The 42861-nt window shown below is 45.5% G+C and carries 33 protein-coding genes and 1 pseudogene (1 of these 34 cut by a window edge); 17 read left to right on the forward strand and 17 right to left on the reverse strand.

Annotation, left to right across the window (positions count from 1 at the left end):
* From L5M71_RS03070 to L5M71_RS03080, 3 genes are all read right to left on the reverse strand, one after another.
* Window positions 1-241, reverse strand: the 5' portion of a protein-coding gene (locus L5M71_RS03070; protein ID WP_131525327.1) for a DUF3224 domain-containing protein. Its footprint begins 164 nt before the window's first position; 241 of the gene's 405 nt are visible here — the first part of the coding sequence; it begins with the start codon at window positions 239-241; its stop codon lies off the left edge, out of view.
* Window positions 242-370: 129 nt separating this feature from the next.
* Complete coding sequence (locus tag L5M71_RS03075; RefSeq protein ID WP_131525328.1) at window positions 371-1147, reverse strand: hypothetical protein; 777 nt, start codon at window positions 1145-1147, stop codon at window positions 371-373.
* A gap of 213 nt (window positions 1148-1360) precedes the next feature.
* The gene (locus L5M71_RS03080) at window positions 1361-2500 is read right to left on the reverse strand and encodes a polysaccharide deacetylase family protein (protein ID WP_263206364.1); all 1140 of its coding nucleotides are present in this window, start codon (window positions 2498-2500) and stop codon (window positions 1361-1363) included.
* Between the two features lie 341 nt (window positions 2501-2841).
* Here L5M71_RS03080 and L5M71_RS03085 point away from each other — a divergent pair, with 341 nt between their 5' ends.
* Both L5M71_RS03085 and L5M71_RS03090 read left to right on the forward strand, forming a co-directional pair.
* Window positions 2842-5478 (forward strand): TonB-dependent receptor, encoded by a 2637-nt coding sequence (locus tag L5M71_RS03085; protein WP_263206366.1) that lies wholly within the window; start codon window positions 2842-2844, stop codon window positions 5476-5478.
* Between the two features lie 67 nt (window positions 5479-5545).
* Window positions 5546-7096 (forward strand): tryptophan halogenase family protein, encoded by a 1551-nt coding sequence (locus L5M71_RS03090; RefSeq protein ID WP_263206369.1) that lies wholly within the window; start codon window positions 5546-5548, stop codon window positions 7094-7096.
* A 10-nt stretch (window positions 7097-7106) separates the two neighbouring features.
* Here the strand turns inward: L5M71_RS03090 and L5M71_RS03095 are convergent, their stop codons facing one another.
* On the reverse strand, window positions 7107-8081 hold the full coding sequence (locus L5M71_RS03095; protein WP_263206371.1) for an AraC family transcriptional regulator: 975 nt from the start codon (window positions 8079-8081) through the stop codon (window positions 7107-7109).
* A gap of 539 nt (window positions 8082-8620) precedes the next feature.
* Between L5M71_RS03095 and L5M71_RS03100 the strand changes: the two genes are divergently transcribed.
* The 4 genes from L5M71_RS03100 (at window position 8621) to L5M71_RS03115 (ending at window position 13928) form a co-directional block, all read left to right on the forward strand.
* Window positions 8621-9913 carry an MFS transporter gene (locus L5M71_RS03100; protein WP_263206373.1) on the forward strand — a complete coding sequence of 431 codons (1293 nt, stop codon included), beginning with the start codon at window positions 8621-8623 and terminating at the stop codon, window positions 9911-9913.
* A complete protein-coding gene (locus L5M71_RS03105) occupies window positions 9910-10752 on the forward strand; it encodes an ROK family protein (RefSeq protein ID WP_263206375.1) in 843 nt (280 codons plus the stop codon). The genes L5M71_RS03100 and L5M71_RS03105 overlap by 4 nt, the downstream gene beginning before the upstream one ends.
* Window positions 10749-13490, forward strand: coding sequence for a family 20 glycosylhydrolase (locus tag L5M71_RS03110; protein ID WP_263206377.1), 2742 nt, complete (start codon window positions 10749-10751; stop codon window positions 13488-13490). The genes L5M71_RS03105 and L5M71_RS03110 overlap by 4 nt, the downstream gene beginning before the upstream one ends.
* 195 nt (window positions 13491-13685) lie before the next feature.
* Window positions 13686-13928, forward strand: coding sequence for a hypothetical protein (locus tag L5M71_RS03115; protein ID WP_263202093.1), 243 nt, complete (start codon window positions 13686-13688; stop codon window positions 13926-13928).
* A gap of 129 nt (window positions 13929-14057) precedes the next feature.
* Here the strand turns inward: L5M71_RS03115 and L5M71_RS03120 are convergent, their stop codons facing one another.
* The 3 genes from L5M71_RS03120 to L5M71_RS03130 form a co-directional block, all read right to left on the reverse strand.
* Window positions 14058-14567: a YgjV family protein gene (locus tag L5M71_RS03120; RefSeq protein WP_263196771.1), complete on the reverse strand. Its 510-nt coding sequence runs from the start codon at window positions 14565-14567 to the stop codon at window positions 14058-14060.
* Window positions 14568-14706: 139 nt separating this feature from the next.
* Window positions 14707-15318, reverse strand: a complete 612-nt coding sequence (locus tag L5M71_RS03125) for a Crp/Fnr family transcriptional regulator (RefSeq protein WP_263165768.1) — start codon at window positions 15316-15318, stop codon at window positions 14707-14709.
* Window positions 15319-15341: 23 nt separating this feature from the next.
* On the reverse strand, window positions 15342-15968 hold the full coding sequence (locus tag L5M71_RS03130) for a fumarylacetoacetate hydrolase family protein (RefSeq protein WP_263206378.1): 627 nt from the start codon (window positions 15966-15968) through the stop codon (window positions 15342-15344).
* A 207-nt stretch (window positions 15969-16175) separates the two neighbouring features.
* Here L5M71_RS03130 and L5M71_RS03135 point away from each other — a divergent pair, with 207 nt between their 5' ends.
* Complete coding sequence (locus tag L5M71_RS03135; protein WP_263206379.1) at window positions 16176-18203, forward strand: methyl-accepting chemotaxis protein; 2028 nt, start codon at window positions 16176-16178, stop codon at window positions 18201-18203.
* 19 nt (window positions 18204-18222) lie between these two features.
* Here the strand turns inward: L5M71_RS03135 and L5M71_RS03140 are convergent, their stop codons facing one another.
* Window positions 18223-19236 (reverse strand): succinylglutamate desuccinylase/aspartoacylase family protein, encoded by a 1014-nt coding sequence (locus L5M71_RS03140; protein WP_028760658.1) that lies wholly within the window; start codon window positions 19234-19236, stop codon window positions 18223-18225.
* 125 nt (window positions 19237-19361) lie between these two features.
* Window positions 19362-19940, reverse strand: coding sequence for a MarR family winged helix-turn-helix transcriptional regulator (locus tag L5M71_RS03145; protein ID WP_263206380.1), 579 nt, complete (start codon window positions 19938-19940; stop codon window positions 19362-19364).
* A gap of 230 nt (window positions 19941-20170) precedes the next feature.
* Between L5M71_RS03145 and L5M71_RS03150 the strand changes: the two genes are divergently transcribed.
* A complete protein-coding gene (locus L5M71_RS03150) occupies window positions 20171-21376 on the forward strand; it encodes an MFS transporter (protein WP_263206381.1) in 1206 nt (401 codons plus the stop codon).
* 99 nt (window positions 21377-21475) lie between these two features.
* Here the strand turns inward: L5M71_RS03150 and L5M71_RS03155 are convergent, their stop codons facing one another.
* Window positions 21476-22039, reverse strand: a complete 564-nt coding sequence (locus L5M71_RS03155; RefSeq protein ID WP_263206382.1) for a PhnA domain-containing protein — start codon at window positions 22037-22039, stop codon at window positions 21476-21478.
* 134 nt (window positions 22040-22173) lie between these two features.
* A complete protein-coding gene (locus L5M71_RS03160; protein WP_263191336.1) occupies window positions 22174-24393 on the reverse strand; it encodes a TonB-dependent receptor in 2220 nt (739 codons plus the stop codon).
* Between the two features lie 335 nt (window positions 24394-24728).
* Between L5M71_RS03160 and L5M71_RS03165 the strand changes: the two genes are divergently transcribed.
* The gene (locus tag L5M71_RS03165; RefSeq protein ID WP_263191334.1) at window positions 24729-25442 is read left to right on the forward strand and encodes a DUF2461 domain-containing protein; all 714 of its coding nucleotides are present in this window, start codon (window positions 24729-24731) and stop codon (window positions 25440-25442) included.
* Window positions 25443-25537: 95 nt separating this feature from the next.
* On the opposite strand, the gene L5M71_RS03170 is transcribed toward L5M71_RS03165, so the two are convergent.
* A complete protein-coding gene (locus tag L5M71_RS03170) occupies window positions 25538-26134 on the reverse strand; it encodes a TetR/AcrR family transcriptional regulator (protein ID WP_219234247.1) in 597 nt (198 codons plus the stop codon).
* 195 nt (window positions 26135-26329) lie between these two features.
* Here L5M71_RS03170 and L5M71_RS03175 point away from each other — a divergent pair, with 195 nt between their 5' ends.
* From L5M71_RS03175 to L5M71_RS03195, 5 genes are all read left to right on the forward strand, one after another.
* Complete coding sequence (locus L5M71_RS03175; protein ID WP_263206383.1) at window positions 26330-26956, forward strand: glutathione S-transferase family protein; 627 nt, start codon at window positions 26330-26332, stop codon at window positions 26954-26956.
* 78 nt (window positions 26957-27034) lie between these two features.
* Entirely contained in the window at window positions 27035-27703 is a 669-nt protein-coding gene (locus L5M71_RS03180) for a glutathione S-transferase family protein (protein ID WP_014610189.1), read from the forward strand.
* Between the two features lie 238 nt (window positions 27704-27941).
* Window positions 27942-29333, forward strand: coding sequence for an RsmB/NOP family class I SAM-dependent RNA methyltransferase (locus L5M71_RS03185; protein WP_263191332.1), 1392 nt, complete (start codon window positions 27942-27944; stop codon window positions 29331-29333).
* Window positions 29334-29621: 288 nt separating this feature from the next.
* The gene (locus L5M71_RS03190; protein WP_006080915.1) at window positions 29622-29783 is read left to right on the forward strand and encodes a hypothetical protein; all 162 of its coding nucleotides are present in this window, start codon (window positions 29622-29624) and stop codon (window positions 29781-29783) included.
* Between the two features lie 237 nt (window positions 29784-30020).
* Window positions 30021-33143 (forward strand): NAD(P)-binding protein, encoded by a 3123-nt coding sequence (locus L5M71_RS03195; protein WP_263191331.1) that lies wholly within the window; start codon window positions 30021-30023, stop codon window positions 33141-33143.
* 163 nt (window positions 33144-33306) lie between these two features.
* Here the strand turns inward: L5M71_RS03195 and L5M71_RS03200 are convergent, their stop codons facing one another.
* On the reverse strand, window positions 33307-34980 hold the full coding sequence (locus tag L5M71_RS03200) for a diguanylate cyclase (protein ID WP_263191330.1): 1674 nt from the start codon (window positions 34978-34980) through the stop codon (window positions 33307-33309).
* 245 nt (window positions 34981-35225) lie between these two features.
* On the opposite strand from L5M71_RS03200, the gene L5M71_RS03205 reads away from it, so the two are divergent.
* Window positions 35226-36077, forward strand: coding sequence for a DMT family transporter (locus tag L5M71_RS03205; protein WP_105249758.1), 852 nt, complete (start codon window positions 35226-35228; stop codon window positions 36075-36077).
* Window positions 36078-36140: 63 nt separating this feature from the next.
* Here the strand turns inward: L5M71_RS03205 and L5M71_RS03210 are convergent, their stop codons facing one another.
* The 3 genes from L5M71_RS03210 to L5M71_RS03220 form a co-directional block, all read right to left on the reverse strand.
* Window positions 36141-36680, reverse strand: coding sequence for a YfaZ family outer membrane protein (locus L5M71_RS03210; protein ID WP_028760670.1), 540 nt, complete (start codon window positions 36678-36680; stop codon window positions 36141-36143).
* A 166-nt stretch (window positions 36681-36846) separates the two neighbouring features.
* A complete protein-coding gene (locus tag L5M71_RS03215) occupies window positions 36847-37365 on the reverse strand; it encodes a GNAT family N-acetyltransferase (RefSeq protein WP_263191328.1) in 519 nt (172 codons plus the stop codon).
* Window positions 37366-37456: 91 nt separating this feature from the next.
* Complete coding sequence (locus L5M71_RS03220; RefSeq protein ID WP_028760672.1) at window positions 37457-38827, reverse strand: magnesium transporter; 1371 nt, start codon at window positions 38825-38827, stop codon at window positions 37457-37459.
* Window positions 38828-38978: 151 nt separating this feature from the next.
* Here L5M71_RS03220 and L5M71_RS03225 point away from each other — a divergent pair, with 151 nt between their 5' ends.
* Complete coding sequence (locus L5M71_RS03225) at window positions 38979-39464, forward strand: glutathione peroxidase (RefSeq protein ID WP_106651117.1); 486 nt, start codon at window positions 38979-38981, stop codon at window positions 39462-39464.
* A gap of 1016 nt (window positions 39465-40480) precedes the next feature.
* Here L5M71_RS03225 and L5M71_RS03230 read toward each other — a convergent pair.
* Complete coding sequence (locus L5M71_RS03230; protein WP_263206384.1) at window positions 40481-42334, reverse strand: M1 family metallopeptidase; 1854 nt, start codon at window positions 42332-42334, stop codon at window positions 40481-40483.
* A gap of 336 nt (window positions 42335-42670) precedes the next feature.
* On the opposite strand from L5M71_RS03230, the pseudogene L5M71_RS03235 reads away from it, so the two are divergent.
* Window positions 42671-42861 (forward strand): annotated as a pseudogene (locus L5M71_RS03235) (IS110 family transposase); the annotation flags it as partial.

Here is a 42861-nt window from a genome sequence, read left to right on the forward strand (position 1 = left end):
CAAAACTGCCCTGCTTACCGCACAAGTTGCCAACCACTTGTTCAATGGCCACATAGCCAGCTGAGCCCTTGACTGACGTCATAGCACTGAGCATTTCCCCTTTGCTGCGCCCCTCAAGCTCACCATAAAAGGTTTTATCTAAGCCCATACGTCCTAACGTTACACCACCAATACCAGTAGCATAGGGGCTATCAGGAGTGAGCTTAACATCAAATTTCCCAGTGATTTTGCTAACTTGCATGACACTCTCCTTGTCGAAATCTTATGCTGACCTATTACCTGCTAACGCTTGCTATTGAAGCAAACATCACCCACTGACCGAAAAACAACTTAGCATAAGCCTGCGCAGATCCATAATGGCATTTACACGCTACTTATGTATGCTGGTCTCACTCACTATCATCTCTATGGTTTTGACTATTTCAGGGCTTTCAGACATAGGTTGGTCAGACGCTCTATCGCGATAAGTCACAGCAATTTTGAATGGGGCTTCAAAAGGATAAACAGGTTCAATACTATCAACTTCGATTCGATCGCCAAGCATGACACTGCCTAAGTGTTTCAAGCTATTGTGTTTAAAATCCAGATTAAACAATCCAAGATACCAAAATACGCCTGAACCTTGAGTCGTCACAATAAAGGGCGCCACAAAGGGCATAGTTTGCATTTTAGGATCATCTTGAATCGGTGCGTCACTTTGGGTGTCCGGCTCTAGAGCGGGATCGAAATTTAACGGTGTAATGCGCAAGTAATCGAGTAATGCTCGACCTTTTATCTCACCATCTTGGTAGTCGCCCATAGCAAACTCTGTTTGCTTGATCTTAATAAAATGTGTCAGTGCAACGGACTTGCCGCCCTCAGGCAGCGTTATTTCAACAGGATTGGCGGTATTTAAGCTAAAGAGTTTAAGCATCACTTCCGATGCATTCGCCACAGGCTTTACCTCAAAAGGTGTCACAGTTTCGATCTCATTCGCCTGAGCCTGAGTTTTTTCATGCGCCATGGCCTCATCGTATTGCATCACCTGTCCATCTTCCATCACCATATAAATATCATCATTGGTCATGTTGAAACGGTAAATACCCGCAGCAAGTAAGGCTAATACCACTAAGGTTGCCGCTATGGTTAATTTTACAAACGTACTCATCTTCTCTCCCCAATCGCGCTCGTTATGCGCTACTTTTCTAACACCGATAAACTTCAAATCAATGTCGGAGCAGTATTACAGATACTGAGTTAAAGCGAAGTGGGTAAAGTGTAAAAAATGCCGCTATTTTGAATTTTGTCAGGCTAAGTTCAGCAACATGCCTTTTACTCGACCAATATGATGGGCTGAGTAAATACTCAGCCCAATACATCACTACTTTTCGTTTTTCCACAAGGCTGGGGTTTGACTCGGTTGCCAATTACTTTGGGAGAAATGGGCTTGCACTAAGGAATAGATTTTATCTTGATACGAGACAAAATCAGGCTGCTGATAATCATGCTGATCCTGCCAAGCAGGAGCATAGTTATCTAGCGTATCGAAACGGTATCCTTGGCGCTGCGCTTCTTCCACGAAGCGTTTAATTTTAGGCAAATTGATGGTCGCACCTTGACCACGGTGCGCATTCTCAAATAAGAAGTCATGGGTCAAGATCACCACTTTACCGTCGTGCAAACCATCGCTACAGTCTAAGTTCTGCGTGCGACTGTTGAGAGGGTTCATTGTGGTGCCCGCACAGGTATTGATCACTTGATTGATTTTATCCACCAGCTCAACCCCATCGGCCATAGATTCAGCGGGAAAGGCAACCCCCCAATCCTCTGGTCCCCAGTCTAGATCCCAGCCAAATATTTTATAGTCACTCTCGGCGAGCATGTTTTGAATTTGCACCGCAACTTGCGAACTGTTGGTCGAGGTTTCTGCGGTACAAGCAAAAGCAGGATCCCAAGGCGGCACAGTATCGGATGTCGCACACAAGCCGTCGCCTTTGAGTTTACTGGTCACTCGCCAACCATTGGTGTAAGGCAAACGTGCCAACTTAGTCATCTTGTTATTGGGATAACTGGCGGCATTAGGAATAAGTTCAACCACTTTGGCCGTGTTCGTCACGAAATAGGTGAAATCGGTGGCCGCATCTTGATAGGATTTTACAGGCCAGAGTCCAACTTGATTACAATATGCCGCCCCAGATTGCACGCCATCAGTGCAGTTATGCAGCATATGATCGTAACTGTGGTTTGCCAGAATATGACCATCGTCTAGCAAACGTTGTAGGGCGACAGCCGCTAATGCCTCGTTTTCATCCCCTTCGCCATACATATGAAACGCATTAATAAAGAACGTTGCCTTAATATTGGCATCCTTTAACGCATCTAACAGCCCTAAGGTCGCGTCAATTGGACCATCATCAAAGGTAAGGTAAATGGTTTTATCGCTGGCGTAGGCCGCACTTAAGCCAGTACTCAAGCTCGCAACACAAAGCCCAACTGCAACGGCTATCGATTTCAGTTTCATGATTTCATCCTATAAATAATGTTTAAAGATGAATAAGTTAGTTCTCTTTACGCACTGGTTAATTCATAACCTGTAGACAGCGAGTTCACTCATCCGTTTAGCTTATCTATAGTGAGTAATCCCACCAGCATTAGTTATACCATCCTAGCAACAAGCCATACTTTTCTACGCTAAGTCGATAAATTCTGCCTTTGCACCCAGTTAACCATCCTTTACCCAAGGCTTCAAAGACAATAGAAAAATACCAATCCTAGTGTGAAAAGTACCGCATCAACAATTCGATAACAGGTAAGTTAACTGGAGAAAAAAACAACATAAAAGCACTACAGGGATGCAATAACATGTCAGAAGGTCAACTATTTAAGAGCTCTTTGCTCGCATTATGTATCGCTAACGCCTTGTTCGGGATGAGCTCAACCGCAGTCGCGGCGGAGCAACAAGAGGCAACTGCAGAAAATATTGAGGTAATCCAAGTACGCGGCATACGTCGCTCGATTGAAGCCTCAATGAATACCAAACGCTTCGCCGACTCCACGGTCGATGCCATCACCTCGGAAGATATCGGTAAGTTTCCCGATAAAAACATTGGTGATGCGCTGCAGCGCATTTCTGGGGTAACGGTCGATAGGCAATACGGTGAAGTGAGTGGGGTCACCATTCGCGGTACAGCGCCAGAACAGAGTCGTATTTTGCTGAACGGTCAAACCGTTGCCAGCACCTCTTGGTATGATCTTGGTCCTGCCACTCGTACCTTCAACATGGAATTATTGTCAGCCGAGCAAGTCAGTGCGGTTGAAGTCCACAAAACGCCAACCGCTAGCCTTGAAGAAGGTGCGCTGGGCGGCACTGTCGATCTCAAAACCCGTAAGCCCTTAGATCTCGATGCTCACACTTATCAAGTGGCGGGTGAGTTGAGCCAAAGCAGCCTGTACGATGAAACAGATCCGAGTGGATCTTTCGTTGGAAGCTGGAAAAATGATGATGAAAAATTTGGTATTTTAGGCGCTTACTCAGTAGAAAAACTCACCAGTGGTCGGCATGTATTAGAATCGCTCAGCGGTTACTATGAGTACTTTTCCGCTGATCCTGCACAAAACCAAGAATCAACTGTCGGGGCGTGGGGGATTGGCTCACAGGCGTTTAGGGCCGAACGTGAACGGACCAGTGCCCAAGTTACACTGCAATTTGCACCGACTGAAAAAACAGAGTTCACTTTAGATTACTTTAATTTTGAACTCGATATCCCCCACGTAAACCATAACTTCTTAACCGTTGGCGCCCGCGGTTCGGGCTCCACCAACGTAGTAAATAACGCCCAAGGCGGCACGGCATCGACAACGATTCTGCCAGCGTATGCGTCGATTATTTATAACCCTGTGGTACGCCACGCGGTTAATATGAAGTCTGACGTACTCAACTTAACCGGAAAATACGTCGGGGACAGTTTCACCCTTAGCGGCGTCATTGGCCAATCGACCTCAGATGGCGGCACCCAAGGTGGTTCATCTTCTTGGTGGATCCCTGCGACGGACCAAGGCGGTAAAATTGGCGATCCCGCCTTCCCTAATGGTCAAGGCAGTGTCGATGGCGGCTTTAGTTACGACGCCACGGGTCCCTACCAAGTGGTGCTGACGAGCCTAGATGCCAACGATGCTAGCCAGTTCAAGCATGCGCAGGAAGCCAACTACGAAACCACAGTGCAAGATCATAAAGTCACCTACGCACAGTCTGACTTCGAATACCAACTCGATCATGATTTTATTAATAAAATTGCGGTCGGGATTAAGTACAACACCAGTGATTTCGAGCGTAATGCCTTCAACCGTAACCCCGCAGAAATCCTAGGTTTCGTGCCTAATGGCAATCTTGCCAACTGGAGCGATGGCGTGCTATCTGGCCTGCATTCCCAGAGTGGCGGCAATGTACTCGACTCCTATGCCAAGTTAGATGAAGACAAATGGTGGGCCTTTATCAGTGAGAAATACGCCAATGGCGAGTTAGTGGAAGTCGCCGATCTCGGTAACACCTTCACTGTCGAAGAGGATATGTTGGCCCTGTACGCCCAAGCGGATTTCAGCGGCGAATTCTATCGTGGTAACTTTGGTTTGCGTTACGTTAACACAGACCAAACCTCAACCGGTTTTGCCGATGGCAAACCCTACAATGAATCCGTTAATTACGATAATTGGTTACCGAGCATCAACGTCGCCTTCGATCTGCAAGAAGATTTAATCCTACGTGCCTCGGCCTCTGCTGTGATGGCGCGTAACAACTACAGCGATCTTAAACCTGGCTTAGCCATAGCGAAAAACTTTGGTACTGCGACCGGCGGTAATCCGAATTTGAAACCCTATAAGGCGAACCAAGCCGACCTTGGCATCGAATGGTACTTCACTGAATCTTCTATGCTGTCGGCGGCCTTGTTCTACAAAGATATTGATAACGTAGTGTTTGTCACTGAGTCGACTCAGTATATTGAAGGTTGCGGCGCGTCAGAATCCGAGTGGGATAAATGCCGTGTCACAGCTCCTGCCAACGGCGGCAGCGGCTCAGTGACTGGGCTTGAAATCCAGCTACAACATAACTTTGAAAGCGGTTTTGGCTTCTTAACCAACTACACCTATGTTGACAGTAAGAGCACTCGCCCAGATGGCACCGAGCAGATGATTGAAGGCGTATCAGAAAACTCCTTCAACGGTTCACTCTTCTACGAAGATGATCTGTTCAGCGCCCGTATCGCCTATAACTGGCGTTCAGAATACTTAGGCGTAGGTAATATTCAAAACGTGTTAAACGACAGCTATCAACAAGTGGATGCCTCGATTATTTGGCATGCAATGGAGAACTTAGATATCTCACTCGAAGGGGTTAACTTAACCAATGAAGTGGTGCAATCCTATGATGTTAAATATGGATTGACGCAAAATACCATCGAATTTGGTTCACGTTATTTCGTCGGTGCCAGTTACAAATTTTAATTTTGAATCACACCATAGCCGACCTTAGGGTCGGCTTTTTGCGTTGATAATGCAGCGGGGATAAACCATGAAAGTGAAGCAAGCAATCAGAAAAATCATTATCTTAGGGGGTGGAACCGCAGGTTGGATGGCAGCGGCAGCCCTCGCGAATAACCCCGTATTTGCCGCCATTGAGCTCTGTTTAGTGGAATCGGACAACATAGGCACCATAGGCGTTGGTGAAGGTTCAACGCCACACTTGAAACGCTTTATGGACAACTTAGGCATTAGCGAAAAAGATTGGATGGAGCCATGCCACGCCAGCTATAAAACTGGCATCGATTTCATCAACTGGAATGGGGACGGGCAGCAATACTTTCACCCCTTCTATTGTCAAATGGATGTGAAACCCGCTGAAGTTTTCTTTATCAACGCCAATGCAAGACGCCGCGGTCATGGCAGTGCAGTAAAACCCGATGCGTTTTTCTCCAGCGGCGTACTGGCGAAACGCAATCTCAGCCCAAGGCCGAATAAAGCGTTGCCCTACGCTAACGAATATGGCTATCACTTCGATGCCACTGAACTGGCCAACTACTTAAAAGAATACGCTTGCCAACGCGGCGTAAAACACCTCATCGGCGATGTCATTGAAGTTTCAACAACCCAAAACCAACATATAGACGCCTTAATGCTGGCGAATGGCGAACGACTTAACGCCGACTTTTTAATCGATGCCAGCGGTTTTAGCGCTAAGTTAATTCATAAAACCCTAGGCGTACCCTTTCAATCCTTCGCCAATGAACTGCTCAACGACAGCGCCGTCACTGTTCCTGTACCAGCATTAATGGACTCCACTCAAACACAGCAAACCCATGATCTACAAAACCATGCATTGCAAACCCAAGCACAGCGAGCCAAGTACCATACCCGCGCCACGGCGCTCAGTGCGGGCTGGTTATGGCAAATCCCCCTCACCAACAGGCTTGGCAATGGCTATGTGTATAGCAGTCGCTACCTCAGTGCCAATGCAGCGGCCAAAGAATTATTGCACAGTGTTAATCTGCCTGAATCGACCCAAGTGCGGTTTCTCAAAATGCGGGTCGGTGTCAGTGACAAGGCTTGGCACAACAATGTACTGGCGATAGGACTTGCGCAAAGTTTTATCGAACCCCTCGAAGCCACATCCATCATGATGACCCAATTCACCCTTGAAAGATTTATGTCGTTATTCGAGCGCTATCAATTGAATAAGCAGGCAGAGACCTTAAGTCGGCAAACACTCAATCAGGCTGTCATGCAGTTAGTGCTCGGCATAAAGGATTATATTCAGGCCCATTATGTCACCAGCCAGCGCAGCGAAGCCTATTGGGTCGCAGCGAAAAAAGTCGCCATTTCCCAAAGGTTGACGCAACTGTTGCAAGCTTGGTATCAAGGGGAAGACTTTGATCTGCTGCTTTACCAATACGACCAGCAACTCGCCTACTTTCGCCCCTCTTGGTATGCACTGTTAGCGGGAATGGATTACCGCGACCCCAAACTGAAGCGCCCATTTGAGCCGATTTCAACGGAGATCACGGCGCAGGCGATAAGCTACTGCCAGACCTTAGTGGAGCAGTATTTTCAGCCTAAGTATTCGTGATAGTAAAGGGTTAAATCGCCCTTTGTTTACTGCTAAAGCGCTGACGAAAACGACTCGGCGTGACGCCTTTAAATTGAATAAAACGCCGATTAAAATTAGATAAGTTATTGAAGCCACACTGATCGCTGATGGTTGAAATCGGGCTCTGGTTCGAGAGTAATAACTTGCACGCCTTAGCGATCCTGAGTTGATTGATAAACTCTGTTAAGGTTTTCTCGGTGCGTTTTTTAAAGAAGCGATGAAAGTGATTGGTGCTCATGTGCGCCAACTTTGCCAAATCCTGTGCCGACAAGGCCTGAGTGTAATTGTCATAAATATGCTCGATCACTTTATCGAGCTTTTTCACGGTAAAGTCGAGTTTACTGCCGTGGGTGAACAAGGTGCTGGACAAGAGCTCTTGCTGACTATCCTGTTGTAATAACGCTAATAATTCCAATAACAAAATATAGCGTTTAAAGGGATTGGCCGTCTCCATCGCGATAAACACACTATGGGCTTTGCGCGCCGTTTCCTCACTAAATAACACGCCCCGTTTTGCATGGGTCAAAAGAGAATGCAAGGATGCTAACTCGCGCTGCTCATTCACAATTTGATGTAACCAGGCTGCGGGGATTTGTGCCACATAGACGACTTCCTTCACTCGATTTTTCGAAGCGGAGCCCATCAAAACGGGCTCTTTCAAACCAACCGCAGTTAAAGTACCGCCTTTCAAACAATCGTTCTTTGAAACCTCGTCAGTTAAAACATCAAGGTTAGCCTCGGATTGCCAGCCGTGGGGCATGTCTGGGCCTATGATCACTAAATCATAATCGCCATAGCGGGCAATATGGTCGCCCACATAACGCATGCCATAACTGTTGAGGGTTAAGCAGATCTCGTACTCGGGGTGATAATGCCAGTTGAGATCCATGTGGTCCCATTCATAGCGAAAGTAACGCCAAGAGCTGTTTTCATCGGGGATCACTTTTTCACACAGAGGTTTCATCCATTAAACTCCAGTTACTCATTCCTTTATCTTAGCTTCAATCAGCCCTTGCACATCAACGCCATTCACTCAAGCTAGCCGTTATTGCATCCCGTTAAATTATTCAATTACTTAGACCTTATTTTTAATGCCAGCCTTAACCTATCAGCTCGGCGAAATCGCTGTGCCTCGCGCACTATTGTCTATAGCAAGTCAGCCCTGAAGTGATACCAAACTCCGCCACTCCAATACTATTCTATCCAATGTTAATTAAAGGTAACTATTTTACAAGTAAACACTTTATCAGCAGATACTAAAACACGGTTTTACCTATGCCTATCCGCAGCAGCTAACTGCAACTCGTATCTATCACCATTATCTATCGCCAGTATTTACAAGTATCTACAGTCCGTATTAACTGCACCTGATGTAAATCAGCTAAATCAGCGCGAACACGATTTGACTATGTGAGAATAGTATCGACAGAGGCACCATCCGTATCACCGCCATAGCGAGCGTCAGTCCACAATGAATTTCACTTAATTCAATTGGCTAAGCACATGAAACACAAACTCATCATTCTGTTTGTCCTCTGCACTTTCTTTGTGATTTCCTTGATGACTAACAGTATGGGGCCGATTTTCCCTGCGTTAATTGACAGTTATGCTATCGGCCTGACGTTGGCGGGGTTATTTCCCTTTGCGTTTTTTATCGCCTACGGAGTGACATCGATTCCTGCGGGAATTTTGGTGGACAAGTACGGTGAAAAACGGGTGATCATCTTAGCCTTTAGCCTCGCGTTTATCGGCGCCGTCACTTTTGTGTGTCTCCCTACCTTTAGCATCGCCATGTTTAGCCTGTTTTGCATCGGCACTGGCATGAGTTTATTGCAGGTAGCAGTGAATCCCTTACTGCGCCAAGCCGCGGGGCCTGAGCATTTTGCCTTTTTCTCCGTACTGGCCCAACTTGCCTTTGGCGGCGCCGCGACCTTAGCGCCGCTGGTGTATCAGCATTTTGTCGCCTTAGATCAAGCCAGTGTTGCATCAGCCAACTATGTGCAACAGCTATTGCCCGAGAACATGAGTTGGCTCGCCATGTACTGGTTATTTGCCGTGGTCGCACTCGCCATGGTGCTCTTTGCCAGCTTAGTGAAGATGCCCAAAGTGAATAAACTGGCAAATGAGTCGGCGGGTGCCCTCGAGACCCATTTACGCCTTTTCAAAGATAAAACCGTTTTGAAATTCTTCTTCGCTATCGCCGCCTATGTTGCGCTTGAGCAAGGGCTTGCTAACAGTATCTCAGTCTTTTTGCTGCAATATCATGGTCTTGATACCTTAAGTGTCGGCGCCAATGTGGTTAGCGATTTTTGGTTTTACATGACGCTCGGCTGCCTACTCGGTTTGCTGCTACTTAAACTTATCGACAGTCAGATCTTGCTGCTCAGTTTTTCCCTTAGTTCACTGGTTTGTTTTCTGGCGGCGATTTGGGGACCGAGCCAACTAACATTAATTTGTTTCCCATTGGTTGGCTTTTTCATTTCTATCATGTGGTCGGTGATCTTCTCGCTGGCGCTTAATTCTCGCGCCCAAGATCACGGATCATTCGCTGGCATTCTCTGCACTGGCATTATCGGCGGCGCGTTTATCTCGCCGATCATTGGTGTTATCAGTGAGCTGTCCGGCGAGTTACGGCTCGGGATGCTAGTGCTGTTAATTCCTATGGCATACATAGGCTATATCGCCCTAACGGCTCGTCCCTTAATTAAAAACACCACATTATTTTCAACAAAAGCGGCCTCAAAGAATGACGAGCCGATGGCAACAAACAACACGAGAGGCAACAAGCTATTATGAGCGTCCTATGTTTAGATCTTGGGGGAACTAAACTGATGTTGGCACAGGTGGAAGGTAAAACCTTACTCGACACTTGGCGGTATCCCGTTCCCGCCGATGGCAATTTCGAACAGTTATTCGATTTCCTCGTGACCTGTATCCACAGCCATCTCACGCCTGAAACCTATGGTATTTCCATCGGGATACCCGGCATGGTGGATATGCAAAGCGGCACTTTACTCGAAGTGCTCAACATCCCAGCACTAACGGCAACGCAGTTGGCTCAGCAGCTTAAAAATACCTTTGAGATGGATGTGGTTGTAAATAACGATGCGAACCTCTTTGCCCTTGGCGAAGCTGTGCTCAATCACAATCAAGACATGCTCGGGATTACCTTAGGCACTGGCGTGGGCGCTGGGGTGATTTTTAATGGTCAGTTGTATTCGGGTAAACATTGCGCCGCAGGTGAAATCGGCAGTTTGAGTTATCGTGATGGCATTATTGAGCACTACTGCTCGGGGCAATACTTCACCACTCATCACCAAATGAGTGGTGAGCATTTGTACCAAAAAGCCTGTGAAGGTGACAGCCAAGCGCTACAAGCCTTCGCCCATTTTGGCGAACACTTGGCGCACATGATCGCCCAAACCTTACTGGTATACGATCCCAAAGATATCATCCTTGGCGGCTCAATCAGCCAAAGCTTTCCCTTTTTTATTGAAGCGCTTAAACAGAAATTGCAAAGTTTAGTCTATGGCCCGCAACTGACAGACTTGACGATTTCAGTCAGCCAACATCACAATGCAGCCCTCATAGGTGCCGCGCAGTGGTTTTTACAACAAAAGGACTCAGCTAAGTGAAAGGACAAATAACACAGAAAGGGATGATAAAGTGGCAGAGGATTAAGACGGCCTTAGTCAGCGGCGTGATGGCAGTGCTTCCCGTGGCGTCGGTGCTTTCAATACTTGCGATGCCATCAGTACTGGCCGCCAATGCTGTGCAGGAGGCAAATCATGTCGCGCTGAATCAATTGGCCGATAAACTCCAATTAAATTATCAGTTAACCGCTAGTTATCTTGAAACCTGTCCCGCTAAAGAAACCCAATGCTATCGCTCTGCCATTGAGCTAACCCTGCCCACTCAGCTATCCAACGACAAGTTATCCAGCGAAGAGTTAAATCACGGCGACTGGCAAATTTATTTCAGCCAATTATCGCCCGTTTATTTCGTCGATGCGGGTGACTTTAGCATTGAGCATATCAATGGCGATTTACATAAAATCACTCCTAAAGCCAGCTTTAAGGGCTTCGTCGCCAATCAAGTTTGTCGTATTGAGTTTTATAGCAAAGGTAGCCAAATCACCCGTTCCGAGTTTATGCCAAACTTCTTTGTCGCTATGGGCGATAAGGCGCAGATCATAAAGAGCACTCAAACAAGGCGCGATAAAGAAACAGGTTTAGCCGAGCAAGACTACCTGGCGCCCTTTAATGCAGAGAAACAATTCTTACTGGCAAAAAACGATGCAACCCCCTTTGCCGATGGCAAGTATTTAGCAGAGCAATATCAAGCCTTAGCCGCAGACAAAGCACCTGACATTAGCGGCAAACTCATCCCCACGCCACTTCATAGCCAAAGCCTAAACTCGGCGCCTTTATCCCTTGCTAAAGGTTATCGACTCGCGGCTGCAACTGTCGATTTTAAGGGACGGCAGGCGGCATTTGATTACCTCGATTCTTTAGGCTTTTCGGCCAAGGACAAAGGCACGCCTCTATTATTGCAACTCGATACTCAAGCACCTAAAGTCGCAAGCACTGAAGCCCATGATAGTGAAATTAAAAGCAGCGAAGCCTATCGGTTAACCATAACGACTGAGCAAATCAGTATTCGAGCGAGCAGTGAAGCGGGACTCTTTTATGGCCTACAGAGCCTAGCTGGGTTGATCAGTTTAAGTGACGATCAACTGGTCGCCATCGATATTCAAGACCAGCCTCGCTACGCCTTTCGCGGCCTGCATATCGATTTAGCTCGTAACTTTCACTCGCTCGATTTTATTAAACGCATTATCCCACAGCTCGCCGCCTATAAAATCAATAAGCTGCACTTGCACTTAGCCGACGATGAAGGTTGGCGTTTAGCCATCCCCGGCTTACCTGAACTGACCGATGTGGGCGCAAAACGCTGTTTCGATTTAACCGAGCAAAGCTGTTTATTGCCACAACTGGGCAGCGGCATAGCGGACGTTAACCCCGTCGATGGCTACTTAACCGTGGTGCAATACCAAGAAATATTACAACTGGCTGATGCTCACCATATCGAAGTGATCCCTTCACTGGACATGCCGGGGCATTCACGCGCCGCAATAAAATCCATGGAGGCGCGTTATCACCATTACCTCACCAAGGGAGACAAAGCTAAAGCGGAGGAGTTTTTACTGACTGAATTTACAGATAAAACCCAATATTCGTCGATTCAGTATTACCACGACAACACACTCAATGTGTGTCTGCCGAGCACCTATCACTTTATCGATACTGTGATTGATGAAGTTAAAAAGATGCACCACGCCGCGGGTGTTCCCTTAGTACATTACCACATAGGCGCCGATGAAACCGCGGGCGCTTGGGTAGAATCCCCCGCGTGTATCGCGATGAAGCAACAAAAAGCCGATGAGTTAGCCGGACTGCATTCGCTCAATGGTTACTTTATCGAGCGAGTTGCTAACATGTTGGCAGATAAAGGGATTATTGCCGCTGGTTGGAATGATGGCATGGGTGAAGTGCGCCCCGAAAACATGAACGCCCAAGTGCAATCTAACGCTTGGTCGCAGATTTCAAACAACGGCCATCAAATCGCACATAAGCAAGCAAATCTTGGCTGGAAGGTCGTTATCTCAACGCCAGAAGTCACCTATTTTGATTTCCCCTATGCTAGCCATCCAGATGAGCGCGGCAATCATTGGGCCTCGAGGGCAATAGACAGTTTTAAGGTGTTTAGCTTTATGCCCGATAACCTGCCCGCCCATGCCGAGCGCTGGCACAATAGCTTAAATCAGCCATTTGTGTCGGACGATAGCCACAGCCAGCTCAAACCGGGACACCGTTTTTACGGCTTGCAGGGGCATCTTTGGAGCGAAATGGTGCAATCGGACGAGCAAGCAGAATACATGTTATTCCCGCGCATGGTCGCTCTCGCCGAACGGGCATGGCATAGGGCGCCATGGGAATTAGCCTATGATTATCAAGGTAAAATCTATAGCCAGCAAACTCAACATTTTGCCAGCCAACTCAATGGCCAAGCCGAGCAAGTGCTCAAACAGGATTGGCAAATTTTCGCTGCGGTTTACGCCAATAAAGTGCAGCCTAAGTTAGCAAAAGCGGGAGTTTTCTACCGCATAGCACCGCCTGGAATACGTGTTGAACATCAGCAGTTAGTGCTCAATAGCTTATATCCCAATGCCGAGTTGGAATACCAACTCGACTCAGGACCTTGGCTAAGCTACCGCCAAGCTTTCAAGCTTAATGATGTCAAACACATCCGCGCCAGAGTCAAAGATGGCGCGCGTTACTCTCGCCCATCGACTTGGCAAAACACCCTCTAGTCGTTTCTCGCACAATGTCGGCCATCGTATGTGATGGCCGATGCGTTAATTGACTATTAATACCACTGGTCGATAGGTTAAGCATGAGCTTACATTGAGGCTTTTCAATAACAGCGCAACTCAGGCTATAATCTCGCTATTCGCGATGACACTCTCGTGATAATACTTTAATCAAGCCTAAGGATCTGCCAACCGATGACAACTGCTTCTACTAGCCCCTTTGCCGTGTTAAACCAAAGCACAGCAACCTCGTTTAATGAACAGAAAAATCTGATTAAACGGGTATTTAAAGGTAAGCCAGTGCAATGTCCTAGCTGTAAACAGACACTTAAAGTCATATTGCCTGAGCAGGCAAAGGCAAAACAAGCCGCAGGAATTTACTGTGCTAAAGGCTGCACAGATATCGAACTCGATATGGAAGCCGTCGCGGGACTCTAATCATTCCAGAGCCAACCCACACTGGAATTAGCCTCACATTGACGGCCAAGCGACGATTACAACAGTCACTGTAATTCGCCGTTATAAAGTAAATATCTTTCTAATTATCAATGAGATTATTTAAACTGATCACGGCAGTTGCTTAAGCCGCCCACGAAAATAGTGTCGATAATAGCCCACCAAATTACTGCCAATAAAGAGTACCTCCATTAACACTGCCACGGGCGATCCCACTAAGGCATTGTGAACGAGCCAAAAACTGGTTCCGACTATCATAAGCAGTCTGAGATCTTTATCCCTTTGACAGAATGCGGCGCGGGTTTGAAACAAGGTACCTATACAACTGATCACTGTCGTTACCCCATTGAAGGTCACAATGCTCATCACAAGTGCAGCAATAGAGAAACACCATAGGGCTACTTTTGAGGTGGTAAAAATACTGGTGAGATAACGCACTGTGGCTATGCCCATTAAGCCTGCGGCAGTCCATTGCTCCAGCAAACAAAAATGAATTGAAATCAAGATGCCAGACACAAAAAGGCAGGCGACTATCCGCTCCCGCGCTTTAAATTGAAACGAAATCAGATCGAAGATAATGGCTATCGCCACCAAAATTTGAGACAAAGTAAACGCAGTCAACTTATTAAGCTCCTTCGCTTTAAGCAATAATGCGCACTCAGATTGAAAGCCTTATAGACTTGAGAGCGCAACTTAAGGCGCAGCATCATGGGAATCGCGCTTTAGCGCATTAACTTAAGTTAACTGGGAGCAAAAACCATTAAAGAGAGTCTTGAAGTCGTCTACGCATACGCGACAAACTGATTGCCGTAATGCCAATATAATTAGCTAGCTGACCTTGGCTTAACCGCTCAAGCCAAAGTGGTGAATGTTCGCGTAAATACAGATAACGTTGCTCAGGTGTGTGCAGCAGTAAAAAGGCTTCCTTTTGTTCTTTATACAATAATTGCTGTTTAAGTAACCCAATTTGCACTGACTGCAGCGAAGTATCATCCAACACAGATAACGGCATTTGGATAAGTTTACAGGCGCTTAAGGCCTCTAATTGGTAACGAGCGGGAATTTGCTTAAGCCAACTGACATACAAAAAACACAGTTCACCCTCGAAATAAAACTCCTTACAGCGCTCTGTGCCCTCCTGAGTATAATGGCAAGCCCGCACGATACCATCCACAACAAAATATGCCTGTGACTGCTCATTTCCTTGGCCAAGAAGCACCTCTCCCGCCGGCACGTTCAACGCTTTAAACTGTGGTAAGTAACGTTCAACAGCGCCTTGACTAGCCCCTAACGCAAGCAAAAATTGTTGCAGTGGCTGACAAATTGGCACCTGCAATACAGCAGTCTTTTTTACGTCATCAGGTTCAATCATGCGAGCTACTCAGCGATTTATCACTAAACACTTAACCACTGCCATTCGAGTAAGGGTTCAGCACTCGCTTGCAGGCCACGGCTCAGCGTGACGTTAAATACACTTTTAGCGGGAATGCTTCCCACGCCCTTGGGCGTGCCTGTCATTACGATATCGCCCTCATCGAGACTGATAAATGCCTGTAGCTCGGACAATATGGTCTGAGGTTTGTAAATCATTAAATCGATATGCCCCTCTTGGACCAAGTTATCGTTGATACTCAAGGTGAAATGCAGCTGTGCCTCTGCATCATCAATCGCCACAAACGGACTGAATAACGCAGCACCATCGAAGGCTTTTGCTCGCTCCCAAGGTAATCCCTTAGCTTTTAACTTAGTTTGCAAATCACGTTTTGTGAGATCTAAACCGACGGCGACGCTACTGAAACGGCCATTTTGAAACATAAAACACAGCTCGGTTTCATAATGCAAGGTTTCCCCTTGATACTCAGAATGAAGCACAGTCGAAATGGCCGAATTGGGCTTTAAAAATACCACCATATCCTCGGGGATTTCGTTACCTAATTCATGGATATGCTCAACATAGTTACGCCCAATGCAGAGAATTTTTGTCGGTACGATAAGGTTTTCACCTAACACGACTGATTTCATCTTTAATCCTTTTCAAGATAGGGTTGAAATTATTTTAAATAATAAAACCAACTAGTTAACCTAAATTAAATCTAAACGTTCAATTGAACTAATCACTGTACTTATGACGAACTCTGCTACACTTAAATCAATATTTCAACGAAAACAGCGATCTAACCATTAATAAACCCATTTTACAGGGACAGTCATAGAAGAGGTTTTCGCACTATGTTAACGCTTACCATAAAACAAAAAATCATCTTTAGTTTTAGTGCAATTGGCGCGCTGCTCATCGCTGGTAGTAGCTTTTTCTACTATTCACTCTCCCAAGTACAAACCGCCTATCAAAATATTGAAACCTTAGCCGTACCCGTGCAAAAGCAGAGTAATAGCTTACAACTAGTGCTATTAAAAATGTCACGCCTTGCCACCTTGGCCCATAGTCAGCAAGACACTGCCGCCTTAACCAAAAGTCAGCAAGCATTTACCGCGCTGCAGAAGAAATATCAAAGTATCGAAAATGAGTTAATTGAGCGAGTTGCAGATCAACCTAAGATGCAAACATCCCTAAACGAAGCGCAGGCAAGATACCAAGCCTATTTGCAGCAAAGCCAAGCCATGTTTAGCGCTAAACTCGCCAATGAACAAGCAAAACGGCAGTACCTGCAACTCTTTGAGCGCTTTAACCATGCCAAGACCAACGCCAGTAATGCGATGATTGATCTCGAAACTCTTTCCATCCCCGATAATCCCACTTTACTCGAAGAAATTGTCGGCACAGGTACTCGCATTGACGACATGCTCTATACGCTAGCCAACACTATGGGGGAACTGATCCACACTCAAAGTTTGGATGTTATTCAATCGCACCAACAGGATGTCGGTATTTTACTGGGAAATCTCACCACTAACTTTACCTTTTTAAAACAACAAACTGATGGGCTTGATACCTTAGGCCTACTGCAAACATTCGAGCAAGAATATGCGATTATCAATACCTTACTCGCATCGCCTGCCGAACTTTATAAAGTGCAGGAAGCCGTAGTTGAGGCACAACGACAAGCAGAGCAACATTACCTCGATGCCGATAAAGAGTTTAATGCGAATAATCTCGCCTTAGATAAGTTAATCAACTTAGCCGACCGCCGATTTACCAGCCTGCAAACCATCGCCAGTAATGATATTCAACAGGGTCAAACCTTAGCGATTGTACTAACACTGGTATTTATCATCATGGTGAGTTTTATCTCCTTCTTCACCTCCAAGGCCATGCTCAATCCCTTGGCCTTAGTGAACGGCGCACTCGCCAGTATCGCCCGAGGGGATTTATCTAAACGCATTCATAAACGCCATAATGATGAATTTGGTGCCCTAATCGATAACATGAATACCTTGAGTGACGATCTTGCCAAGCTATTAACTAATATCAGCCAAAATGCCCATTCATTGGACAGCTCTGCCACCCAAACCAATGAGCAAGGCCAGCGCATCGCCAATGCCGCAACGGCGCAAATCGGTCGAGTCGATGAAACGAAAGCCTTGGCAGAACAGATGTTTACTAGCTCAAATCTAGTGACAGAACAGGCCAGTGAGTCGGCGAGACAAATCAGTCAAGCCTCGAAATACGGTAATCAAGTGAAGCAAATTGCCGATGATAATCGCAATAAAATTGCCGAACTGAGCGCCCGTTTAAGTAGCTCAGTTGAAGTCATGTCTCGCTTGAGCATTCAAAGCGATAATATTGGCAGCATTTTAACCACCATTAGCAGCATTGCCGAACAAACCAATTTGCTGGCACTGAACGCCGCCATTGAAGCCGCCAGAGCGGGGGAACATGGTCGTGGTTTTGCCGTCGTGGCCGATGAAGTGCGATCACTTGCCTCACGCACCCAAGCCGCCACCGCCGAAATTCAAACCATGATCACGGCCCTGCAAAAAGAAACGTCCACGGCAGCCGATGCGATTACTACGGGGCAAAATCAAGCAAATGAGTGTGTCGGACAAAGCCAAACTCTGCAGGATGCTATCGCTCACATAGAAAGCACCTTACATACCCTCAATAAAATGAGTCTAGAGATCACCCACGCCGCCCACGAGCAGTTAGATTACAGCCAGCGGATTGAGTCGAGCATGAGTGAGGCGGCACAATCTGCAGACCAAAATGCCAATGAAGCTATGGACATGGCCAAACGCAGCAACGAAGTCACTCTGCTTGCCCATTCACTCACCAGCTCAGTGGAGCGGTTTAAACTGTAGAGGTGATGGGACCTAGAATCTAGGCATATTCCATCAGGAATTCATCGAGCTGTTCGTTGGCAATTTCAATCTCGTCACCTTCGAACTGGGCGATATGAAACATGCCCTCACCTTCGTTAGTCACAGGGATATTACTTATTCCTATGATAATACCGTCGGTTGGCGCGCGAATGGCCACACTGTCACCGCCGTGGGGGCTGACGATATGGGCAATGATATAACCCTTAGTCACCCGCTGGCCAAGTTTAAGCTTCATATTCACTAAACCATCGGATTCACTGCGCACCCAATAACTGCGAATAGCACTGACACTCGCGCCTTTGTTACTCACTCGCCCTTTAAGCATATCTAAACTGCGCATCACATTGAGCACACCTTTGAGGCCAGATTTTATCGACAACTCGCTAAAACGTAACGCCTCTCCAGCCTCATATAAAATGCAAGGAATGCCCTGTTGATTAGCATAACCTCGCATAGAAACACTGCGCGCTTTAGAATGCATAATAAGCGGTGCACCAAAGGCATTCGCCATGGCGAGCATAGTCTCATCATTAGTATCACAGCGAATTTGCGGCAAATTATCCCTATGGACGGCCCCAGTATGTAAATCAATCACATGGGTTGCATGAACTAATAACTGAGTGGCAAACAGATTAGCTAAACGGCTTGCGAGGGCCCCTTTGCTAGAACCAGGAAAGCAACGATTTAAATCACGACGATCGGGTAAATAACGGGATTGCTGAATAAAACCAAACACATTCACTATTGGCACCACAATTAACGTGCCCGTCAGATTCTTGGGATTTACTCTGGCTAATAAACGCCGACAAATTTCGATACCATTGAGTTCATCCCCATGAATGGCGGCACAAACCAGTAAAGTCGGGCCAGGTTTGGCTCCGTGAAACACTTCCACATGAATATCGAGTTGCGTATCGGTATACAACTTAGCGGCTGGCAGCTTGATCCCTAATTGCGTTCCGGCTGTGACTCGTTTTCCCGCTAATTCAAATGCTTCACGTCTTTTTACCATGGCAACTCCCTTGTTCTATCAAATGTTATCCCGCGCGGTTGGCTCATGTTTACCGCATTTTTGCCAAAATGATCCGCTATTACATATCAGCCTACTTTAAAGACTAAAGTGGGATTTTAAACGAATTATTGCGGCTCAAATTGGTTCAGCCAAGATTTTAAAATCTGCAGTAACACAGGCCTATCTTCAGCACTCACGCCCGCGAACAACGCACTTTGACATTGAATATGCTGAGGTAATGCCTTATCAATGCGCGACTTACCCTCAGCAGTTAACGAGACATGGACAGCGCGGCGATCTTCCTTACTGTGCTCCCGCTCAATCAGCCCCTTATTTTCGAGTCTGTCTAAACGACTGGTCATAGCGCCAGAACTTAGCATCATGCTCTGATAAAGTTGCGAAGGCGAGAGTGTGAACGGCTCTCCCGAGCGCCTTAACGTCGCGAGCACATCGAACTCCCCCTGACCTAAGCCAAATTCGGCGTGGCATTGCAGCAGTACCACTTCGATATATTTCGTTAAACGAGCGATTCGCCCGAGCACAGCCATAGGGATCAAATCCTCAGTCACCCCTTGCTGTTGCCACTGTTCAACAATTCTATCGAGGCCATCTTCTTTAGTATTCGAATCCACTTTCTTTTTATCCGTAGAACTCGCGTTAGTATCCGCAGGACTGGCATTAGTTAGCGTCATTTTAGCTGTCATAGGTTTATCTCAATATAAAGATTCTTTACATCATCCTTTACATCTTAGTCATTTTCTCGCAGAATTAAAATATCTTTATATCAAGATACATCCGAAAGAGATTCTTTTTGAATTGTAGTGATGTGGTTTCAACCTACTGTTGTTGAAAGGAAATCATCATGAGTATGCTAAATGCTGCTACAAATCACTTTTTCAGCAAATCAAACTCAGCTTATTTTTGGAGACAGTCCATGCGATCCCCCCTGACAGAGAAAGTGAATTTATTGCTGCTCGGACTCGCGTTCATCCTTATTGGTCTAAATCTACGGCCCATTCTCGCCTCCGTTGGGCCTTTACTGCCCAGCATACAAAAGGATATCAGTTTAAGTTTTACCTTAGCGTCTATGCTGACATTGCTGCCCGTGCTCGCCATGGGACTGGGTTGTTTTGCAGGCTTTAGTGTCGCCAAACGCTTAGGATTCAATACCGTAATGACAGGATCATTGCTACTGCTTATCGCCGCTACTGCAATGCGCTTCTGGGCGATAGATGCCAATTGGCTTATCTGCTCGGCATTACTGGCAGGGGTCGCAATCGCCCTCATTCAAACCATAATGCCCGCCATGATTAAGCTTAATTTCGGTGAACGGGTGCCCTTAATGATGGGACTTTACGTCACCGCCATTATGGGCGGCGCCGCATTAGCGGCGAGCAGTGCGCCTTTTATCGGGATGAACTTAGGTTGGCGCGCGGGTCTAGGTCATTGGACTTGGCTAGGCATATTCGCACTCGTGCTGTGGCTCCTGATTAAACATAAAGCTGCACTACCGAGCCAAGCAAAAGAGCAAGCTTTGCAGCTTAACTTTTGGCGTTTTCGTCGCAGTTGGCTATTGGCGATATTTTTTGCATTAGGTACAAGTTGTTATGTCTGCGTACTTGCATGGTTAGCCCCCTACGCGGTCGAGTTAGGTTATAGCCAAACACAATCGGGATTAGTGTTAGGTTTCTTAACCAGTATGGAAGTGATCGCGGGCTTAGTGTTTCCTTGGCTTGCCAGCAAGTCAACGGACAGACGCGCTATTATTGCCCTACTGTGCTTACTGCAACTCATCGGCTTTATGGGACTCGCACTCGCCCCTCAAGTGTCGCTATTTTTATGGGCGGGACTGGCGGGATTAGGCATAGGCGGGATTTTTCCACTCGGATTAATTGTGACTATGGATCATCAACAAAATCCGATGTTAGCGGGTAAATTAACCGCCTTTGTACAAGGTGTGGGTTATACCATTGCCGCCATTTCGCCTTGGATTGCTGGATTGATCCGCGATAATTTCAATAGCTTTAACAGTGCATGGTTGTTGCTCGGGGGCTTAAGTCTGATGGCGTGGATATTATCTTGGCAATTTAATCCGCAGGGTTATGCACGCCAATATCAAGTCACCCGCTGCGTATCTTAACTCTCTCATTCAAAATAAAAAAACCGCCATGTCGATTAACGAGCATGGCGGTTTTTTATAGTGTGCGGCTCGATAAATCGAGCCCACACTAGGTTCAACTTAAGACTTTTTAACGAAGCACGTCAGAATCACAATACGAGTGCCGTTAACACGGCCTTCGATATGCTCTGGGTTGTTGGTCAAAGCAATGTTACGCACAGCTGTGCCGCGCTTAGCCACAAAGCTAGTGCCTTTCACGTTTAAGTCTTTGATGATAACGACAGTATCGCCAGCGTTGAGCACGGCACCATTACTGTCTAACGTTGGCGTCGCATCGTCACCTGCTGCGGCCACTTCGGCATCACCCCACGCTTTTACATCGTCTTCAAGATAAAGCATATCCAGTAAATCTTGCGCCCAGCTTTCGCCATTTAAGCGCTTAAGCATACGATATGACATCACTTGAACTGCCGGTACAGGACTCCACATGCTGTCATTCAGACAACGCCAGTGGTTCATGTCCATGGTATCCGGTGCCGCAATTTGGCCACTGCAGGTTTCACAAATCATGATCTCATTGTCACGGCCATCGGAGGCTGGCAGATCATAAATAGAGAGTTCAAGCTCGCTGCCACACAGTTCACACTTGCCGCCACAGCGACTTAGCAATTCATTTTCAGTCATTTTTCTGTTCTATATGCCTAGTAAAACGCGGATTATGCCATAAACTGGCATTTTTCGGCAGGGGGCTGAGGCAATATAACCCTATTTTTTATGAGCTATATATGCCTAGTCCACACAGCCTTAGTGATTAGTCTTTAAAATTCATAGGCTAAACTCAAACGAACATCACGCCCAGCTGCGGGGATCCCATCGGAGAGAAACGGCACCACTTGCAGATCCGTAAGATTTTTTACCATCAAACGCACACTTAATCCCTTTAAGATGGCTTGAGGTTCATAGGCGAGATACACATTCTGTAGGAAGTAATTTTCGCTTGGCGACTCGGCATTAAAGATATCACCGTGGGGAACATTGGTTTGCGCATCATACCAAGCGCCCTGCCAAGCGATAGAAATGTCATCTGTGATATACATGCCTAAACGCAGACGAATATCGAGCGGGGCTATGTTAGCTAAATATTCATCGTCATCTTGGCTATCTCTGAGTGACCCATTGTGCTGTCCTTGCAGCCATGAAACCGCAAGATCACTGAACACATCTTGATAGCGATATTGGGCTTCAAAATCGGCACCGTAAATATGGTAACCATCAAGATTTGTATAACCACTTTGAATTAACTGGGTTTTATCAGACTTAGCTCCGCGGCGCTGGGCAATATCATCACGACCTAAATTGGCAAACAGGGTGATTTGCGTCGACAAAGCATCCTCATTGGCAAGTACATGCTGATGCTGCGTCATTAGGCCTAATTTGAAGGCATGTAAGCGTTCGACATCAATGTCGCGACTCGTGCCGGTAATGCTGGCTTTAGCGTATTGCACGGCATAAATCTCATCCACCACAGGGGCTTGCAAGCTATAAGCGTAATCAAAGTTTAACCGAGCGTGATTTGTCAGTTGATAATCTATGCCTAATCTGGGTGAGAACCCCGAATGATGGGTTGAGCTATAGTCATGGCCCGCAGCAATATCATTGTAATCTGGTGCAATATTTGGTCGACCTATGCTGTAGATAAAGTCATATCGCAGCGAGGGAGTCACAGTTAAGTCATTAGTAAGATGAATTGCATCGCGAATATAGGCAGCATAGGTATCTTGACGGCCTTCAGGTTGGTAGTAAGGTGTGTACCAGCCAAAGTTTTTCTCGGGATTTGTTTCATAACTTTTGTTAAACACGAGCGAAGTGCGGTCGAGACTACGGTACTGTAATCCTGTGGTGATCTCATGGTCACCAATCAAGCTCAAGTTGTTAATATCAATGTAGTCACGTTTATAGTCTAGCCAAGATTCGTGACCGAAGTTGCCTACGGAAACCGTCATTTTCTCCCACGCGATATCGGGTCTTACCCAGTGGCGTGCATTCGCCGAATGGGAAATCACCACTTGGGTATCGATCAGGGGATTACTCGGCGAATAGCGATAATTTGCCGACCAAGTGTTGTCTTCATAGGTGTTGTAGGCGGTTGTGGCATACAGAGCCTGCTCGTAGGAACCGTACTTTTTAATGTTGTAGTCCGAAATTGCAGGCATAGGGCCACGGCGGTTAGCCCAAGGTTTGCGGCCCTCATCAAGATAATGGGTCACGCTCAAGGCTAATTGGTGATCGCCCTGCGCGTAATCCATCTTACCTAGGTAGTTATTTTGCTCATAACCTGAATATTCAAACTCTTCACCATTGGCTAAAGTGACATCCCCCGCATCGCGACGCGTAAGATGCAGCAAGCCAGATAGATGTGAATTCACGCGGCCATAAACTGTCCCCGTATAACCCATAGCGTCATTATTGCTGGCGTAGCTGGTTTTGACTCGCGCGCCAAGGGATTGATCATATTTAAGAAAATCATCAGCCGATTTAGTGACCACATACATGGCACCACCAAAACCGCCATTGCCCGAGCGCACATCATGGGCGCCTTTGATCACTTCCACTCGTTTGATGAGGTCAGGATCGAGGAAAAATGAGCCGTAGCGATACTGCTCAAATCCCACCGGAGCATTATCCACATAAACGTTAAAATCTTCAGTCTCGCCAAAGCCCCAAATATTAATCCGCTCACCGCCGCTGCGGGTACCGCCATCGATATGCGCCCCCGCCATATCATCGATCACTTCGGCGAAAGTTGTCGCCTGCATCTCCTCGATTTGATCCATGGAAATAATCGCTTCACCGGGTTTAGCGACTGTGATAGCCCTGCGATATTGCTGCCCATGAACCTGCAGGATCTCAATCGGCTCAACCTTAGGCTCGCCCAATACCTCAGCGGCGTACAACGGCATTGAGGGCAATATACATAATCCCATAAGCGACAGATTTCTATTCGCTTTCCACTTATCACATTTAGGCAGGCAACCCATTCAACGTCATCCTATTAACAAACCAATCTAAAAATAGGGCGGCATTATAGGCACTAACGAACAAGATAAGAATAGTTCTCACTTAGCTTTACGTGTAAATAACCGACTTATTGAAAACAAGGTAGAAGCGGCACAATGCAAAAATTTAAGTGAAGATCTTGCCGAAGGATGGCAGTATTGGCACCCAACTTGACAGTCTTAACTATCGTGTTTTAACTATCGTGAGAAGAACGGGCAGGCGATACGGAAGGATATGTCAGCAACTCACCTTGCTCCTCAATCGGCATTAATACTGCTTGTGCTCGGTTTATCTGCATTAATAAGGTTCCCTGATAATGGCCACTCTAACAACTAAAATCCCCATCGCGACTGGTGCAACGTTCAGCGCGGCGAGCCTGCAATTTTTAAATCAACTGGCACAAAACAACTCCCGCGACTGGTTTAAAGCCCATCAGGCGGAATACGAAGAAACAGTGCGAACGCCTGCACTGCAGTTTATCGAGCAAATGCAGCCCAGTATCCTCGCCCTCTCGCCTAGGCTCACTGCCGTACCAAAAAAAGTCGGCGGCAGCTTGATGCGTCCCCAGCGAGACAGCCGTTTTAGCAAAGATAAAACGCCCTATAAAACCAATGTCGGCATTCAATTTCGGCATTTTCAAGGTAAAGACGTACATGCCCCGGGACTGTATCTACATATTGCCGAAGATGGCTGTTTTATTGCAGCAGGGATTTGGCACCCAGAATCAAAAGCCTTAAATGCCATTCGCACTTGTATTGATGAGAACCCTAACGGCTATAAAAAGGCGCTACAGACCTTACAAGGTCATGGATTTAATATGGATGGCGACAGCTTAACTAGACCACCAAAGGGATTTGATAAAAACCACCCTATGCTGGCAGAGCTAAAACGAAAAGATTTTATCGCAGTTAAAAATATCGCCTTTGAGGAACTCTGCCGCCCAGATACAGCCAGTTTTTGTGCCGAGCAGTTTGCATACAGCACTCAACTGATGGCCTATCTGTGTTTTGCGCTAGACTTGGACTTTTAGAAATAGACTTTTAAAAATAAACTTTTAAAAAATAGATTTCTAAAAAATCATGGCCTAGGCAAAAACCTAGGCCAATCAAACTATGTCATTTGCAGTTATGCCGTCTGATTAGCACTCAAACTACGTAAATAGTCTTGCAATACAACAAATGCATTGTCTAACAACTCATATTCGCCCGCCTTGCCTAACACTCTAATCCCTTGTAATTGCAGCACTAAAAAAGCAGCAACTTGATGTGGTTGCACATGGGCTAATAGCTCTCCACGCGCTTGGCAAACTTGTAACACTTGGGTGAATGAGGTCTGTAATCGACAAAATAATCGCTGACATTCCTGCAGCACACTTTCATCGTTAAGGCTCTTTTCGAGCACGGCATTTTGCATAAAACAGCCGTACTTTTGCTCCCGCTGCAAAGCAACAAAGCGCGCTAAATAAGCTTCTATTTCAGCCAAGCCCGCTTTTTCATGCAGCAAAGTATCTGAAGCGCCAAAAGAGTAATGATCAAGGTAAAAACGGAGGCACTCGCGGTAAAGATTCTGCTTGTCGCCGAAACTGTTATAGAGACTAAATCGATTAATGCCTAAATGGCCGACGAGATCGGAAATCGAGGTTTCGGCAAAGCCCTTTTGCCAAAAAAGCTCCATCGCCAATATGAGTTTTTCTTGCCGATCAAAATTACAACTCCGTGCCATAGCCTGCGACCTAATCTCTTGAATACGCGTTCACGATCAGCTTCACCATTCCTCTTTACTACAGAAAGTTGAGGGGTAAATCATTCTTGACTGTTCGTTTAGATATAGCGTAAATTCTAACCTAACCGAACGTTCAGAAAAAGCCTTATGTGCCCGAATCGAGCATAAAGCACTGATAAAACTACAGGACTTTAGATGAAACTCTACGAATTAGCTCCGACTCCCAGCGCACGCCGCGTCAGTATTTTTCTTGCGGAAAAAGGCATAGAAGTGCCAAGAGTGAACGTCGATATCCGTGGAGGAGAAAATTTAAGCGCCGAGTTTAAAGCCAAAAGTGTAAATGGCCGCATTCCACTGCTCGAACTCGATGATGGCAGCTACCTGTGTGAATCTGTTGCCATTTGCCGCTATTTAGACGAAATCCACCCGAGTAAGCGTTCACTGTTTGGTAATACACCGCTTGAGCGCGCCAAAGTAGAAATGTGGCAACGCATCATAGAGTTACAAGGATTAATGGTCGGGTTTCAAGCCTTTCGTAATTTAAGCGGTGTCTATAAAGACAGGGAAAATTGTGTCGAGTCTTGGGGCGCAGAATCACGCCAAAGGGGCATTGACTTCCTACCAACCTTAGACCAACAATTGAGCAAGTCACCCTTTGTGGCAGGCGATGCATTCAGTATTGCCGATATTTCGGCTTACGTTTTTATCAGTTTTATTAAAAATTTAGACATCGAAGTGACTGATAACTTGCCGCATCTCAAGGCTTGGTTCAACACTATGGCGCAGCGTCCTGCCATAGTATCGTTAACCCCTAAAAAATAGCGGCGCTAATGCCTGATGATGAATATTCATGGGCACTAAAGTGAGTAGCTATAAGCGTTATAACCTAAAGGAATCATCATGATAGATTTATACACAGCCGCGACCCCTAACGGTTTTAAAATTTCCATCGCACTGGAAGAAATGGGACTTGAATATCGCGTCCATAAATTAGATTTCAGCACCAGTGAGCAAAAACAGCCAGAGTTTATCGCCATCAATCCCAATGGTCGCATTCCCGCCATTATCGACCGCGATAACGAGGATTTTGTGGTATTCGAATCGGGTGCGATTCTGCTGTATCTCGCCGAAAAAACAGGTAAATTCCTGCCAGCCGACCCGAAAAAGCGCTCACAGGTGATCCAATGGTTAATGTTCCAAATGAGCGGCGTCGGCCCCATGATGGGACAAGCCAACGTATTCTTTAGGTACTTCCCTGAAAAAATCCCCGCAGCCATTGACAGGTATCAAAAAGAAGGTCGACGTTTATTCGAGGTTATGAATACTCAACTAGCTACAAATCAATACCTTGCTGGTGACGAATACACGATTGCCGACATCGCAACTTGGCCTTGGGTGCGGATCCACGAGTGGAGCGGCATCAATATGGAAGGTCTGACACATTTGCAACGTTGGTTAGATGAGTTAGCACTCAGACCCGCGTGCCAAAAAGGCATAGTCACGCCACCACCGGTGGAAATGAGTGATGAAGAACGGGCTAAGCAAATCCAAAAGATGGTGACGAAATAATCACCTTCCAAGCGGTAATTGAGTGATAGTCTGCAAATAACCCTTTGGTACTGAATGCACTATAAGTCTCAGTGACTCAACCACAAAAAGCCCCGCAAGTTGATGCGACTTTGGGGCTTTTTTTCTGCCTGTTATCGGGCAAAACTGCTACACTCTGCGCCACTTATTTTTCCCCTCTGTTACAGTTATGCCTCCTACATAAGGCGCAGCCACAGAGAGCATAATTCAGGCTAAATTTATGGGTAATCCAAGCAGCTTCTCTTCCGGTATGGCATCTAACTCAGTCACATCATCAGCTTTAAATGTTCAGGCGAACACTCCTACGCAAAAACGTGCACTCAGTTACGCCAGTACAATTAAGCAATTATTCGATGAAATTCAAAGCAGTAAAATGCCCGCCGACCGTATTCTGGCCAACTACTTTAGAGAACATAAAAAACACGGCTCGAAGGACCGTAAAGTCATTCGTGAATCCTTATTTAGTCTGTTCCGCTGGTGGGGGTGGTTTCAGCGATTAGGCGATCAGCAAGAATCTGCCGTTTATTTTGCCAGCCTAAGCGCCAGTGCCCTATTGGAAGCCCATGCTTGGCAAGATATCGCCAACGCTTGGCATGAGTTATCGCAATCGCCCATCGATTATCAGCAAGCTCAAGCACTTGCCGTTGAAAGTCTCGACGACAAACTCACGCTAATGCAGCATTTATTTCCCGCGACTGAGTTTAAACCACAGGATTTATTACCCGACTGGTTCTGGCAAGTGTGCCCTGTAGATACGGCGCAGCAAACGCAATTAATTAATGCTATGTCTAGTCGCCCACCGATTTGGGGACGCGCGCAAGGGATCACTAGCCAAGATGCGGCGGCGCAGCTGCAAGCGATAGGTATCGATGCTAGTTATGGTCATTACTTTAACGATGCGATTAACCTTGGCAATAAGAGTATGAATCTTAATGAAATCGCCCTGTATATAGACGGTAACATCGAGATCCAAGATTTGGCTTCACAGGTCATAGGGCAAATTTGCGCGCCAGAACCCGATGCCCATTGGTGGGATGCCTGCAGTGGTGCCGGCGGTAAAACCCTGCAACTGCGGTCTTTGATGCTGACCAAGGCTGCTGATACTCAAACACCCTCTACGGGCAGCATTATATCGTCAGATATTCGCTCCAATGCCCTAGAAGAACTCACTAAACGCGCCCAAAGAGCTCACTTTAACGGTATTAGCGTTGCCCGTTGGAAGAGCGATGCCCTGCCGGTATCTGCGGATCATTTCGATGGTGTGTTAGTCGATGCCCCGTGCAGTTGTACTGGCACTTGGCGACGTAATCCTGATATGCGTTGGTTGGATGGTGTTGAAGCCGTGGCCGATAAAGCCGCGTTACAGCTCGATATTTTAAGCCGCAGTAGCCGCGCAGTTAAAGCGGGCGGCGTACTCGTTTACGCCACGTGTTCCTTGTCGCCGCTCGAGAACCAAGACGTGGTGACGGCGTTTTTACAGCAACATCCAGAGTTCATGCTCACGCCAATACGCAATCCTTTTACGGGTGAACAAACAGAAATGTTGACCGTATGGCCCTTTGAAGCGAATAGTGATGGTATGTTTGTCGCGCGTATGCTGCGCAACAAGTAACACTAACTCATTATTTTGTATCAAAACTTGGCGCCTTTCATTCTGGGCGCCAGTTTCAATCATATAATATAATTTCCGATGATAATTACACTTATCCTTTAATTATCATAAGGATAATCCACATATTCCCCATTGAAATCTCAGATACGGCCATTTCAGTGGCAAGATATAGCCTTTGGACAAAACTTTTCACCATCAGTGATGAAATATTTCGCTTTAGCTTCATCTCACCTTTGGGTAAAAAGATCGGGTGCTGCGAATGGCACAGGTATTTTTGGAATTTTGACCATGTCACACTCCTATGAATTTGACGACGATGATGCGCCATGGGGCGATAACGTCAAAGGTAAGCAAAAGAATAAACGCGTGAAACAGCGCCGCAGAGATACTAAGCGACGTTACTCGGACGATAATACAGAGGTGGATTTCTACCAAAATAAATCGAAGTAACTAAATCTAAGTACCCTTGCTCTCACGGGTTTGTTTTACAAATTCGTTCTGTGCTAAACCTGCCAAATCTGAGCAAGTTGGATAATATCCAACTTGCTACTCAACCCCGTTATCCCCTATCAAATACTTAATCACTCCAGTGTAAAATCAATGGGCTTAATTGCTTATTTGCCCTATGCTTTTTGGGCTATAACTCCCAAATCATTGGACTTACACTGAAATTTAAGGATGAACGCCATGGAAAAACAGCGCCCCGACTTTATTTATCCCCAAGGCAGTATGTTGATGCACTCGCCCTTAGTGCTAAATAAAGCCGATATGTACGGTTTTTTTCTTAAGGGGAAACAGGAAAACCTGCAACGCTCTATCGATAAAACCCTGAATCAAGTTGCCGGTAGCGCAATGTATTTTAAGGTGCTGTCTCCCTACGTACTGACAACCTTCACTCAAATTGAAAAAGCATATTCCGCTTATCCAGAGGACAGAGCTAAGGGCTGGATCCAAGAAACGGACATCATCACTTGGGTCATGGTCGGGCGCCAAGATAGCAGCGACAGTAAACAAATCAGCCAAGTGTATTTTCAGCCGCTACACATTTGGGTGAACGATGCCATGGCCTTAATTAATGGCAGAGAACTCTTTGGTTATCCTAAGTATTTATGTGAATACACTATGCCAGCGGTTGGCGAGCCTCTGACGCGATTATCCCTTGAGACCAAAAGTTTTTTACATTTCTCACCCGAAACCGAACTTGCCCTGCATCCATTAATTGAAGTGAATTGCAATGCCAAACCCGAGGCACAGCTCTCAACCCTTGAAGCGATAACCCAAACTTGGCAACTCTTTAAAGAACAAACCGATTTTATTCCAGAACTTGACCAGCTTGGCGAAGAGCAGCTATTTCATCTGTTATTTAAACCCGCTATCGATCAAGTATTTCTAAAACAGTTCCCCGACTCGTCAGGGCAAAAAGCCATTTATCAAGCCATCGTTGCCGCGCCAGCCCAAGTGAATAAAGTGCACAGTGTTGCCCTGCTAAAAAATGATTTTGTCGCGACCATTTTTGATAATGCCAGCTTCCCGTTAAAAGATACGCTCGGGGTCGAGATTGGTGAGCAGCACGTTTTACTCCCTTACCATGTGAACTTCGATTTTGAAGTGCCGCCCGGCGAGGTATTAGTCGATAACTCCGAAATCAAAAAACAGAAAATAGCCATTCTCGGTGGAGGTGTCGCGGCAATGACAGCAGCCTGTTATCTAACCGATAAACCCGGCTGGCAGAATCAATATGAGATTGATGTCTATCAACTCGGCTGGCGTATCGGTGGTAAAGGGGCAAGTGGCCGCAATGCCGCTATGGGGCAACGCATCGAAGAACATGGTTTACACATCTGGTTTGGTTTCTATCAAAACGCGTTTGCCTTAATGCGCAAAGCGTATGAGGAATTGGATAGGCCAGCAAACGCGCCGCTTGCGACTTTTTTTGATGCCTTTAAACCCCATAACTTCATCGTCTTACAGGAAGAAGTTGATGGCCGTTCTGTAAGTTGGCCAATCACTTTCCCAATGTTACCAGGCATCCCAGGTGATGGCACCGAAACCCTCACCTTCTGGAAAGTCGTTAAAGTCGCCTTTGCGTGGATCAAAGAATGGCTCAAAGACATGGATGACCTGCTCGATGCAGATGAAAATGCCATGGGAACACCTAAAAACTGGCTCGATAGCAGCTGGTTTGAACGCTTAAAAGATAAGTTAGAGGATTCGGTCGAAGATGCCAAAGAATCACTCGACGCGCTCGGTGATAAGCTTGAATGCCATTTTAATCAAATGATTGGCCGCGAGTGCGATGAGCATGTACACAGTGAAAGTGACGATGGTTTTGTAGAATCGGCCGTCGATGCCCTGCATCAAAGACTCGTGAAACGTTTTAGCGGACATTTAGATAATAATGACGAACTGCGCCACTTATATATAGCCGCCGATCTGGGGCTCACGATCCTCAAGGGCATGTTTGCCGACGATGTGTTTGAGAAAGGCTTTGACGCCATCAATGGTTATGATTATCGCGAATGGTTAACCAAACACGGCGCCAGCCTTAAGTACACAGTCGACAGTGCGCTAGTGCGCGGTTTTTACGACTTAGTGTTTGCCTATGAGAAAGGCAACTTCGACAAACCTAATGTCGAAGCGGGCACAATTATCCGCGCTATGCTGCGTATTGCCCTGTGCTATCAAGGTGGCGTGATGTGGAAAATGCAGGCCGGAATGGGTGATGTGGTCTTTACGCCTTTCTACGAAGTACTCAAACGCCGCGGAGTCAATTTCCACTACTTCAATCGAGTTGATAATCTCGAATGCCGTAATCAAAGTATTCAAGCGATTGAGATCACTGAGCAAGTAGCTCTGGCGCCGACTGTCACAAACTACGATCCCTTGGTCGATGTTAAAGGTCTCGCCTGCTGGCCGAGTACGCCCAATTATGAGCAACTTGAGCCTGAACAAGCTGCGCTGCTCAAAGCCCATAATATCAATCTTGAACACTTCTGGAGCGATTGGGACAGCGTATATGAAACGCACTTTGGGAAAGCCCTACCGAAAAAGCGCTTAGTCAAAGGTGTGGATTTCGACAAAGTCATCTTCGGTCTTTCCATAGGTTCTGTGCCCCATGTGGCGAGTGAAGTCATGGCACAAAGCCCAGCCCTCAAGCTTTGCGTTGATAAGGTGCAAACTGTCGCCACTCAAGCCTATCAACTGTGGATGAACCAAGATCTGAATGGGATAGGCTGGCCTAATTACTCTGAAGATGGCGAGGAACCCGTATTATCGGGCTTCACCGAACCCTTCGATACTTGGGCATCAATGAACCAACTGCTAGACAAAGAAGATTGGCGCGGCTTAGAACCTAAAAATGCCAGTTACTTTTGCTCGGCATTGCCTGTCGAGGCCTATCCACCAAGCTCGGATGTAGATTTCCAACAACGGAAAACCTTAGAAGCAAAAGCGGGTGCTATCCATCAACTCAATACCGAAATCCATAAACTTTGGCAAAATGTCGGTGATAGCTTCCCTTGGGAATGGTTACACGATGAACATGACCGTCAAGGTGTTGCCCGTTTCGATAGCCAATATTGGCGCGCAAATGTAGACCCATCCGAGCGTTATGTCTTATCGGTTAAAGACAGCTCGCAGTATCGCATCACGACGGATGGCACAGGGATAGATAACCTGTATATGACGGGCGATTGGATAAAGACAGGCCTTAATGCGGGCTGCGTCGAAGCGGCGACGATGGCGGGAATGCACACTTCAAAAGCGATATCGGGTCATCCTGCGGTGATTAAGGGCGAAAAAGACTTCTAAGCTCGTCCTTAAATCTAGCTAAGTCGCAAACTTGGACACTGCTGAGTCCAAGCAAAATGAAGCTAATAAATCTAAGATAAAAACATAAACGGCGCAGATAAATTCTACGCCGTTTATGTTTTCTAATGTTCTACTAAAACGATTATTTTAACTTTTTCAATAGCTAGCTTAAATGTAGCCTCACATCGACACCGCGAGTATCTGCATACTCTTGACGACGCTTATCCATACGCGATTGATATAAGTGAGTGTCAGCAGAACGCAACCACTCATGGGGATCTGCGACCTCAGTGTTTAACGACATCCCAAAACTACACTGGCACTCTTTAAAACCATGGCTTGCTAATTCTTCACCTAAGCCACTCAAAGCACTCTGTAATAACTGGATACCAGCAGAAGGCGTCACAATCACAAACTCGTCACCACTAATACGATAAACCTTCATGTGCGCTAAGTCTGTTGCTTGCAATAACTGCACTATCAACAGCAATAATCTATCGCCTTCTTGATGGCCGAGTGTTTCATTGACACTTTTCAGACTATCGATATTCAATAGTGCTAACGCCATCGGTTGCACGACTTTATCGGCAAATCCTAATTGTGAGTTCATATATTCGTCAAAGGCATAACGATTACCGACTCGCGTTAATCCATCTAAACGTGCCTTTTCCCATGCAATCGCTAACTCTTCAATATGCGCCTTACGTTCCTCAGCAAGTAATTTCAGCTTATTCGCTAACGCTAAGGACAGTAATAACGCATCAGCCGTACCGCCCATCAGAGTCGCAAGCTCTGCATGTTCAATGAAATCAGGAGTGAGCCCCATATTTCCGGGTAAAATAATCACCGCAGGCAACAGCAAGCAAGTAAAGGCAAGAATAAAATAACGCGCAGGAGCAAAGCCTTTCATCAAGCACACATTACCGCAGGTAATCGCTAAAGCAATCCATAGCATAATCAGTACAGAGGCAATAATTGCCGTATAGGATAACAACCAAATACTGGTCGGCAGAGCCACAATACAGGCAAACATTAAATACTGACTAAGACGCCACAGCCGCGGAGAGTAACTAGGCAACTGCAGGAAGTGCTTGTAAAACATGATATTAAAAATAGGCAAACTGATGAAAAACAGATGATGCAACTCAAGGTAATGGAAATTAAATAAGTGTGCGGGCAAATGGAAAGTCAGTGCCCAGCCACCAAAATAAGCAAATACGTAAAGGCCATAGTAGAGAAAGGCTTTATCAAGAATAGAGATATAAATCAAAATATTATATAAGGCGATAAACAATAATCCGCCTAAACACAGCAGCACTGCCATTGCGAGACGGTCAGACATAAGTTGATGATCCGCCACACTTTGCAAAGCTATCTCAGGGGGAGATGAGTAATAACGACTACTCAGCTTCACCACCAGCCAATAATCCGTGCCCATATTCAAGGTGACCTTACGACCATAATCGAATAAAAACTGGTATGGAGCAGTGTAGCCACTGTGGGCATGTTGTACGCTGCCGTCACTGCCGAGTATCCAATAATCTACGGATTCAATAATCGAATTACTTGCATCCACTACCCAGTTTGATTGACGTTGATTGACCATCACAGGTGTAATCATCCAATAATCGCCACCGGTTAAGCTGACCGAACTAGCTTCGTCGAGTTGTCCCATCCAATGGGGCACGGTTTCAAACCGCTCAGGAGGCTGTTGATCCGCTTTAGCATGGAACAAATACGGGGAGTCCAACGCAATTTCAGCGCTTAATACAGAGGGACTTAATGTCCACAAGAAAAGTAAAAAACACCAAAATAGAGTTTGTTTAAGTTTGTTCATCGGCTTATTTAGTTAAAGGGCCATAGATCATTTTTACAGCTATGAAGAAAATGCTAATGCTGTCAATCTTAGTCGATAGTTGGATTTGTAGGTTAACTTTATGGCTACATTTAGTTTTTTACAATCAGTTAGGCTAAATTAGTCGGATATACCATGCCTTATGATGCTATTTTAGTCTCAAAGTCCAAACTGCGGTATGAAATTCAAGATACACCTTAATACTGACTTATTTTTGCTGGGATCCTATGCAGCCTCTATTGATGATTTTAGCCGCACAACTACTGATTGCCAGCGGTAACCTATTGGTTAAGTTGCTTGAAACCAATGCGCCTGTTTTTCAACTGGTACTCTACAGGCAATTATTTGCCACCCTGCTTGTACTGCCTTTTGTGTGGCACTTACAGGGTAATCTTAAACTGAGTCCTTTTTACAAAGTGCATCTCGCCCGCGCGCTATTGATTGGACTGGGCAACGCCATTTTTATGCTCGCTATTCTGCATCTTCCGCTCGCAACAGTAACAGCGGTGATTTATACCTCACCCTTGTTACTGCTAGTACTATCGGCCATTTTTTTAAATGAACGAATTGGTTATCGACGCACAGTCGCAGGTCTTATCGGCTTTAGCGGTATTTTACTTATCAGTCAACCAACAGAATTTAACCTGTATATAGGTTTAGCCTTTTTCGGTGCCATGACATCAGCGTTGAATAGTTTGATTTTAAAGGCCTATTCGACCCATGAACATCCTTTTTCCATGCTCTTTTGGTCTAATGCCTTTGCGATGATATTTCTGATACCTGCGACCTTGTACGAAGGCGCCGAATTTAGTTTACCAGTGGCGCAAGTGGGGCTGACTTTGGGACTATTTTACATTGCCATGACCTATCTCATCATCCATGCCTATCGACGTGCCGATGCGAGCCAAATGGCACCAGTAGAATATACAGGATTGATTTTTGCAGCCTTGTTAGGCTGGTGGATACTCGATGAAGAACTCAGCCTAGTGATTTTAATCGGTATTGGATTGGTCATTTTCTCATCCATATTGCCAAGCTACAGTGAGCTAAAGGCAAAATGGAAAAGCCGGCGAAGTTAACCTCGGCCGACTCTTTAATTCGACATCACGATCGCAATATAGCTAAATCAATATGCCTTGTGCTTAGAAACGGAATTTACCGCCAATATACACACCATCTTCGAAAGTAAAATTGCGGGCATCATCGTATTCGAAGGCAATCTTGCGGTAACCAACATAAAGTGCCATGTTTGGCGTTATACGGTATTGCACTTTTGAATCCAATTCATAATGACCATCAACATTGCCAAATGACAATACAGACGGTGCATAGTAAGCCGCAGCGTGCAGTGAAATATTGGGCCCCATTGATAGTGCATAACGACCACCAACAGAAACGGCACTGCCATTGGGTGAATAGTCAGACCAAAGCTGGCTTAACTGAGCACCGACCTCAAAGTGATGCACACCCGCATCATGGGTCATGTGCATTGCACCTTGAGCGATATGGCCGCCTTCATCCGCATAGATATAACCCAAAACCGCGTTAGTATCTTTGTTCAATTGCAGTTCTAACTCAGTTGAAACCACATCGTTGTTCAACCCAAGATTAAATTCTGACGCATTCACTTGCAGCGCTGCTGCACTCAATAATAAGACACTTGCTACTCTGAACTTAGCCATAAAAAAACACCTCAATAATGACTGTGGGTAATAGCCGCGGATCATACCGAATAAATAAAGAAAATCAGCCTATTTGCGTATAAAGAGGGATTATTTGCGAGGAATATACAAATGTAAAACAAGATAAAAACACATTAAGATCTAAGTCTTTTCACTTACAACACAATTAGACCGATGGGGTACGATCGCCAACTAAAGACTGCATTATCGCTTCAGCATCGACATTAACGCTTAAAGCTAAGTAATACCAACCCACAGTATTTCCCGTGCCACGGATACTCAAATAATTACGCCAAAACTGAAAACCAGCCTTCAATAAATTAGCTTGACTCGACGTGTTCTCGGCGCGAATAGTCGCATACAAAATCGACATTCCTAGGGCCTTTGCCACCTCAATCCGTTTATGAGTTAACCCTTGTGCTATGCCTTGACGTCGATAATGGGGCGATACCACCAGATAACCCAATTCACCGACAGTGCCTTTATCGACAGTGCCTTTACCGGCTTTTATCGCGGCGCAACCGACAATCTCACCCTCGATAGTTTTCGCTAAGATCACCGCACGGGAATCGAAAAAGACCTGATGATCCAACGGATGAGCATTATCATCACGCCCATCAATTAATTGTGCCGCCAGCGCTAATTCTTCCGGCTTTTTACCTATAACAAACTGAATGTTATTCATATCCAGATTAAACCGTTAATGTTCCCAACATACGGTGAATGCACACCAAATTGCCGTGCATTCATCTTCCAAACTCACCCAAGAACCTACGCTACAGATATAACAACGTCGCCATACCTAAGAAAGTAAAGAAACCCACCACATCGGTCACAGTCGTTAAGATCACTGAACCCGATAACGCCGCATCTTGATTAAACTTCTGCAACACCATAGGCACTATCACCCCAGCAATAGCGGCAACGGCCATATTAATCAATATCGCACAGCCAATCACTATACCTATCGTCGCTTCACCGAACCACCAGCCAGAGACTAAACCTATCACTATCGCCCACAAAAATCCGTTAACTATGCCAATGCCGAGTTCGTTTTTCATTAGCGAAAACAAGTTACCCGCCGAAATCTGTCCCATGGCCATGCCACGGATCATTAGCGTTAGAGACTGGCTCCCCGCGATACCGCCCATAGAAGCGACAATCGGCATCAACACAGCTAATGCAACCACTTGCGATAGGACATTTTCAAATAAACCAATGGTCGCTGAGGCAAGGAAAGCCGTCAGTAAATTGATCCCAAGCCATACTGCACGGCGCTGAGCACCTTTCATAATAGGGGCGAACAAGTCGTCGGATTCATCCATACCCGCTGTTGCCATCAACTGCGCCTCATAATGCTCACGCACTAATGCCGTTGCGGTTCGTAGCGTCACTCGGCCGATTAACTCTCCGGACTCATCAATCACAGGCAATTCAATTTCGCGGCTGTGCTCTATCGCTTCGGCCGCTTCCAAAAGACTCGTATCGGCGGATAACGCACGGCAGTCCTCAGACAAAAGTGAAATCAATAATTCATCGGGATTATGTTTAAAAATATCATAACGACGAACAGTACCTTGATACTTATCCAGATCATCAACGATAAACAAATTGTCGTTACAGTCGAGCTCGATACGGCGAAAGAAGCGCTGAGCTTGAGCAACTGTCGCCTTATCACTGAGCACCAACATTTGATGATCGGTATAACGGCCGATTTCATTCTCAGAGTATTGATCATAAAGTTCGAATCGTTGTCGCTGACGCTCTCCCATCTGAGCCAAGGCACGATCGGTAAAACTTTCAGGAAGATAATCACTCCACTCAATTAAATCTTCTGGGCTTAATTGTGCAAATAACAGATCCACTTCATTGTCAGGCATCCGCTTCAGGATCCCCATACGTGGATCGGCACGCATTAGGCTCAGCACAGTCACTCTGTCAGCAAATTCAACTTGCTGCCAACGCTCGTAACGCTCATCCAAGGGCAAGGATTCAAGCGCTAAGGCTATGGTTCCAGGTTCTGAGTCATTCAGAATTTCACTAAACACTTCAGCCTGTTCTTCGCCTTCAACTTCAGTGAGTTGTTGAACTACTTGCCCCACATCCGCTTGCATGTTTGTTTCGTATTCTGCGTCATTTTCTATCACACAGATGCCCTTTTCTTTAGCCACAAAATTGCTGTAACTATATTGATAATTAAGTAAATTAGCAAACCCACAAAATAAATTGCGCGCAATTATATTGCTGAAAATTATTTTAAGGTTTATGCTGTTTGGCTAAGATCCTACGGAGGTGAACATGACTACGAATATATACAGCCAATCAGCAACAGACATTCAAGGCAACGCGGTAAGCTTAGAGCAGTATCGGGGCAAAGTACTCTTAATCGTCAACACCGCCAGTGAATGTGGATTTACACCGCAATACAAAGGATTAGAAGCGCTATATCAAAAATACAAAGATCAAGGATTAGTGATTTTAGGCTTTCCTTGCAATCAATTTGGCGCCCAAGAAAAAGCCGATGAACAAGGCATTCAAGCCTTTTGTGAATTGAATTTTGGCGTGACGTTTCCGCTATTTTCTAAAATAGAAGTGAATGGCGAACATACCCATCCACTTTATCAATACCTTAAGAAAGCCGCTCCCGGCGTATTAGGCACTCAAGGTATTAAATGGAATTTCACTAAATTTTTAGTTAATCGCCAAGGCGAAGCAATCGAAAGATTTGCATCAACGACCAAACCCGAAGCATTAGAAAGTAAAATTGCTGCTTTGCTAAAATAATTTAATCACTATCTATTTGAAATCTTGCAGTTTATAAAAATTTAGATTTATTTTAATTTTTTTATGGAACTTTAACCGTACAAGGCCCCTCAAATGTATTGAACAGTGAATGTCTTTTTCATATTCATCATCTCCCTGGGGCTTCTAGCGCAGCCCCCTTGACCTAGGAATAGGTCATTAGGCAACCATTAGGTTGCCTTTTTTTATCCCTTTATTTTATATGTAAAATAAATGTAACAACTAAGTGTGAGCACTCAATATCTCTCAAAAACTTTTTTTGTCTTTTTTCTGATATCGGTGAACTTAATTAAAAATGGCGACTCTGAGTATAGGTAAGGATTAACGGATAAGATTAAATGCACCTTGAGAATGAAATATGTGAAGTCGCAGTTTCATGCACTCAAATGACACAGTTTCTGTTTTATCGCATTGAGTCGAATTGGTTGGTCGTTCATCATCATCTCCCTTTTGGGGCACAATAGAAAACACGCTAGCGCACTGAATTCTATTTGTATCCCGCACTGATTTCCTTGTGGCAACCTTAGGTTGCCATTTTTTTTGCTCAAATTTCAACAAGTGCTAACGCTAGCTCATAGATTAATAAATCTGGCACGCGTTTAATTTTTATCCCCATGATTTTAATGTAAAACAAATGTAACACTTAAGTGTAAGCACTCAGTATTCCCCAGAAAATGCCCCAGAAAATCTTTTTGAAACTTTTTAGGATTTTTTTCTGATATCAGTGAACTTAATTAAAAATGGCGACTCTGAATATAGGTAAGGATTAACGGATAAGATTAAATGCACCTTGAGAATGAAATATGTGAAGTCGCAGTTTCATACCCTCAAATGACACAGTTTCTGTTTTATCGCATTGAGTCGAATTGGTTGGTCGTTCATCATCATCTCCCTTTTGGGACACAATAGAAAACACGCTAGCGCATTGAATTCTATTTGTATCCCGCACTGATTTCTTTGTGGCAACCCATAGGTTGCCATTTTTTTTACCTAAATTTCTATAAGCTGAGTGATTTGTCCAATTGAACTTGAATCGAAGGATGATAGCCTGCACGCGCCTTTGTATAGATGTCTTTTAATTCAGAGTGATATCCCGCAATTTGTAACTCAGCATAGAGTGGCCGCACAAATTTACCACGTCCAATACGCACTAAATAGGCACTTAATGCCGGCAACACAGGATCATAATGATTACGAATCGCGACTCGAAACCAATCACAGGCAATTTCTACATTAGTCGATTGGGTTAATTGGAAGGTTTCATCCAGATCCATCAATTGAACTTGACTAACGACTTCAGGTAATTGGGTCAGAAAATATTGCCAATGGTGCACTCGCCAATCTTTAACGCTTAACCGACCCGCTGCCGTTCCCTGTAGAAAACACGCCAGCGCATCATCGACTTTATCTAAACTCATGGATGTTGGTCCGCAATAGCCCTCAGGTAAGCCTTCACCATAAATCCACGTTAATAGTTCAGCTTCAGTGATTTTATCTGCATGTAATTGCTGTAAAGTTTGTTTTGCGTACTCGACAAACACTTCGGTGGTAATGGCTTTAAACGCAAAATGATTCACATAAGTGAGTAAAAATTTATCAAATTCTACTCGCCCTAGCCTGCGCTCTAAATCATGGACAAACATCGAAGCCTTATCATAAGTAAAACGATTAAAGGCAAGATTAGGATCGTCCTGCTGCACATTAGCGGGTAAAGTTTGCTTATCCTTAGGCAAAGACGCTATTTCTTCTTTTAAGCGACCAAACTCTATTACCCATTCTAATTCTGCCTGTTCTTTGCCGTAGACAGCCTCGACAATACGGTTAGTAAAATAGGTCGTGAAACCTTCGTTTAACCAGAGATCACGCCAAGTCGCATTACTGACCAAATTGCCCGTCCAAGAATGCGCTAACTCATGGGCAACGGTTGACACTAAGCTTTTATCACCAGCAATGAGTGTGGGCGTTAAAAAGGCTAAACGCGGATTCTCCATTCCACCGAATGGGAAACTCGGCGGCAAGATAATCATGTCATAGCGGCCCCATACGTAAGGACCTAACAATGACTCGGCAACGTCGAGCATGTATTCAGTATCTTCAAACTCTTTTGCGGCGGCCGCTAGCATGCTCGGCTCGGTATACACGCCGCATCTTGGACCTATCGCTTGAAAGGCAATATCACCCACAGCCAAGGCCATTAAATGGGTCGGAATAGGCTGTTCCATCTCAAAGTGAAACACACCATTAAGTGGCGTATCGGGATGATTCATCGCGCTCATAACGGCGCGCATGCCTTTGGGCACTTGCACCTTAGCATCAAAAGTGATCCGCACCTTAGGCGTATCTTGTAATGGGATCCAACTGCGGGCATTGATCGGTTGCGATTGACTAAAGAGGTAAGGTAACTGTTTACCCGCGGTTTGCTCAGGCGCTAGCCACTGTAATCCTTGGGCGGACGGAGAGGTTTGATAGTGAATACAAATCTGCTTGCAAGGAGATTCTGGTAACGTGATACACAATTTTTGCCCGAGTATGGGGTCAGCTTCATTAAGCACAAAATCGAGCGGTTCTTCATCCATTTCTGTTAATACATTCACCCCCTCTGTAGCATTAAAACAAGTCACAGCGAGTATGGTTAGATCTCGACTATCAAGCCAAAGCTCTGTTACATCACACTCAAGAAAATCCAAGGACAGCGTCGCTTTAGCGAAAAGACGCTGCGCGTCAAAATCCACCATGACATCCAAAGAGACATGGGTCACTTGCACTTGTTCGGTATTCGCAAAAGAATGGTAATCTCGGGTTAAATCCCAAGGGGCTACATCAGCTAATGTACTCTTAGTTGGTTGCAACACTGTCGCCTCGATATTCAAGTTTTGAGCGGTATGTTCTAAATAGTGGGTTATGAGTTACCTTGCTGTGGTGACGGGCTTGATAACTTATCACTAATCATTAGAAGGTATTATCGACTGCAAATTTACTCAGAGGCAAATCGTAACTGAGCTCTAGAGCTCCTTAGGAACAAGTTTTTTGTAACAGTTCATCTTTGGGTGTAGGTACCGAGTTTGCAATAAGCTATCTCTAGCTTGCTGGATTTATCTTTATGTAGTGATGTGATGGACGCCTCAGCACYTAAGCTTGCAGTATTATGCCAAGCTTAAAGCTGACAAATAGTTCTGGAGGTTTCCATCATGGATATTAAAGTTATTGGTATCGATTTAGCCAAAAATGTTTTTCAAGTTTGTGTTTGTCTTATGGATAACTCTGTCATGAGTAACAAAAAGGTTAACAGAAACAAGCTGCTCGATAAAATTAGACAATTCCCCGAAGGTAGCCTTATTGCTATGGAGGCCTGTGGTACGGCGCATTACTGGGGAAGACA

Source organism: Shewanella sp. SW1 (assembly GCF_025653545.1).
Taxonomy (GTDB): domain Bacteria; phylum Pseudomonadota; class Gammaproteobacteria; order Enterobacterales; family Shewanellaceae; genus Shewanella; species Shewanella oncorhynchi.

Bases quoted from the DNA above. Each gene is read 5' to 3' on its own strand.
- L5M71_RS03190 (WP_006080915.1), top strand. From the start codon at position 29,622: ATGTCACACTCCTATGAATTTGACGACGATGATGCGCCATGGGGCGAT.
- L5M71_RS03130 (WP_263206378.1), bottom strand. From the start codon at position 15,968: ATGAAATCAGTCGTGTTAGGTGAAAACCTTATCGTACCGACAAAAATT.
- L5M71_RS03210 (WP_028760670.1), bottom strand. From the start codon at position 36,680: ATGGCTAAGTTCAGAGTAGCAAGTGTCTTATTATTGAGTGCAGCAGCG.
- L5M71_RS03100 (WP_263206373.1), top strand. From the start codon at position 8,621: ATGAAACACAAACTCATCATTCTGTTTGTCCTCTGCACTTTCTTTGTG.
- L5M71_RS03185 (WP_263191332.1), top strand. From the start codon at position 27,942: ATGGGTAATCCAAGCAGCTTCTCTTCCGGTATGGCATCTAACTCAGTC.
- L5M71_RS03075 (WP_131525328.1), bottom strand. From the start codon at position 1,147: ATGAGTACGTTTGTAAAATTAACCATAGCGGCAACCTTAGTGGTATTA.
- L5M71_RS03145 (WP_263206380.1), bottom strand. From the start codon at position 19,940: ATGACAGCTAAAATGACGCTAACTAATGCCAGTCCTGCGGATACTAAC.
- L5M71_RS03205 (WP_105249758.1), top strand. From the start codon at position 35,226: ATGCAGCCTCTATTGATGATTTTAGCCGCACAACTACTGATTGCCAGC.
- L5M71_RS03160 (WP_263191336.1), bottom strand. From the start codon at position 24,393: ATGGGTTGCCTGCCTAAATGTGATAAGTGGAAAGCGAATAGAAATCTG.
- L5M71_RS03105 (WP_263206375.1), top strand. From the start codon at position 9,910: ATGAGCGTCCTATGTTTAGATCTTGGGGGAACTAAACTGATGTTGGCA.
- L5M71_RS03155 (WP_263206382.1), bottom strand. From the start codon at position 22,039: ATGACTGAAAATGAATTGCTAAGTCGCTGTGGCGGCAAGTGTGAACTG.
- L5M71_RS03195 (WP_263191331.1), top strand. From the start codon at position 30,021: ATGGAAAAACAGCGCCCCGACTTTATTTATCCCCAAGGCAGTATGTTG.
- L5M71_RS03150 (WP_263206381.1), top strand. From the start codon at position 20,171: ATGCGATCCCCCCTGACAGAGAAAGTGAATTTATTGCTGCTCGGACTC.
- L5M71_RS03170 (WP_219234247.1), bottom strand. From the start codon at position 26,134: ATGGCACGGAGTTGTAATTTTGATCGGCAAGAAAAACTCATATTGGCG.
- L5M71_RS03200 (WP_263191330.1), bottom strand. From the start codon at position 34,980: ATGAACAAACTTAAACAAACTCTATTTTGGTGTTTTTTACTTTTCTTG.
- L5M71_RS03080 (WP_263206364.1), bottom strand. From the start codon at position 2,500: ATGAAACTGAAATCGATAGCCGTTGCAGTTGGGCTTTGTGTTGCGAGC.
- L5M71_RS03135 (WP_263206379.1), top strand. From the start codon at position 16,176: ATGTTAACGCTTACCATAAAACAAAAAATCATCTTTAGTTTTAGTGCA.
- L5M71_RS03115 (WP_263202093.1), top strand. From the start codon at position 13,686: ATGACAACTGCTTCTACTAGCCCCTTTGCCGTGTTAAACCAAAGCACA.
- L5M71_RS03125 (WP_263165768.1), bottom strand. From the start codon at position 15,318: ATGATTGAACCTGATGACGTAAAAAAGACTGCTGTATTGCAGGTGCCA.
- L5M71_RS03085 (WP_263206366.1), top strand. From the start codon at position 2,842: ATGTCAGAAGGTCAACTATTTAAGAGCTCTTTGCTCGCATTATGTATC.
- L5M71_RS03140 (WP_028760658.1), bottom strand. From the start codon at position 19,236: ATGGTAAAAAGACGTGAAGCATTTGAATTAGCGGGAAAACGAGTCACA.
- L5M71_RS03215 (WP_263191328.1), bottom strand. From the start codon at position 37,365: ATGAATAACATTCAGTTTGTTATAGGTAAAAAGCCGGAAGAATTAGCG.
- L5M71_RS03095 (WP_263206371.1), bottom strand. From the start codon at position 8,081: ATGAAACCTCTGTGTGAAAAAGTGATCCCCGATGAAAACAGCTCTTGG.
- L5M71_RS03175 (WP_263206383.1), top strand. From the start codon at position 26,330: ATGAAACTCTACGAATTAGCTCCGACTCCCAGCGCACGCCGCGTCAGT.
- L5M71_RS03090 (WP_263206369.1), top strand. From the start codon at position 5,546: ATGAAAGTGAAGCAAGCAATCAGAAAAATCATTATCTTAGGGGGTGGA.
- L5M71_RS03180 (WP_014610189.1), top strand. From the start codon at position 27,035: ATGATAGATTTATACACAGCCGCGACCCCTAACGGTTTTAAAATTTCC.
- L5M71_RS03225 (WP_106651117.1), top strand. From the start codon at position 38,979: ATGACTACGAATATATACAGCCAATCAGCAACAGACATTCAAGGCAAC.
- L5M71_RS03165 (WP_263191334.1), top strand. From the start codon at position 24,729: ATGGCCACTCTAACAACTAAAATCCCCATCGCGACTGGTGCAACGTTC.